The organism is Chryseobacterium luteum, assembly GCF_000737785.1.
GTDB lineage: Bacteria > Bacteroidota > Bacteroidia > Flavobacteriales > Weeksellaceae > Chryseobacterium > Chryseobacterium luteum.
In genome coordinates, this window is record NZ_JPRO01000006.1 from 1 (window position 1) to 57,671 (window position 57,671).

General features: G+C 37.1%; 54 protein-coding genes (1 of these 54 running past the window's edge). 29 read left to right on the forward strand and 25 right to left on the reverse strand.

Features of this window, described 5'->3' with window-relative positions:
* A partial coding sequence (locus tag IX38_RS08930; protein WP_034703958.1) for a DHHA1 domain-containing protein occupies window positions 1–1,082 on the forward strand: 1,082 nt, incomplete at its 5' end.
* A gap of 519 nt (window positions 1,083–1,601) precedes the next feature.
* On the opposite strand, the gene IX38_RS08935 is transcribed toward IX38_RS08930, so the two are convergent.
* From IX38_RS08935 to IX38_RS08965, 9 genes are all read right to left on the reverse strand, one after another.
* Window positions 1,602–1,895: a GIY-YIG nuclease family protein gene (locus IX38_RS08935; RefSeq protein WP_034703961.1), complete on the reverse strand. Its 294-nt coding sequence runs from the start codon at window positions 1,893–1,895 to the stop codon at window positions 1,602–1,604.
* 472 nt (window positions 1,896–2,367) lie between these two features.
* Window positions 2,368–3,060, reverse strand: coding sequence for a hypothetical protein (locus tag IX38_RS08940; RefSeq protein ID WP_034703963.1), 693 nt, complete (start codon window positions 3,058–3,060; stop codon window positions 2,368–2,370).
* Window positions 3,061–3,701: 641 nt separating this feature from the next.
* A complete protein-coding gene (locus IX38_RS08945) occupies window positions 3,702–4,109 on the reverse strand; it encodes a helix-turn-helix domain-containing protein (protein ID WP_034703966.1) in 408 nt (135 codons plus the stop codon).
* 410 nt (window positions 4,110–4,519) lie between these two features.
* The gene (locus IX38_RS22945) at window positions 4,520–4,687 is read right to left on the reverse strand and encodes a hypothetical protein (RefSeq protein ID WP_165570717.1); all 168 of its coding nucleotides are present in this window, start codon (window positions 4,685–4,687) and stop codon (window positions 4,520–4,522) included.
* A gap of 20 nt (window positions 4,688–4,707) precedes the next feature.
* Entirely contained in the window at window positions 4,708–4,926 is a 219-nt protein-coding gene (locus IX38_RS22755; protein ID WP_131368652.1) for a hypothetical protein, read from the reverse strand.
* A 153-nt stretch (window positions 4,927–5,079) separates the two neighbouring features.
* Window positions 5,080–5,646 carry a hypothetical protein gene (locus IX38_RS08950; RefSeq protein WP_034703967.1) on the reverse strand — a complete coding sequence of 189 codons (567 nt, stop codon included), beginning with the start codon at window positions 5,644–5,646 and terminating at the stop codon, window positions 5,080–5,082.
* A gap of 157 nt (window positions 5,647–5,803) precedes the next feature.
* Window positions 5,804–6,259, reverse strand: coding sequence for a MarR family winged helix-turn-helix transcriptional regulator (locus tag IX38_RS08955; RefSeq protein ID WP_034703969.1), 456 nt, complete (start codon window positions 6,257–6,259; stop codon window positions 5,804–5,806).
* Window positions 6,234–6,680, reverse strand: coding sequence for an EVE domain-containing protein (locus IX38_RS08960; protein WP_034703970.1), 447 nt, complete (start codon window positions 6,678–6,680; stop codon window positions 6,234–6,236). The genes IX38_RS08955 and IX38_RS08960 overlap by 26 nt, the downstream gene beginning before the upstream one ends.
* Window positions 6,677–7,096 (reverse strand): SRPBCC family protein, encoded by a 420-nt coding sequence (locus tag IX38_RS08965; RefSeq protein ID WP_034703972.1) that lies wholly within the window; start codon window positions 7,094–7,096, stop codon window positions 6,677–6,679. Before IX38_RS08965 ends, IX38_RS08960 begins: the two co-directional genes overlap by 4 nt.
* A gap of 496 nt (window positions 7,097–7,592) precedes the next feature.
* Between IX38_RS08965 and IX38_RS08970 the strand changes: the two genes are divergently transcribed.
* From IX38_RS08970 to IX38_RS08980, 3 genes are all read left to right on the forward strand, one after another.
* Window positions 7,593–10,073, forward strand: a complete 2,481-nt coding sequence (locus IX38_RS08970; RefSeq protein WP_034703974.1) for a DUF5686 family protein — start codon at window positions 7,593–7,595, stop codon at window positions 10,071–10,073.
* Between the two features lie 187 nt (window positions 10,074–10,260).
* Window positions 10,261–12,645, forward strand: a complete 2,385-nt coding sequence (locus tag IX38_RS08975) for a peptidase associated and DUF5686 domain-containing protein (RefSeq protein WP_228377929.1) — start codon at window positions 10,261–10,263, stop codon at window positions 12,643–12,645.
* A gap of 69 nt (window positions 12,646–12,714) precedes the next feature.
* Window positions 12,715–12,951: a hypothetical protein gene (locus IX38_RS08980; RefSeq protein WP_034703977.1), complete on the forward strand. Its 237-nt coding sequence runs from the start codon at window positions 12,715–12,717 to the stop codon at window positions 12,949–12,951.
* A gap of 57 nt (window positions 12,952–13,008) precedes the next feature.
* Here IX38_RS08980 and folP read toward each other — a convergent pair whose 3' ends face one another.
* Window positions 13,009–13,887, reverse strand: a complete 879-nt coding sequence (folP, locus tag IX38_RS08985; protein ID WP_051884581.1) for a dihydropteroate synthase — start codon at window positions 13,885–13,887, stop codon at window positions 13,009–13,011.
* Window positions 13,888–14,319: 432 nt separating this feature from the next.
* On the opposite strand from folP, the gene IX38_RS08990 reads away from it, so the two are divergent.
* The 6 genes from IX38_RS08990 (at window position 14,320) to tpiA (ending at window position 19,898) form a co-directional block, all read left to right on the forward strand.
* On the forward strand, window positions 14,320–14,883 hold the full coding sequence (locus tag IX38_RS08990) for a DUF1599 domain-containing protein (protein ID WP_034703979.1): 564 nt from the start codon (window positions 14,320–14,322) through the stop codon (window positions 14,881–14,883).
* Between the two features lie 6 nt (window positions 14,884–14,889).
* Window positions 14,890–16,002, forward strand: a complete 1,113-nt coding sequence (locus tag IX38_RS08995; protein ID WP_034703981.1) for a BT_3928 family protein — start codon at window positions 14,890–14,892, stop codon at window positions 16,000–16,002.
* Between the two features lie 149 nt (window positions 16,003–16,151).
* A complete protein-coding gene (locus IX38_RS09000; protein WP_034703984.1) occupies window positions 16,152–16,502 on the forward strand; it encodes a tellurite resistance TerB family protein in 351 nt (116 codons plus the stop codon).
* A gap of 26 nt (window positions 16,503–16,528) precedes the next feature.
* Complete coding sequence (locus IX38_RS09005) at window positions 16,529–18,655, forward strand: S9 family peptidase (RefSeq protein ID WP_034703985.1); 2,127 nt, start codon at window positions 16,529–16,531, stop codon at window positions 18,653–18,655.
* A gap of 39 nt (window positions 18,656–18,694) precedes the next feature.
* Window positions 18,695–19,072 carry a GxxExxY protein gene (locus IX38_RS09010; RefSeq protein ID WP_034703987.1) on the forward strand — a complete coding sequence of 126 codons (378 nt, stop codon included), beginning with the start codon at window positions 18,695–18,697 and terminating at the stop codon, window positions 19,070–19,072.
* A gap of 64 nt (window positions 19,073–19,136) precedes the next feature.
* Window positions 19,137–19,898, forward strand: a complete 762-nt coding sequence (gene tpiA, locus IX38_RS09015; protein WP_034703989.1) for a triose-phosphate isomerase — start codon at window positions 19,137–19,139, stop codon at window positions 19,896–19,898.
* A gap of 134 nt (window positions 19,899–20,032) precedes the next feature.
* On the opposite strand, the gene IX38_RS09020 is transcribed toward tpiA, so the two are convergent.
* The 3 genes from IX38_RS09020 to dnaG form a co-directional block, all read right to left on the reverse strand.
* Entirely contained in the window at window positions 20,033–21,295 is a 1,263-nt protein-coding gene (locus IX38_RS09020) for an esterase-like activity of phytase family protein (RefSeq protein ID WP_034703990.1), read from the reverse strand.
* Between the two features lie 250 nt (window positions 21,296–21,545).
* Window positions 21,546–22,232 carry an ATP-dependent Clp endopeptidase proteolytic subunit ClpP gene (clpP, locus tag IX38_RS09025; RefSeq protein WP_034703991.1) on the reverse strand — a complete coding sequence of 229 codons (687 nt, stop codon included), beginning with the start codon at window positions 22,230–22,232 and terminating at the stop codon, window positions 21,546–21,548.
* 121 nt (window positions 22,233–22,353) lie between these two features.
* On the reverse strand, window positions 22,354–24,336 hold the full coding sequence (dnaG, locus tag IX38_RS09030) for a DNA primase (RefSeq protein WP_034703992.1): 1,983 nt from the start codon (window positions 24,334–24,336) through the stop codon (window positions 22,354–22,356).
* A 93-nt stretch (window positions 24,337–24,429) separates the two neighbouring features.
* Here dnaG and tsaE point away from each other — a divergent pair, with 93 nt between their 5' ends.
* The 6 genes from tsaE to IX38_RS09060 all read left to right on the forward strand — a co-directional run bounded on the left by tsaE (window position 24,430) and on the right by IX38_RS09060 (window position 30,569).
* Window positions 24,430–24,837: a tRNA (adenosine(37)-N6)-threonylcarbamoyltransferase complex ATPase subunit type 1 TsaE gene (tsaE, locus tag IX38_RS09035; RefSeq protein WP_034703994.1), complete on the forward strand. Its 408-nt coding sequence runs from the start codon at window positions 24,430–24,432 to the stop codon at window positions 24,835–24,837.
* Between the two features lie 68 nt (window positions 24,838–24,905).
* A complete protein-coding gene (locus IX38_RS09040) occupies window positions 24,906–26,099 on the forward strand; it encodes an alanine dehydrogenase (RefSeq protein ID WP_034703996.1) in 1,194 nt (397 codons plus the stop codon).
* Entirely contained in the window at window positions 26,099–26,470 is a 372-nt protein-coding gene (locus IX38_RS09045; RefSeq protein ID WP_034703998.1) for a hypothetical protein, read from the forward strand. The genes IX38_RS09040 and IX38_RS09045 overlap by 1 nt, the downstream gene beginning before the upstream one ends.
* 51 nt (window positions 26,471–26,521) lie before the next feature.
* Window positions 26,522–27,295 (forward strand): histidine kinase, encoded by a 774-nt coding sequence (locus IX38_RS09050; RefSeq protein ID WP_084680240.1) that lies wholly within the window; start codon window positions 26,522–26,524, stop codon window positions 27,293–27,295.
* On the forward strand, window positions 27,270–27,980 hold the full coding sequence (locus IX38_RS09055) for a LytR/AlgR family response regulator transcription factor (protein ID WP_034704001.1): 711 nt from the start codon (window positions 27,270–27,272) through the stop codon (window positions 27,978–27,980). The genes IX38_RS09050 and IX38_RS09055 overlap by 26 nt, the downstream gene beginning before the upstream one ends.
* 306 nt (window positions 27,981–28,286) lie before the next feature.
* Window positions 28,287–30,569, forward strand: a complete 2,283-nt coding sequence (locus IX38_RS09060) for a cation:proton antiporter (RefSeq protein WP_034704004.1) — start codon at window positions 28,287–28,289, stop codon at window positions 30,567–30,569.
* Between the two features lie 82 nt (window positions 30,570–30,651).
* Here the strand turns inward: IX38_RS09060 and IX38_RS09065 are convergent, their stop codons facing one another.
* Both IX38_RS09065 and IX38_RS09070 read right to left on the reverse strand, forming a co-directional pair.
* Window positions 30,652–31,317: a hypothetical protein gene (locus IX38_RS09065; RefSeq protein ID WP_034704136.1), complete on the reverse strand. Its 666-nt coding sequence runs from the start codon at window positions 31,315–31,317 to the stop codon at window positions 30,652–30,654.
* Window positions 31,318–31,584: 267 nt separating this feature from the next.
* Entirely contained in the window at window positions 31,585–32,322 is a 738-nt protein-coding gene (locus IX38_RS09070; protein ID WP_131368653.1) for a hypothetical protein, read from the reverse strand.
* Window positions 32,323–32,616: 294 nt separating this feature from the next.
* On the opposite strand from IX38_RS09070, the gene IX38_RS21905 reads away from it, so the two are divergent.
* From IX38_RS21905 to IX38_RS09095, 5 genes are all read left to right on the forward strand, one after another.
* Entirely contained in the window at window positions 32,617–33,096 is a 480-nt protein-coding gene (locus IX38_RS21905) for a hypothetical protein (protein WP_051884582.1), read from the forward strand.
* Between the two features lie 198 nt (window positions 33,097–33,294).
* Complete coding sequence (locus IX38_RS09080; protein ID WP_034704009.1) at window positions 33,295–34,137, forward strand: prephenate dehydrogenase; 843 nt, start codon at window positions 33,295–33,297, stop codon at window positions 34,135–34,137.
* Window positions 34,138–34,423: 286 nt separating this feature from the next.
* Window positions 34,424–34,696 carry a DUF2089 family protein gene (locus IX38_RS09085; RefSeq protein WP_034704011.1) on the forward strand — a complete coding sequence of 91 codons (273 nt, stop codon included), beginning with the start codon at window positions 34,424–34,426 and terminating at the stop codon, window positions 34,694–34,696.
* Between the two features lie 10 nt (window positions 34,697–34,706).
* Window positions 34,707–35,288, forward strand: coding sequence for a YIP1 family protein (locus tag IX38_RS09090; RefSeq protein WP_034704012.1), 582 nt, complete (start codon window positions 34,707–34,709; stop codon window positions 35,286–35,288).
* A 5-nt stretch (window positions 35,289–35,293) separates the two neighbouring features.
* Window positions 35,294–36,928 carry a serine hydrolase domain-containing protein gene (locus IX38_RS09095; protein WP_051884585.1) on the forward strand — a complete coding sequence of 545 codons (1,635 nt, stop codon included), beginning with the start codon at window positions 35,294–35,296 and terminating at the stop codon, window positions 36,926–36,928.
* A gap of 217 nt (window positions 36,929–37,145) precedes the next feature.
* On the opposite strand, the gene IX38_RS09100 is transcribed toward IX38_RS09095, so the two are convergent.
* From IX38_RS09100 to IX38_RS09130, 7 genes are all read right to left on the reverse strand, one after another.
* The gene (locus IX38_RS09100; RefSeq protein ID WP_034704014.1) at window positions 37,146–38,564 is read right to left on the reverse strand and encodes an L-serine ammonia-lyase; all 1,419 of its coding nucleotides are present in this window, start codon (window positions 38,562–38,564) and stop codon (window positions 37,146–37,148) included.
* Window positions 38,565–38,663: 99 nt separating this feature from the next.
* A complete protein-coding gene (locus tag IX38_RS09105) occupies window positions 38,664–40,010 on the reverse strand; it encodes an ammonium transporter (protein WP_034704142.1) in 1,347 nt (448 codons plus the stop codon).
* A gap of 106 nt (window positions 40,011–40,116) precedes the next feature.
* Window positions 40,117–40,758, reverse strand: coding sequence for an alpha/beta hydrolase (locus IX38_RS09110; RefSeq protein ID WP_034704016.1), 642 nt, complete (start codon window positions 40,756–40,758; stop codon window positions 40,117–40,119).
* Between the two features lie 186 nt (window positions 40,759–40,944).
* Window positions 40,945–41,574: a YceI family protein gene (locus IX38_RS09115; RefSeq protein ID WP_034704018.1), complete on the reverse strand. Its 630-nt coding sequence runs from the start codon at window positions 41,572–41,574 to the stop codon at window positions 40,945–40,947.
* Window positions 41,575–41,652: 78 nt separating this feature from the next.
* Window positions 41,653–42,219, reverse strand: coding sequence for a YceI family protein (locus tag IX38_RS09120; RefSeq protein ID WP_034704021.1), 567 nt, complete (start codon window positions 42,217–42,219; stop codon window positions 41,653–41,655).
* Between the two features lie 146 nt (window positions 42,220–42,365).
* Window positions 42,366–43,415, reverse strand: coding sequence for a glucokinase (locus tag IX38_RS09125; RefSeq protein WP_034704023.1), 1,050 nt, complete (start codon window positions 43,413–43,415; stop codon window positions 42,366–42,368).
* A gap of 114 nt (window positions 43,416–43,529) precedes the next feature.
* Window positions 43,530–44,093: a membrane protein gene (locus IX38_RS09130; protein WP_034704025.1), complete on the reverse strand. Its 564-nt coding sequence runs from the start codon at window positions 44,091–44,093 to the stop codon at window positions 43,530–43,532.
* Window positions 44,094–44,343: 250 nt separating this feature from the next.
* Between IX38_RS09130 and IX38_RS09135 the strand changes: the two genes are divergently transcribed.
* Together IX38_RS09135 and IX38_RS09140 are read left to right on the forward strand one after the other, a co-directional pair.
* Entirely contained in the window at window positions 44,344–45,711 is a 1,368-nt protein-coding gene (locus IX38_RS09135; RefSeq protein ID WP_228377930.1) for a DUF1800 domain-containing protein, read from the forward strand.
* Between the two features lie 374 nt (window positions 45,712–46,085).
* A complete protein-coding gene (locus IX38_RS09140) occupies window positions 46,086–47,270 on the forward strand; it encodes a DUF1501 domain-containing protein (protein ID WP_051884588.1) in 1,185 nt (394 codons plus the stop codon).
* A gap of 97 nt (window positions 47,271–47,367) precedes the next feature.
* Here the strand turns inward: IX38_RS09140 and IX38_RS09145 are convergent, their stop codons facing one another.
* Entirely contained in the window at window positions 47,368–49,119 is a 1,752-nt protein-coding gene (locus IX38_RS09145; protein WP_034704029.1) for a hypothetical protein, read from the reverse strand.
* Window positions 49,120–49,363: 244 nt separating this feature from the next.
* Window positions 49,364–50,164, reverse strand: coding sequence for an RtcB family protein (locus IX38_RS23430; protein WP_394331182.1), 801 nt, complete (start codon window positions 50,162–50,164; stop codon window positions 49,364–49,366).
* Window positions 50,165–50,895: 731 nt separating this feature from the next.
* On the opposite strand from IX38_RS23430, the gene IX38_RS09155 reads away from it, so the two are divergent.
* The 4 genes from IX38_RS09155 (at window position 50,896) to IX38_RS09165 (ending at window position 53,853) form a co-directional block, all read left to right on the forward strand.
* The gene (locus tag IX38_RS09155) at window positions 50,896–51,228 is read left to right on the forward strand and encodes a HopJ type III effector protein (protein WP_034704032.1); all 333 of its coding nucleotides are present in this window, start codon (window positions 50,896–50,898) and stop codon (window positions 51,226–51,228) included.
* Between the two features lie 324 nt (window positions 51,229–51,552).
* The gene (locus IX38_RS09160; RefSeq protein ID WP_034704145.1) at window positions 51,553–52,572 is read left to right on the forward strand and encodes a helix-turn-helix transcriptional regulator; all 1,020 of its coding nucleotides are present in this window, start codon (window positions 51,553–51,555) and stop codon (window positions 52,570–52,572) included.
* 190 nt (window positions 52,573–52,762) lie between these two features.
* Window positions 52,763–52,900 (forward strand): hypothetical protein, encoded by a 138-nt coding sequence (locus tag IX38_RS22950; RefSeq protein WP_165570718.1) that lies wholly within the window; start codon window positions 52,763–52,765, stop codon window positions 52,898–52,900.
* A gap of 203 nt (window positions 52,901–53,103) precedes the next feature.
* Window positions 53,104–53,853, forward strand: a complete 750-nt coding sequence (locus IX38_RS09165; RefSeq protein ID WP_034704033.1) for a nucleotidyltransferase domain-containing protein — start codon at window positions 53,104–53,106, stop codon at window positions 53,851–53,853.
* Here the strand turns inward: IX38_RS09165 and IX38_RS09170 are convergent.
* Window positions 53,842–54,981, reverse strand: a complete 1,140-nt coding sequence (locus tag IX38_RS09170; RefSeq protein ID WP_034704036.1) for a WYL domain-containing protein — start codon at window positions 54,979–54,981, stop codon at window positions 53,842–53,844. The two genes, IX38_RS09165 and IX38_RS09170, sit on opposite strands and share 12 nt — an antisense overlap.
* A gap of 381 nt (window positions 54,982–55,362) precedes the next feature.
* Between IX38_RS09170 and IX38_RS09175 the strand changes: the two genes are divergently transcribed.
* Window positions 55,363–57,063 (forward strand): reverse transcriptase domain-containing protein, encoded by a 1,701-nt coding sequence (locus IX38_RS09175; RefSeq protein ID WP_034704146.1) that lies wholly within the window; start codon window positions 55,363–55,365, stop codon window positions 57,061–57,063.
* Window positions 57,060–57,671: the 5' portion of a nucleotidyltransferase domain-containing protein gene (locus IX38_RS09180; protein ID WP_034704039.1), read on the forward strand. It continues 450 nt past the right edge of the window; only the first 612 of its 1,062 coding nucleotides appear in the window; the start codon lies at window positions 57,060–57,062; the stop codon falls past the right edge of the window. The genes IX38_RS09175 and IX38_RS09180 overlap by 4 nt, the downstream gene beginning before the upstream one ends.

Sequence of the window (57,671 nt, forward strand, 5' to 3'; positions counted from 1 at the left end):
TGGGAGACAAAGGAGTGCTGGAAAACGCTGTTGAAAGCTTTCAAGTTTTGGAAACTAAAAAAGAAAACGGACTGATCATCTCACTGATCAACGGTGTTCCGAAAGATGCCGGAGCTGTTTTCTATGCTAAAGTTGATGCTGCGGACAGAAAAAATTCTCAGGCTAACCACTCAGTAACCCACCTTTTACACGAGGCATTGAGAGAGGTTTTGGGAACACATGTGGAACAGAAAAGTTCTTATGTAGGTCCTGACTATCTTCGTTTTGGCTTCTCTCACTTCAATAAAATGACGGAGGAAGAGCTGGCTTTGGTAGAAGAAAAAGTCAACCACAAGATCAAGGAGAGCATTGCTTTGCAGGAGTTCAGAAATATTCCTATTCAGGAGGCTCTGGATAAAGGAGCAATGGCTTTGTTTGGAGAGAAATATGGCAACAGTGTGAGAATGATCCAGTTTGGAAGCTCTAAGGAGCTTTGCGGAGGAACTCACGTAAAAAATACGATCGAGATCGGTCATTTCAAGATTCTTTCTGAAGGTTCAGAAGCAGCGGGAATCAGAAGAATTGAAGCCATTTCCGGTGATAAATCTGAGGAATATTTCAGGAATTTAGAAAATCAGATTCACAAGCTTTCCCAGTTGCTGAAATCTAAGGACGTTGTAAGATCCATTGAGAAACTGATCGAAGAAAATGCCTCTTTAAAATCTGAAGTGGAAGCCTTTAAAAAGGAAAAAGCAAAAGGCGAGATCGGTGAATGGAAAAACGCTTACGAGCAGAAAGGAAACAAACAGTTACTGGTGAAGAAAACTTCTCTGGATGCAGGTTCCGTTAAAGACATCGTATTCCAGCTGAAGAGAGAAATCCCGGCTTCGGTAACGATCATTCTTTCTGATGCAGACGGAAAACCGATGATCACGGTTGGTGTTTCTGAAGATCTGGCAGGAGATTATCAGGCCGGAGCTATCGTAAAAGATCTGGCAAAAGAAATCCAGGGCGGCGGCGGCGGAAACCCGGGCTTTGCCACTGCAGGAGGTAAAAACCTTGATGGGTTGGAAAATGCATATCAGAAGGCTTTGAATATTTAATTAATTTCCAATAATATTACCGCTTTTGCGGTTTCTATAAGGATTTTATTATCCTATTTACGTTAAGCAACAATCCCTTTCAGTTTTGAAAGGGATTGTCTGTATTTGAAAGAATCCATACTCCCGTCACTTCGAGTAGATTTTTGAAAAAAATCGTATCGAGAAGTTTGTGATTCAAGAGTCATCTGTAGTTCACGGGTTCTCGATACATTTTTCTCCGCACAGCGGAGAAAAACACTCGAACTGACGGAGCGACCTTTGGTATAAGGTTAATAAGACGTCACTTCGAGTAGATTTTGAAAAAATCGTATCGAGAAGTTTGAACCTTTGGTATAAGGTGAATAAGTCGTCACTTCGAGTAGATTTTGAAAAAATCGTATCGAGAAGTTTGTGATTCATGAGTAATCTGTAGTTCACTGGTTCTCGATACATTTTTCTCCGCACAGCGGAGAAAAACACTCGAACTGACGAGATAAACTGACGGAGCGAATTACAGAGATAAATGATACGAGAGATAAATTATCTATCAAAATTCTTTTTCGCAAGATTAGGCAGGTCTTCATACCTTCCTTCAATTAATGCTAATTTTTTTGCCTGAGACCATTTCTTAATCTTTTTCTCAAAAGCAATCGCCTGTTCGATATCCATAAACTGACAAAAATAGACTAATTGTAACGGACGTCTTGAGAAGGTATAGGAACCAAAATATTTGCCGTCCTGATGTTCGTCAAAACGTTTGTAAACATTTTCGGTTACACCGGTATAATAGGTGTTATCCGAACAAAGTATTATGTAGACAAATGAAGTTTGCATAGTTAAAGTTTAATAAAATTCATAAAATAGTTATTATCCACTTACATCTACTTGAAAAGTTTTTGAACGTCACTTCGAGTAGATTTTGAAGAAATCGTATCGAGAAGTTTGTGATTCAAGAGGCGTCTGTGGTTCATTGGTTCTCGATACATTTTTCTCCACTTCGTGGAGAAAAACACTCGAACTGACGGATCGACCTTTGGGATAGGGTGAATAAGTCGTCACTTCGAGTAGATTTTGAAAAAATCGTATCGAGAAGTTTGTGATTCATGAAGCGTCTGTGGTTCATTGGTTCTCGATACATTTTTCTCCACTTCGCGAGTCCTCTGTAGTTCACGGGTTCTCGATACATTTTTCTCCACTGCGCGGAGAAAAACACTCGAACTGACGGAGGGAGCTGACGATGTAAACATAATCTTACAAAAACAGATCTTTTTTTAAAAATGAAAGAAATTTTTTTAGGTCGGCTTACTTACACCGGAGTTATGGGTGGAATTTCCGGCAGTCCGCTTGGTGTATCATAGATGATGTAGTCGTTGTATTTGGCTTCGTTGGTTTCATAGAAAATATCCTGACCGATGCCCGCGTATTTTGTGAGCAACCGGTAGAGTTTATTGAGTGCTTCTACACGGCCTTCGGCGGCTACATCCCGATCAGAAATGCCCTGAGCCTGAGCATCTATAGCAACATCCAGTATATCCCGTTGTGTGATAAGGGTGTTAATTTTGTCTGCGGTAAGACCTTCGTCAGAAAGTTGAGTGAGATATTTCTCTGCCGTAAGGCTCATGATTTTGGCGATGCGCACAACCTCTGCATCGCTTTGCTGACTGATCAATGCATTGCCGAATTCCTTGTATTTGGCACTTTGCTGTCCGAAAACATTTTCTGCCATATTAAAAATACTGCGCATGGTTTTTTCCAGTGCTTTTCTGGCGGCATCTTTTTGTTCGGTGAGATTAATTTTGACGGCTTCCAGCTGTTCATCGTTCGGAAAGTTGTCTACCGTGTTACGTGCTTCCGCCAGTTCGGTCTTTTTTGCGGTGTTATAGCCACGGTCTGTAAATTCGGTAATATCTCTGTCGATCAAAGCGATGAATTCATCTGCCTTTTGTTTCAATACGGAATCTGCCAGTTTGAAATCGCGTGTTACCTGATTTTTTTTCATGATATTATTGTTTTTTGTGTTTAAAAAATTTGATTGAAGTCTATTTCATCTCGTTTGTTTAAATTATTAACCGTTCCGAAAAGCCTGTAAAACTCTGAAATATAATAAATTGTACTTGATTGCTTCTGCGGAGTGGTTGATCGGTTCTTCGGAGTAGTTGATGGTCTCTTCTGAGCGGTTGATCGCCTAAACGAAGCGGTTGAACGTCCTAACGGAGTGCCTGTGTGTCTTAACTGAACACCTGAATGCTGTCTCTAATCGGTTGAAGCGGTTATCAAACTACTTGAACGATCTTACGGAATGTTTTACCGGTTTTTAAGATCATTAATTTGTTTTAGAAGTTGAATCCAGTGGTGCCAGAAGCCTTCGCATGAACTGCGTGGTCATTTTTAAATATCATCATTTTGTTTTTTGTGGTTGTTAAAACAAATATAAAATATTTTTGAATAGAATGGGATTGGAATTTTAATTTTTTAATGGGAAAACCTCGCGAAGGGCAAGGTTTTGTATATTGACAACCACACAATGCAAGCTGCGGCAGAACTGTTTTTCACCTGCTTAAAAGGAGCATTAAAGTGGGTTTTGAGTGGAAATAAGAAATATTTTTCTGTTAATTTTTTAGAGAAAAATATCCCCTGAATTTATTTATTTTTGATCAGATCTTCAAGCCTGGACATCATGTCGTCTTTTTCTTTCAGCATTCTTTCGTAGAGTGCAATTTTTTCTTCGTGTAGTTTTAATAAATGATCAATCGGTTGAAATATTGGGTTATGATTGTATACAGCTCCATTATCATTATTTGTGATTGTATTTGCAATAATATTTATTGCAGCTTGTTCATCGAAATTTTTGAAAGCTTCAACAGGAACTTTAATTACCTCAGATATTTTCTGAAGCAAAGCATCTTCGATGATTTCTTTTTGTTCGAGTAAAGAGATTTTCTTCTGGTTCCAGTCGTCACCCAATTCAAAAGCCAAAGCTTCCTGCTTGATGCCCAACATTTCTCTGAATCTTTTTACGTTTCTTCCCTGATGTATTTTCTGTTCCATTTGTAGTTTTTTTGAAGTCTGAATTTAAAATTTGAGTAGTAAAGATAAAAAATTATGGTGGATTGGGAAATTTTGCCAGCAGATAACTGATCGTATTGATTGATGGTGCAGGAATATTGCTCGTTCCTATTTACACAAACATAAGGGCGGCAACGTTGCAAGAACAAAGTTCATTTTTGTGTCTTTTATATTATTTGGCTGTGTTGTTGTGTGCTTGCTGAAGCGGTTTACAACTTGGCGATGGTGGGGCAATCGAAGCATAAATCTTCAATTTGCACAAATGTTCAATTGAAGAACCGTTGAATTTTGCAGTTCAGCACACCTGATGCAAAGCCCTTATTATGTGCTGTACTTTTATTCATTCTGTTTTGTCAATATTATTTTGTTGCCAATTTTAGAAATTAAGTAAACTAAATCTTTTTTTTTCTAATCTCAGTTGGTTTTTTCCATTCTTCAGAATAGGTAACAGAGTCAACAGAAATGCTTACTTTATCTTTGTCAAAGAATTCGTACTTTCCAGCTACTGTCGTAAAGTTGTCATTTCCACAAAATGCAGTATATCTGCTATTAAAATTCATTTTTTTGTCTGAAAAACTGGTCAGATTTCCTGCAAATTTCCTTTTAATAAATTTTGTGGAGTAAATTTTTCCGCATTTTGGTCAAATCCTAAAATATCATTGGTTTCCCATATTTCATTTTCTATTTCATTTTTATAAATATTTTTCACGCTCATGTTCCGTTGTGCTTTTCCGTTGCACGAAATAATAAATAAAACCAAAATCGATAAAGTAAGAGTTATTAATTTATTTATTTTCATAGTGATTGTCTTTGAGTTTTTGGTTTTTGTAGTATAGCACATAACGTTTCGGGGATTGCCGAAAGCGGGGATTTTTAGCACTAAAGTTCAATCGAAAACTACCGTTGAACTTTGCAGTTTCTCCCCACTATTGCAAAACCCTTGTTATGCCTGTTATTTTTTCGTCCATTGTAATTCAATATATTTCGTACAGTCGTTTTTCATATCTTCAAAACAGTCAAGTAAAATTGCTGAACCGCCATCTTCTACAACCTTCTTAACTACTTCATAAGTTTCTTCTGCACCTTTTGGGTCTTGTCCAACTACGTCAAAAACAATGTTATTTGTTTTAGAAAGCGTTGCATATAAAGTTAACAATCGTCTTGGATTTCCAGCAAGTGTATTAACTTTCGTCTTTTCGTTAATCCATTCTATTTCATAAATTTTTGTCGCAAAAGGGCTCTCAAAATTTGCATTACATCTTAAATATTCCCCAACAGTTACAGGATAAAAAAGTCGTCTCAGTTTTGGTTCAATAAAATGGTCAACAAATGTCAAGTTCTTATGTACCACAACATTTTCGTTCTTTGTTTTACCAGAAAAAATATCCTTTAGAAACATTTCTGTATCATAAAAATGCTGTCCGTTGAATAAGTACAAAACAACAATTTCTCCTTCGTTCAAGTCAAACTGTGGAATGTAAAAAGTATCTGTCTTAATTCCTTTATTTTCAATTAGCATTCTTTCGGTTTATAATTGGGCATAACGTTTCGGGGCTTGGCGATGGTGGGTAATCGAAGCACAAATCTTCAATTTAGCAAAAAAATATATTTGAAAGACTGACCCTGGTTTTAGCACTGGATCCGCCATTTTGTCAAAATACTGTTAGTGGCTGGCTTTATTTTCCACCTAGTAAAGTTAATAAATTCTTATTCAATTCTGTTGTCTTGTTACCAAGTAAAGAGAAAAACTCTGTGTCAAACTTCTCAACGGTTACAACCGCTTTTTTAATTATTTTTTTTCCTTCCTCTGTTAAACCAACAGTTTTGGCTCTTGTGTCCGTCAAATGTTCTTGTCGTTGAATAAAACCCTTTTGTTGAAGTGTTCTCAAAACTGTTGAAGTTGTCATTGGGTCAATTTTAGTGTGGTTTGATAAAACTACCTGTGTTATTTCTTGTCTGTGTATTGCCAACCAATGAATACTTGCCAATAAAACATATTGAGAATGTGTAAGTCCGTAATTTTCTAATGCTTTCTTAATTTCCCGTTGCCAAAGATTGGTTACTTGCCATAATAAAAAACCCGAACTTTCTTCTGGTTTTTCTACACTAAATGTATTGTCCTTTGATTTCATGTTGTAGCATTTTAGAAATTATTAGATTGAAGTCATTTTCTTTGATTTCAAAGAAACCATAGCGGAATGGATAACCCCAGGATTTTTTGTCTGGGATAAATTCAAGGTCATTAATCAATGGAATAATAGAACTTTCTACACTTTCCATAAATTTAATGTTTCTTCTGTATGGTTTAAAATTATCGGTCATTTCATATTGATAAACATGGTCATCTATTACTTGTCCAATTGCAGTAAATGCCTGACATTTTTCATTTCCTTCCATTGTAATTTTTGAAGAATATACTATTAAATAATCGCCTTTCTTCATTCTTTTTAATGGTGCTTGTTTTCCTTGGCAAACCTGCATAAAACCACCTGCAACTCCACGGAGTGTATGTTCTTTGGAAACAGTGGCTATCCAATATTTTGTAGATTTCATAGTTTTGAAGCAGCTTTAATTTGCATTTGCATATCATGTGGTAAAGTATCAACAATTTTCTGAGCGACGATTTTACGCCATAAAAACCCTAAAATTCCTGTTACAGATATTGTATTTGTGATTTTTAAACCTTGTGGCGTTTCTTCAAAAGTATGGTTGTCAAACATTTTAGCCAACGGGAATTTTGTAACATCAAGAAATGATTTATTCTCAACAGTTTCCAATAATTCTACTTTTACATTTGGTCCACCTTTGGGTCTTAATGTAAAGAAATTACCTTTTTCAAATTTACCTTCCATTTTTGCAAATTCTATTCCTTCGTCCCAGGTGTGCCAATTATTAACATCAATAAAAAGTTTCCACATTTGTTCTTTTGTAACTTCTTTCGTTACGATTGAATGAGATTTAGTCCACATATTTTTTTATTTTATTACAAAGTGTAAATATAATAAGTTTACATATAATATGCGAATTTATTTTTTTCCATTCAAGTTAATTTCCGTGAGTTTTGTCTGTCGTTATAAAATGCCTGCTAACTTTTGGATTGGCGCATTGCATCAATCCAAACTATTATTTCGTTAAAAATAAATAATTATCCATAGACAAATCAGTTTTATTTCAAACCTAAATGAAAAATGCTAAAAATCTACCGTTCTCGATACAAAATTATTCTTCTAATAATTTTTACTCGAACTGACGGAGGTTGGATAGTGGAAATCGTATTACTTTTTAGAAAGCCTTAAAATTTCTTAAATAAGTCTCAATTTATCATCATGATGAGAATTGAAAAACCATAAAATATGCTGTATTTAAAGCAAATACCGCTGGTTTTTATTTTAACAAAATATTATATTTTCTGTTATGGTTTTGTAACCTTCTTATCTATAGTTTTGTCTTATCTATAAAAAACTAATGACAAAACTTTTATCTCCATTATTTTTATTTTTTTCGGTATTGTATTTCGGTCAGTTACAACTGAAAGTTTTCAGTAAGGCTGATAAAAAACCTATCCAAAATGCAGCAGTTTACTGTGATGATAACCTCCTAGGAAAAACCAATTACGATGGCGTTTTGTCTTTCAAAACGAAATGTAAAAAGGTCGAAATTCTTGCCAGTAATTTTGAAGATGTAACGGTTGATATAAAAAAATTGATGGATGTTGCGATGCAGCCGTTATCTGAAAAACAGAACAATATTGACCGAGTGGTTATCACCGATAAAAGTGATCCGCGGGCTTTGAAAATTCTGGATGAAGTTAATAAAAGAGAAAAAGAAAACTCGCCAAAGTCTTTAGATATTTACCAATTTAAATCTTATTCCAAATTTTCGTTTGATGTAGATAAAGATTCAATTGATACATTCAAGAATTTCTTAGCCACAAGAAAAGATTCTCTGGCAAAAATTGATCATTCAGAATTTAAACAGAAAGAAAGCGAAAAGAAGGATTCATTAATTAACGAAGATTTCCTTAATGCTTCCCAGGAAAGCCAGATGTTCCTTTGGGAAAAGGCGGCAGAATACAAATACTCCCGGAAGTACGGTGAAAAAACCAATATTATTGATAACAGAATGTCCGGTTTTAAAAATCCGATTTATGAGGCACTGGCCATTAACGTTTCGCATTTAAATAAAACACCGAAACAGTTAAGACCTGAAAACAGAAAGCTTTTCAATTTTTATATGTCGGATACGTTGCAATTGGATGGCAGAAAAACCTACGTTATTAAATTCAAGGAAATTACCGATAAAAAGAAGCAAAACCCGAGAAAATTTAACGGAAAGATCTATATTGATTCTGAAACGTATGCTCTGAAAAAGTTTGAAAGCGCCAATAAAAAAAGAAACGAAGGTGACATTGTTTCCGTCTGGAAACCGATTGAAGGAAAATGGTTCCTGGATTATGAAGACATCAAACTGAAAATGGGCGACCAGACTTTTAATACTTCAAAAAAGGACAGCATAAAAACCGACAGTTTAAAAAAAGAAGCAAAACTGAGCGACCGACAAAAATACAACCGAAAAACCTTCGGAAATTACCTGTATGTAAAAAACCGCTTCTTTGATTTTGAACTGAATAAACCGCAGAAAGCATCAGACTTCAAAGGCTATTCCCTTGAAATGAAAAGCTCCGACGGCAGTCTGCTTCAGCAATACAGAACCGACAGTCTTACCACCAGGGAAAGCGCCACTTACACCAAAATCGACAGCTTTGTACAAAAGCATGATTTTGAAAAGAAGCTGAGCTTTTTAACCCAGTTAATGCGAGGAAATTTAAGATATAAAATGATTGATTTCGATCTCACCAAATTTTTCAGCTACGATAAATACCAGGGCTTACGTTTGGGAGCAGGAGTGAAACTGAATGAGAAATTCAGTAAAACATTTTCACCTGACGGTTATTTCGGATATGGCTTCAAAGATCATACCTGGAAATATGGTTTAGGCTTAGATATAAAATTATCTGATAAAAGAACATCTGTTTTCCGTATTGATTATGCAGATGATGTTTTTGCAGCGGGCAGATTCAGCAATACGATGTGGGATATGATGATGAAGGTAAACGACATCAACCTTGACATTCACAATGCAGCTTTCTATAAAAACCAAAAATGGGGAGCCTCTTTCTTATATGATATTTCCAATTCATTAAGTATGAAAATCGCGGTGAATAAAGAAAAACAACAGGCTCTTTTTGATTATCAGTATAAAAACTTAGGCAACAGTTTCGACAATACAAGCGCAGCATTATCATTAAAATTTGCTCCGAACGACAAAAACATTATGACGCCAAGCGGAAAATATACCTACGAAAAAGGTTATCCTCAGATTTTTATGAATTATGAAAAAGGATTTGAAACGTTAGGAGGAGATTTAGATTATCATAGATTGGATGCGCTTATTATTCATCAGTTCAGATCGAAATTAGGATATACTAATATTAAACTTTTTGGAGGAATTTCTTCGGGAACCGCTCCGATCTGGAAAAATTTTGAAATTACCGGTCAGAGAGATCAAAATTCAGTCAACTGGTCTTCCGCTATCAATACTCCGACCAATTTAGGATTTACGACGATGCCTTCGGGAAGGTTTTTTGCGGATCGATTTGTTGGATTTAAGATTTCACAGGATTTACCATTCAGATTTAAAACATTCGGAACAAGATATTCCAACATCGAACTTGAATATCAGTCTGCAATAGGAGGTTTTAAAAACAGAGCAGACCACCAGTTTGAATTCCAGGTACTCGATCATTATTATCAGGAAGTCGGATTGATATGGAACAGATTTTTGGGCAGAAGCTTTGGTGTAGGTTTCTCTTATAGATTTGGATATTACCAGACCTCACAATTTAAAGATAATTTTGGCATAAAAATCCGGTTAAATGTACTTTAAAAAGTATAATCCGTTTAAAAGCATCCATAAAACTTCCGGAAATTCCGGGAGTTTTTATTTTATCCTAAAAGATAATTCCAATTAAAAATGATATTAATATCAATTAACAAAACTTTCCTAAGACAATAAATATGATTAATTTTACCCAGTTTTTCACATGAAAAGGTTTTTCGTTTTATTATTTTTAATGGTCTGTTTCTTTGGTTATTCTCAATCAAGGATTAAGGTCATTGACGAAACTGACCAAAAACCTATATCCAATGCAAAAATATCCTGTGACGGGAAAATTCTGGGCTTTACAGATATCCGGGGGACCCTGGAGTTTAAGGCTTCATGCAGCACGCTAGAAATCCAGTCGGAAGGTTACCAGAAAGAAACGGCTTCCGTAGAAACGGATATGGAGGTTTCCCTGCTGAAAAAACAATCAAAAACAACCGATATTGAGGAAGTAGTGATTGAAGACCACAGCGACCCGAGGGCTTTGGAGATCCTTAAAAAAGTGAACAGGCTTTTTAGAGAAAATTCACCAAAAAGTTTGGCATCCTATTCTTTTAAATCATACGAAAAAATATCTCTGGATATAGACCAGGACAGCATTTCAGAATTTACCAGGTTTTTTAATGATTCTAATTTCCTGAAGAAAAAAAGGGAAAAAGATTCGCTAAATAATGTCTCGGCAAAACAGATTTTTTCAAAAAGCAAGCTCTTCTTATGGGAAAGGGCGCAGGAGTTTTTATATTCCAGGCAGTATGGAGAAAAGATCAATATTCTGGACAACAGGATTTCCGGTCTTAAGCAGCCGATCTACGAAATGATTGCAGTCCAGCAAAGTAACAGAGATAAGATTCCGAACCAGATAAAGCAGGAAAACAGGGGGCTTTACCGCTTTTTTCTTTCGGATACCATTGAAGTGAACGGAAGAAAAACTTTCGTGATCCGCTTCCGTGAAGTGAATTACAAAAAACCGGATAAGAAAAGAAAATACAACGGTACGGTTTACATAGACACAGAGACTTACGGAATTGAAAAGATAGAAAATTTCAGCAAGAACAAAAACGACGGTATCATTACGAGCACCTGGGTTTTCTATAACAACAAATGGTTCCTGTTCCAGGAAAAGGTAAAACTCAGGATGAGCAGAGTAGCAATGGAAGAGGAAAACAAAGTGAAAACGGAAGAGCATCATGAAAAAAGAGACAAAACCAGTTTCGGAACCTATGCTTTCCTCACTTCCACTTATTTTGATTTCAAATCACCGATTGAGGAAGATGAAAAGGATTTTAAAGGCTACACATTCTCAGTAAAAAATGCGGACGGACATCTTCTGGATCAGTACAGGACCGATCCTCTTACGGAAAGGGAACGCAATACGTATACTACTATAGACAGCCTGGGCAAAAAATACAATATAGACAGTAAGGCCAGGATTCTTACAGGACTTATTAACGGGCAGATCCGTACCGGAATTGTAGATTTTGCAGTGGATGAAATTGTAAACTACAACCTGTATGAAGGTTTCAGATTAGGCTTAAAGGCAAAGCTTAATGAAACATTCAATCCATATTTTTCACCGGATTATTATTTTGCCTATGGTTTTAAGGATGATAAATGGAAATATGGGATCGGTCTTGATATGAAGACGACCCTTGACAAAAATTCATTTTTCAGAATTGAGTATTATAATGATGTAACGGCATCCGGAGAATTTTACAGAAGGCTCTGGAACTTCAAAATGAGAACAATGAATTACGGAAATAACATCAACAATGATAAATATTATCATTTCCGGGGGGCTTCACTGTCTTATCTGAATGATGTTACGAACGGTCTTACATTGGTTTTTGCCGCGAAAAGAAATGTTGAAGAGGCGAAGTTTGATTATGAATTCAGGGGAAGAGGCGGTGAATTTGAAAATTTCAACACACTGTTTACTTTAAAATATTCTCCGAATTCTACGAATATCATGACTCCGCAGGGGAAATCGATCATTGATCAGAAATATCCTGAGCTGTACCTCAACTATGAGCAGAGCTACAAAATTCTGGGCGGAGATTTCAATTATACCCGTTTTGATGCGCTGTTTGTTCACAACTTTAAGACGATGCTGGGAACTACCGGATTCAGATTGTATGGCGGAATAGTTTTGGGGGAAGCTCCTATATGGAAACATTTTACAATGAACGGGCTGGCCTCTCCGAGAAAGGATTTTAATTTCAACTTAACTTCATATCTGGGCTTTGCAACGCTGGAAGGCGGGAAATATTACAATGATAAATTTGTTGCCTATTATTTTACCCACAAACTTCCTTTATACTTCAAAAGTTTCGGACAGAACATCTCGAGTTTTGATTTTGTATTGAGGGGAACAATCGGAGATATGAAGCATCCGGAATACCATCAGTTCAGATTCAGGAAACTGGATCATCTTTACCAGGAGGTAGGACTTGAATGGAATAATTTTTTATCAAGTTATTTCAACTTAGGGTTATTTTACAGGGTTGGATACTACACCACTCCCAATTTCAAGCAGAATTTTGCCATTCAGTTTAAACTGAAATTATTAGAATTCTAGCGTCAGAACATCAATTTCATTCATAAAAAACCAAACTTTAAGCAACATTATAAATACATAAATACCAATATGCAGCGAATAGAAGTAAAAGCGGAACAGTTTTTTGAATTGTTAAAGCTAAAAGACACTCCAATGTGGGAAATTTTCTCCCAGATGATTGATGGCAATGAAAAGGAAATTATATTTCTGGATAATGAAAATAAAGTTCTTTTTAATTACATCCTGCCTTCCGCACAGGAAAAGTTGGAGGAAGACAGAAAAGAATTTTCAAAACAGTTCTCGGATAAACTGGCTGATTTCAATTAAAACTGGTGAAGAAAAGTTATGCATCTCCTCTCCTGTTCTCTTTCGGGGAATGTTGAATTATAAACGCTTTTCAGTTTTTTCACAAAACTGTCTGATAGTCAATGCCGCTTCCGTTACATCATGTACCCTGAGAATTTTGGCTCCCTGCTCCAGCACTTTCATATGAAGTTTCTGCGTTTCTTCATTGATGCCCAGAGGGGATTTCCCAAGCGGTTTATAGATGAATGATTTTCTGGAAATACCTATCAGCAAAGGAAATTTTCCAAAACCTAAATATTGGGTTTCACTGATCATTTTCATCTGATCTTCCACTGTTTTTCCGAAGCCGAAACCCGGATCAAGAATGATATCTTTTACTCCTTTTTCAAGAAGTTCATTGGTCTTTTTAGAAAAATACCGGTTAATTTCCAGGGTAATGTCTTCAAATTTCGCTTTGTGATGCATTGTTTCATAAGATGGATTCACGTGCATCAGAATGTAGGGAAGCTTTGTTTCGCCTGCAATTTTAAACATAGTATCATCAAACTGTCCCCCTGAAATATCATTGATCATGTCAATTCCTTCATTGAATCCGAATTTCACGGTTTCACTATAGAACGTATCCAGTGATATCAATGCTTCCGGAAATTCTTTTTTGATCCGGGAAATGATCTTTCCTGTTCTCTCAATCTCGTCATTACTGCTCAAAAATCCGGCATCCGGACGTGTAGATTGCGGCCCGATGTCAATGATCTCCGCACCGTCTTTCAAAAGTTTCTCTGCGTGTTTCAACGCGGATTCTTCATTATTAAACTTCCCGCCATCGGAAAAGGAATCCGGGGTAAGGTTGAGGATACCCATGATCTTCGGTTTGGTGAGCTCTACCAGTCTTCCGTTACAATTGATGGAGTGGGTCGGAGGGTTTGAGAGTGGGAGGGTTTGAGCGTTTGAGAGCATTTTTATGATTGATAAATGATGATTGATAAGTGATACTATTCTGCAAAATTAAGACTTATTGTTGAATGTTTTGTTTGTACGGGTTGACAGTTTCTAGTTTGTTATTAGTTCATAAAAGATTGGTAGAGACGAGCTGTCAGACATTCAACTTAAAACTTGATATTGAATTTAGAATCATCCCTTTTAAAATTTCCCAACAAGAAACCAGCAACCCCCACTCCTCAACTCTAAAATCCTCCCACCCTCAAACACTCCCACCCTCAAACACTCCCACACTCAAACCCTCCCACCCTCAAACCCTCAAACGCTCCCACCCTCAAACGCTCCCACCCTCCAACCCAAGCACCCAGACACCCAAACTCTGAGAAAAATCAACCCCTGATTCCCGCTACCTAAAACCTAATTCGTATATTTGGGAGATTAAGAGAATTTATGTCAAAAACATCAGTACAGTTCGGGAAAGTTATCAGTCAGTGCCGTGATCTTTTCAGTAAAAAATTACAGGATTACGGGGCAGCATGGAGGGTTTTGAGACCCAGCTCCATTACAGATCAGATTTACATTAAAGTGAACAGGATCCGTACGCTGCAGATGACGGATAAAAAAATGGTAGATGAAAGCGAAGAGGATGAATTCATTGCCATTGTCAACTACTCTATTATCGGACTTATCCAGCTGGAGAAAGGGCTTTCTAATGATTTTAATGAAGACAGGGAGGAAATTTTAAGCCTTTACGACACATATTCTGATGAAGCCCGGGCTTTAATGGAAAGAAAAAATCATGATTATGGTGAAGCATGGAGGGACATGAGAATTTCTTCTATTACCGATCTTATTTATCAGAAAGTATTAAGAACAAAACAGATTGAGGACAACCAGGGCAAAACCATCGTTTCTGAAGGACTGGACGCGAACTATTTCGACATGCTGAATTATGCTGTTTTCTGCCTGATCAAGTTCTCTGAAAAAGAAAATATTTCCGAACCTCAAAAATAATTTAATATGGTCAAAGGTTTATTACGTTTTATTATTGCTGTCATCTTCATTCTTTCCGGATTCGTAAAGGCTGTGGATCTGGTAGGATTTTCTTTCAAGATGGAAGAATATTTTGCGCCATCGGTTTTCAATATGCCGTTCCTGGAGAAGTTTGCGCTTCTGTTCTCGGTTATTGTAGTTGTACTGGAGCTTTTCTTAGGCTTTATGCTGCTGCTGAAACTGAAGCTTAAGTTTACCCTTTCAGCATTAATTGCTCTCTGTATCTTCTTTGGGTTCCTTACTTTTTATTCGGCTTATTTCAATGTCGTGACGGATTGCGGATGTTTTGGAGATGCGGTAAAGTTTACGCCGTGGCAGAGCTTCATTAAAGATATTGTTCTTCTCATCGGGCTTATTATTGTATTCATGCTTTACAGAAAGGAGTTCCGTAAAAAAGACGAATACAGCAGTACGGGTACGAAAAAATCTTCCGGTAAGTTCAGATACGCTCTGTTAGGCCTTTTTTCTGTGATTATGATTTACATTATGGCTCAGGGAATTATGCATGAACCGCTTATAGATTTCCGGGATTATAAGATCGGGACCAATATGAAAAACGAAAAGGAAAAGATCAATAAAAGCCCTTCTGAATACAAGACTTTTTACTCGCTTAAAAACCAGAAGACAGGAGAAGTTTTAAAGGTCAACCAGGATGATTATATTAAAGAAACAAAATACTGGGCAGAAGGTTCTCCCTGGAAAATTGAGGAAGGAAAGAACGAATCTGTTCTGACGAAAGAAGGTTATCAGTCTGAGATCGTAAAATTCAAAATTGAAGATCCTACAGGGATGGATCTTACAGACGAAATCATTAATGCCCCTAAAGCAATACTTGTTTTTTCTTATCATCCAAAAGAAGTTCCGAGTGATCTTATCCAGAAAATTGAGGCCAAAGTAAATGCCCAAAAAGGAGCTTTAATCTACGGTGTTTCTACAGACCCGAACACTTTTAAAACGATTAAAAATGCGATGATGGACGGAACAGCGATAAAAACCATTGCAAGAAGCAATCCTTTTGTACTGGTATTAGAAAAAGGGGAAATTGTGGACAAACAGCCTACAAAAGACTATGTCAAATAGGAATAAATGGTGAATAAGTTAATTGTCAATGATTGAATGGTTAATTTAAAAAATTCACCAGTAAAAACGACAATCCTAAACTATCATTTATCATTTATCATTTATCATTTATCATTTATCAAAACTAAACTTAAAACATACATTTAGAAATGCAAAAATCAAATAAATCCATCGCCGGCTATCACCTGTTAATGATTCTTTCTTCTGTAGACGGAGAATTTGCTCCTGAAGAAGGAATGATGGTTCAGCAGTATATGGCAGACGAATTTCCGTTCAGAATGAATCTTGACAATGAACTGGAAACCCTGGCTCTTTTACAGCCTGAAGAGTGGAAAGATCATTTTGAATTCCATGCAAGATGTTTCTATGATGACTCTACCGAAGATGAGCGTGTAAAATTTGTGCAATTTGCCAAAACACTGATCAAGGCAGACAATAAAGTGACTGATGAAGAGCATACTTTCTACAAGCTGTTGAAAAATCTGTGGAATTTGGCATAGATTCCAGCCAAAAAACAAAATATACTATGAAAAAATATTATCTGGGAATATTAATTATGAGCGCATCTACGATACAATCTCAAAAATTTCCTGATCTTAGAGCACCTATTGCAGAAAAGCAGGAACATATCCGGGAAATCCACGGTGATAAAGTGAATGATCCCTATTACTGGATGATCGATTATTTCAAAAAAGGAAAAGATTCTACAAAAGTCGTTGATTATCTGAAGGCTGAAAATACCTACTGGGAAGGGATGATGAAGGATACGGAACCTTTCAGGGAAAATCTGTTCCAGGAAATGAAAGCCCGTATTAAGGAAAAAGATGAATCTGTTCCTGTCTTTGAAAACGGATATTATTATTATACCCGCACAGAGGCCGGAAAACAATATTTTAAATACTGCAGAAAAAAAGGCAGCCTTACTGCTCCTGAAGAGATTCTTCTGGATATAGATAAGCTTGCTGAAGGACATGCTTATTATGCCGCGTCAGGTTTCAGCATCAGTCCGGATAATACAAAACTGGTTTATGGTGTGGATGATGTTTCCAGAAGACAGTATACTTTATTTTTAAAGGATCTGAATACTGGAAAAACGACTGATCTGGGCATCAAAAACACAGAAGGTTCCGCAGAATGGGGCAACGACAATAAAACAATTTTCTATACAGAGAAAAACCCGGTTACTCTTCTGTCTGAAAAAATCAAAAGACATACGCTGGGAACAGATCCGGCTAAAGATGTGACGGTTTATGAGGAAAAAGACCACTCCAATTATATCTCGGTATACAAGTCCAAAAATCATAAATTCCTTCTGATCTATTCAGGTGCTACCACTTCTTCTGAAACACGATATCTGGATGCTGACCAACCCAACGGAATATTCAAGGTTTTCCAGCCGAGAATGAAGAATGTTTTATATACGATCACTCCGCTGGAAGACAAATTCCTGATCAGAACGAACAAGGACGCGCTCAATTTTAAAATAGCTGAAACGCCGCTGGATAAGACGGGCGTTGAAAACTGGAAAGATTTCATTCCACACAGAAGCGATGTTTTAATGCAGTCTGTAAGTGCGTTTAAGAATTATCTAGTTTTCAGTGAAAGGCAGAATGGACTTACCCAACTGGTTATTTACGACAGAAAAACAGGTAAAAAGGAGGCACTGATATTTGATGAACCTGCTTACACCATTTCTCCGCTGGAAAATCCTGAATACAATACGGATCAATTCCGTTTCGGATATACTTCAATGATCACGCCTGTTTCACAATTTGAGCAGGATTTAAAGACAGGGAAAAGAATATTGCTAAAACAGCAGGAGGTTCTTGGTGGCTATGCTAAAGACAGTTATACTACTGAAAGGCTTTTCGCCACCGCAAAAGACGGTACAAAAATTCCCATCTCCATTGTTTATAAGAAAGGATTCAGGAAAGATGGAAACAGCCCTCTGCTTCTTTATGCATATGGTTCATACGGAAGTTCGATGGATGCAGCTTTCAGCAGTACGAGACTGAGCCTTCTGAACAGAGGTTTTGCTTTTGCGATTGCTCACATCCGCGGAGGACAGGAAATGGGAAGGCAATGGTATGAAGACGGAAAAATGATGAAAAAGAAGAATACCTTCACCGATTTCATTGATGCGGGAGAATATCTGGTTAAAGAAAAATATACGTCACCAAAACATCTATATGCGCAGGGCGGAAGTGCCGGAGGCCTTTTGATGGGTGCGGTAGTGAATATGAATCCGAATTTATGGAATGGTGTGATTTCGCAGGTCCCGTTCGTAGATGTTGTCAATACGATGCTTGATGAAAGTATCCCGTTGACGACCAACGAATATGACGAATGGGGAAATCCAAACAATAAGGAGGCTTATTTCTACATGAAATCTTATTCACCGTACGAAAACATTGAAAAGAAAAACTACCCTAACATCCTGGTAACCACAGGTCTACATGATTCTCAGGTACAGTACTTTGAGCCTGCAAAATGGGTGTCCAAACTTAGGGATATGAAAACTGACAAAAATGTATTATTATTAAAAACGGATATGGATTACGGCCACGGAGGTGCTTCGGGAAGGTTTGATTACCTGAAGGATATTTCGCTGGTGTATGCTTTTATGTTTAAACTGGAAGGGATTAATAAATAATTAAGTATCACGCAGATTTTGCGAATTTTGCAGATTTAAATGACTGAAAATGAAATTTCATATATTGTTAGAAAATGTATTTTCAACGTTTATAACCAGCTAGGACCTGGTTTACTGGAATCTTTATATCAAAAAATTCTGATCTACGAATTAGAAGAAAGTGGTCTGGAAGTAAAATCGGAGGTAATACTTCCCGTATATTACAACAATAAAAAGTTTGATATTAATTTTAAAATTGACATTTTAGTAGAAGATAAAGTAGTATTGGAATTAAAATCAATTAAAGAATTGGAAGCTATTCACTACAAACAACTCTACACCTATTTAAAACTATCTGATAAAAAATTAGGAATGCTAATTAATTTTAATACAACAAATATTATGGATAGTATAAAAAGAGTGGTTAACCATCTTTAAATCTGCTAAATCATTACAATCTGCGCGAAATAAAATAATAAACAATAATTTACATAATTAGGCTATGAGAAGAAAAATAGTTGCAGGAAACTGGAAAATGAATAAAAATGTCATTGACGCACAACAGTTAATGATTCAATTACTGAGCTATAAAAATAGTAATACCACCAACTGCGAAGTATGGATTGCGCCGCCTTCTTTATATTTAATGATGGCTAAAGATATCTTCGAGAAAGATGAGATCGGTGTATTCTCTCAGGATATGAGCGAACATGAAAGTGGGGCTTATACAGGTGAGATTTCCGCAGATATGCTGGAATCCATTGATGCAACCGGTTCATTGATCGGGCACTCTGAAAGAAGACTGTATCATGGTGAAACAGATTCTCACTGCAACAGGAAGATTAAACTAGCCCTTGATAAAGGACTTATCCCTGTATACTGTAACGGTGAAACGCTTGAACAGAGAAAAGCAGGACAGCATTTTGAAGTGGTAAAAAACCAGACTGAAGTGGCTCTTTTTACACTTTCTGCTGAAGAAATCAAAAAAGTGGTGATTGCTTATGAACCGGTTTGGGCCATAGGCACAGGGGAAACAGCAACTCCGGAGCAGGCTCAGGAGATCCACGCCCATATCAGAAGCATCATTGCAGCGAAATACGGACAGGAAGTTGCTGACGAGGTTTCTATCCTTTACGGAGGTTCTGTGAAGCCTGATAATGCCAAAGAGATTTTCTCACAGCCTGATATCGATGGTGGACTGATCGGAGGTGCGGCCTTAAAACTGGAGGATTTCTCTAAAATTATTGAGGGGTTTAATTCATAGTTTCGGTTAAAACCAAAGGAAATTTATTTTTATAAACAAATGGGCTGAAGCCCATTTCTATTGATTTATTGAAATCATATACAATCAAAAACGGCGGCATCTTCGATGCCGCCGCTTTCTTAAAAAAAATCTAATTATTGAATATCAACTACATACATTGTTCCCTTGTCTACTTTTCCGGTTTTAGGAAGGATCTTGGCTTTTGGATTTCCGTTTCCGTCATCTAAAATTCCAAAATCATCATCATTGAAGACAGCCAGTTTATTGTTTCCTAAATAAACGATTCCTTCAAATTTATCATGCTCATATCCTAATTTTGCCACCAGATCTATTGCTAAAACTTTGGACACCGGTTTTATCCCGGCATTCGTAATTTCATCCCATGTAGACTGCTCTAAGGTTTTATTATTGATCTTCATCCCGTCAACAGCCGCAATATCAGTTCCGTTTACATCTGAGGCTCCGGTTATATTGATCCTGTAGACCTTTTTGGTGCCGCCCTGAGATCCAAAATTTCCGTCTCTTTCGATTACCAGGAATTCTGTGCTGCTGATGGCTGTAATATCGCATACCGAGTCTGAAGCACCTCCATTCTGCTTATACAGATACTGTTTCGTCTGCCCTGTTGCAATATCGAAAGTGACAATTCTTGTTAAAGTCGTATTCGTTGCCAAAGCTTTTGTTGGTACATACATGGTAGACTGCATCGTTCCTACCAACATTTTCCCATCCGGAGTGATACATAACCCTTCCATTCCTCTGTTAGCTCTTCTTTTCGCCAAAACGGCAGGAAGTTTTCTTGGTCCGGTATTGACACCAATCGGGCTTATTCTTTCCAATTCTACCCCTTCTGCACTGTAATGAACGATGTGCGGTCCGTATTCATCAGAAACCCAAAATGTTCCATCTGATGCTGCAACAATACTTTCGCTGTCCAGTCCGTAATTATCAGTACCTAAAACATTCCCTGATGAATCGTAAGCCGTCTCTCCGGTGCTGCCCATTCCTGCCGGATTTGGAAGACCTGTGATCGGCTGTCCGGAAGGATTTTTCAGCTTAATATACTTAATGACCTCAATATTTCCTTCTGCATTGATTTTAAAATGCATAATGGTAGGTGTAAAATTCGGAACAGAAAATTTTTTCCCGTTCAGGTAGTCTGTATTCGGGCCACGGTCTGTGATCACATAAAACTCTCCTTTTCTGGTAGGATGTGCAGCCGCACCGGAACCGAATCCGCCATTAATGACATCTACTCCATTAACCGTAGCTAATTTAGAGAAAGGAAATTCCTGAGGAAGTTTAGCATAATTGACATCCTGGTTATTCATCTTGTCATCATCTTTACACGATGAAATTGCGGACAATATGATAACGGATAACAGTAGTTTTTTCATATTAACTTTTATGCCGCGAAAATATACATTGATTGTAAACTGATCCTGAACTTAATAATAATTGTGTTTTAACAATGAGATTTTGGATGTGGATTGTTGTAATCCTATTAGACCACCCCGTCAAAAATTCAAAGAATTTTTGCCACCCCTCCACCGGAAGGGAATTTTGATCCGACGAATTTTTTTCACTTTTGTAGCTAACAAAAAAACGCACCGGATTGGTGCGTTTCAATATTCCTCAAAAAGGAAATTATTTTTTCTCTGCAGATCTCTGTAAAACTTCGTCTACCATTCCGTAGCCTTTTGCTTCTTCAGAAGTCATCCAGTAGTCTCTGTCAGAAGATTTTTCTACCCATTCATAAGTCTGTCCGGAGTGGTGACCGATGATTTCGTAAAGCTCCTGCTTCAGTTTCAGCATTTCTCTCAAGTTGATCTCCATATCTGAAGCTACTCCCTGAGCACCTCCTGATGGCTGGTGGATCATTACTCTTGAATGCTTAAGCGCAGAACGCTTTCCTTTTTCTCCTGCCACCAGTAAAACCGCTCCCATTGAAGCTGCCATTCCTGTACAGATCGTTGCTACATCCGGCTTGATGATCTGCATCGTGTCATAGATTCCTAAACCTGCATAAACGCTTCCGCCCGGAGAATTGATGTAGATCTGGATATCTTTCGATGGATCTGCACTTTCCAGGAATAAAAGCTGCGCGGTTACGATGTTGGCCACCTGATCGTCTATTCCGGTTCCTAAGAAGATAATTCTGTCCATCATCAGACGTGAAAATACGTCCATTTGTGCAACGTTTAATCTTCTTTCTTCCATGATATACGGCGTAAGGTTTGTTGGGCCGTACATTCCCATATACTGATCGGTAACCAGACCGCTGTTTCCTAAATGTTTTACAGAGAAATCTCTGAAGTCTTTTTTAATGTCCATATTTCTATTATGTATTATTAAATATTTTTTTCGAAGTTTAAATTACAACTTTTATTCCTAAAATTTTATAGGACTTTTTGTCACAGAATATCCGTCTGATGATCAGCAGTATGTCTGCAAATTATCTTTTCCTGTCTGCGTAGATGCCTTTGATCGGCGAATATTCAATAATATTGCTTAATCTGATGGAAGCCTGTTTCAGCAGGGTGATCTTTTTGATCAGTTCATAATATTTTGTCTCATCCGTCTCGCTGTATTGGTCCAGCTGCCTGGCCGTTTCCTTTATTAAATAATCAATATACCGGTATTTGTGCAGCAGAACGTCACCCTGTACCTGTTCTGCTATCTTGTCACCATAATTGGGAGGATAAATATTTCTGGAACCCCAGTTCTCCAGCTCATCCGGAGGCATCAAGGCATCCACTACCTTGGCCGTAATTTCTTCATCCATGAATGTCACAAAAAAGTTTCCGCTTCTCAGCTCATCTTTTTGGATGCCGTCTTTCACCTGGTTAATGATAATCTCATTGCTTTTTACCAGAAAATCGTACTGTTCTTCTTCAAAATGCAGCAGGATTTCTTCAATAACTGTGATCTGGTATTCTTCATTTTTTTCATTTTGCCTTTTCAGAACAATATCCCCGAACATCAGCATATGATCCACAAGCCTGCTCTCCATAAACAGAACATCGTAAAGATAAGGATCTTCTTTCTCCTGATCCAAAGGCACAATTTCCAGTTTTGGCGGAACTTTTTCTTTCTGATGCTGCACATGCTGATGCTGATTCTGGGTAATCTGCTTCTGAACATCCAGTTCATTAAAAAGACTCTGCTCCGAAAGTCCGAATTTATTGGAAACCTCTTTAAGGTAAACTTCTCTTTTTAAAGCATTCTGAACAAAACCTACGGATTTTACGATATCTCTGATCGCTTCAGCCTTTTTAATCGGGTCATTTCCGACTTCCCTTAAAAGAATTTCAGCTTTAAAATCAATGAAATCCTTCGCTTCATTTTCGATGAATTTTTCTACATATTCCTGCGGGTGTTTTCTGGAAAAAGAATCCGGGTCATCACCATCCGGAAATAGCAGGACGCGGATGTTCATCCCTTCCGTCAGAAGCATATCTATACTTCTGAAACTGGCTTTGATCCCTGCATTATCACCGTCAAAAAGAATCGTTACATTTTCCGTAAGCCTTTTGATCAGCTTGATCTGCTCTGTTGTCAAAGAAGTTCCGGAGCTCGCCACCACATTCTCTATTCCCGCCATATGAAGGGCTATCACATCCATATAACCTTCCACAAGAAGACAGATATTCTTTCGTGAAATAGCCTGCTTGCTCTGGTTTAAACCGTAAAGTACATTGGATTTATGGTAAATTTCCGTTTCCGGGGAGTTCAGATACTTGGCCGTTTTTACATTATTCTTAAGGATCCTGGCTCCGAAACCTAAAACCCTTCCCGAAAAACTGTGAATCGGGAAAATAACCCTTTCCCGGAAACGGTCGATCCCTGAAGGTGTATTTTCAGGGAATATGGAAAGTCCGGATTTTTCAAGGATTTCCTTCGAATATCCTTTTTCTTCAGCATAAACTGTAAAAGCATTTTTCTTTTCCGGTGAATATCCCAGCTGGAATTTCTTTATAATATCATCCTTAAGCTCACGTTCTCTGAAGTAAGCCAGGCCAATGCTTTTTCCCTCTTCCGAATCCCAGAGAATATCCTGATAATAAGAGTTGGCAACCTCATGAATTTTATACAGCTGATCTTTTTCCGTCTGTGCGTGTTTTGCTTCTTCAGAAAACTCACGCTGGTCTTCTTCAACCTCGATCCCATATTTTTTGGCGGCGTGGCGAAGAGCTTCGGGATAAGTGAAATTCTCAATTTCCATCAGGAAAGAAATGGCAGTTCCTCCTTTTCCTGTTGAGAAATCTTTCCAGATCTGCTTACTTGGCGAAACGACAAAACTCGGAGATTTTTCCTCATGAAAAGGACTGAGCCCTTTGAAATTAGACCCTGCTCTTTTCAGCTGAACGTACTCTCCCACTATTTCTTCAACGCGGATTGTGGAAAATATTTTATCTATCGTCTGCTTGGAAATCATGTTGCAAAAATACTGAAATGATTTTGAGCTTCAACCAAATTAGATTCAAATGCTCAAAATTTAGTCTTAATTTTACAGTCTCAAATAAATTGCATGCATTTCGAGATTAAAACAATAAACGACTGGCAAAGCGTTGTAGAAAAAATTTTTCCACAACTTCAACACAATATTCTTTTACTAAAAGGAAATTTAGGCGCAGGAAAAACAACTTTCACTCAATTTTTACTTAAAAATCTGGGTAGTGAGGACGAAGTTAACTCTCCCACTTATTCAATTGTCAATGAATACAATACACCGAAAGGGAAAATTTATCATTTCGACCTTTACCGCTTAAAAAACATTGAAGAAGTCTACGATATCGGCATCGAGGAATACCTGGATAATGCTTTTTTGTGCATCATAGAATGGCCTGAAGTGTATGAAGAAGAGCTCTACGGGCTTAACTATCACACAATGAGCATCGTGAATACCGGGGATGAAAGAGAAGTCTCATTCGAGTAAATATTATGTATCTTTGCTTCCTAATTCAATGGTAAATAACAAACTGTAAGACATAATTTAATTAAAGAATGAGTACTACAAATATTTTTACTCCTTTTACTGAAGAAGAATTGATGCCGAAGGAAGAAAAGCTGGAGGTGATAAAGAAAGGAAAACAGTTCAGTATTGGAATTCCTAAAGAAACCTGTCTTAACGAAAGGAGAACATGCATTACTCCGGATGCGGTACAGGTACTGGTAGAACACGGTCACGAGCTCATTATAGAAGCAGGTGCCGGAGAAGGTTCTTTTTTTACAGATCTGCAGTATTCCGAATCCGGTGCAAAGATCACCAATGATCCCAGAGAAGCTTTCGGACAGGATCTTATCTTAAAGATCAATCCTCCTACGGAAGAAGAAATTGAATACATGAAGCCTAATACCTATCTGGTTTCAGCCCTTCAGATCAACCTTAGAGACAAAGATTATTTCTTAAAGCTGGCAGAGAGAAAGATCAACGCCATCGCTTTTGAATTTATCGTGGACGAATACAAACAGCTTGCATTGGTAAGGCTGGTCGGCGAAATTGCAGGAACAGTCTCTGTTTTATATGCATCAGAACTTCTTGCCTTGTCAAACGGCTTAATGCTGGGCGGTATCACAGGAGTAAGACCTTCAGAAGTTGTTATTTTAGGAGCGGGAATCGTAGGGGAATTTGCAACAAAAGCAGCCATCGGACTGGGAGCCAGTGTCAGAGTATTTGATAATTCACTTTCAAAGCTGAGAAGACTTCATACCCTTGTAGACAGCCGTGTTCCGACTTCCATTATCGATCCTAAAGAATTAAGCAAAGCTTTAAGACGTGCAGATGTAGTTATCGGCGCCCTTCCAAGATTGAATATGACCCCGATCGTTACTGAAGAAATGGTCGCAAAAATGAAAAAAGGAAGCGTTATTATTGATATTACGATTGACAACGGCAAGGTGATAGAAACCTCTGAGCTTACGACTATGGATAATCCTTATATCATCAAACACGGCGTGATCCACTGCGGACTTCCGAACCTTACGTCCAGAATGCCCAGAACGACAACAAAAGCGATCTCCAATTTCTTCCTTTCCTATATCCTGAATTACGATGAAGAAGGTGGTTTTGAAAATATGCTGATCCGCAAAAATGAAATGAAGCAGAGTTTATACATGTATAAAGGAAGACATACCAAAAAAGTGATCTGCGACCGTTTCGGACTTACTTACCATGATATCAATCTTTTAATTTTCTAATGAAAAAAGTTAAATTCTTTTTAATAGGCCTTATTCCGGGACTGATTCTTGTATTTTTTATTCTGAACAAAAAAGGGGCGAGCTGCAGCGGATATCTTCCCAACAGCCGCGTGATCGCAGAAACCCTTTCTAAAGAATTCAGGTATTCTGATGACGTTAAAAACGGAATGAACACTTATAAGATTGATGAAAAATTTATAAAAGACAGTATCATTACCAAAGGAAAAATAGATTTCGACAGGAGCCACGCGCAGAAAAAGCCCTGCCCCGATTACGTTTTGACATACCCGGAAAACCATCCGGTTTACGAAATCACCTATGAAAAATGTGAGGAAACGGTGACTTTAAACAGTCTGAAAAAACTGAAATAATCCTCAAGATCTTTGCTGAATTGATATAAAGATCATTAAAAAGCTATTTTTATGGAAGGCAATTACTACATGATCCACGATTATCTGATATTCATTGGAGTTTTTGCCATTTTCGTGCTTCTTACGGTCAGTATTTACCTGTTCAGCCAAAACAACAGGATCAAACAGAGAAATACCAGGCTTTCTGAAACCAACAGGATTATTGAACAGAAGCTGAATGAAGTTCAGCTGGAACATATCGGCACCAAGCTGAATCCGCATTTATTTAAAAATATTCTGAATTCCGTACAGTCTCATGCCTACCAGACTTATATGTCCCTGGATAAGCTCGCGAATGTCCTGGATTATATCCTGTACGAAAGCAACAACAAATTTGTCAGCCCGAAAGAGGAACTGAATTTTGCGTTAAGCCTTATTGAGATCAATAAAATAAAGATCAACCCTCTTTTTGATTTCAGGATCAAATCCAGAATCAACAAGTCCGATACAGTTTATGAAGAAAAAGTTTTTGCCCCGCTCATTTCTGTTGATCTTATTGAAAATGCCTTTAAACATACTGATTTCCTGGCGCAGGATTCTTTTATCGCAATCCATCTGGAACTTGAAAACAGAATTTTCACTATGAAAGTCAGCAACAAATCTTCATTAAAGAATGTTCTTGAAAAGGAGAACAGCGGTTTCGGCAGCCAGTCTCTGGATCAGAGGCTTAAAATGATTTACAGCAATCATTACCAGCTTGAGAAAAGTTCAAAAAGCGGTATATTCACCGCAGAATTAAAAATCAATTTAGGAGAATTCTATGATAAAATGCGTTATTCTCGATGATGAACTGCTGGCGATCAGCTACTTAAAACTTTTATGCGAACAGATCGAAAATGTAGAAGTGGTAAAGGCATTCAATGATCCTAAAATTTTCCTGAAGGAAATAAACGACATCGACTGTAATCTCTGCATCCTGGATATTGAAATGCCGGGGATGACAGGACTTCAGGTGGCAGAACTTATTTCCGGTTCCAAAAAGATTATTTTCACGACCGCTTACAAAGAATATGCAGCAGAAGCTTTCGATCTGAATGTGGTGGATTATGTAAGAAAACCCATCAAAAAGGAAAGACTGATCCAGGCCTTTGAAAAAGCAAAACAACTCGTAGACATTCCTCATAAAAAAGATCTGATTGAATGGAATACCAATATCGGCAGAACCGTCATTTTTACGGAACAGATCGCCTACATTAAGACTTCGGAAATCGACAGCCGCGATAAAGACATCACCCTGAATGACGGAACTATGATCGTTCTGAAAAACCTCAATTTTAAAAATCTTCTTGAAATGCTTCCTCCGGGGGATTTTGCACAGGTGAATAAAAAGGAGATTATTGCCCTGTCTTCTATCAAAGTATTTTCCACCAACGAAATTATTACCACCATTCAACAGGAAGGAGATCATTTTCTTAAACTTCAGATAGGAGAAGCTTATAAGCATTCATTAATGGAACTGTTCGGAAAGTAGATCTTTCGGACATTTAGGGTTTCACTGCAAAATGCGGCGGTTCATCACATTCTCCCCTTTTACCATAGCTTTACAGTTTAATTTCGTTATAAACCAAATAATTTTATAATGAAAATCGTGTGTATGCAGCAGGAATTCTCTTATCCATATTGATACATTGCAATCCAATCTGGAAAACCGGATCAGGACCGGATATTCCTTGAAATAGATTTTTATTACATTTTTAAGAACATTTATTACATTTTAAAAAGAAGAGTATTTAACATCAATATATTCTTATCAACTTTGTATAAAATATTAGGAATCATGAACTGGGGAAAATACAGAAATTTAATTTTTTATATAGCCACTATCGCCTTTTTTTCCTGCCTGATGTACTTCTTCATCATAGAAGGACGGACGCTGGAGATCAGGGAAAATATAGTTACAAAAACCAACACGGGTTCTACCTGGGAAAATTTCCAGGAATCCTTTAAGACGAATCTTCATCATCCGCTGGCCCTTCTTCTTGCACAGATTGTCACCATTATTCTTGTTGCAAGACTGTTCGGATGGATCTGTATGAAAATCAAGCAGCCTACTGTAATTGGCGAAATGATCGCGGGAATTGTTTTAGGCCCTTCATTGCTAGGCATGTACTTTCCTGAATTTTCAGCTTTTCTTTTCCCGAAAGAATCCTTGGGCAACTTACAGTTTTTGAGCCAGATAGGCCTTATTCTGTTCATGTATATTGTAGGAATGGAGCTGGACCTTAGTGTTTTAAGGAAAAAAGCTCATGATGCGGTAGTGATCAGCCATGCCAGCATCATCATTCCTTTTGCATTAGGTATCGGTCTCTCTTATTTTGTGTACCGGGAATTTGCACCGGAAGGTATTCAGTTTACCTCATTTGCCCTGTTTATTGCTATTTCAATGAGCATCACCGCATTTCCGGTACTTGCAAGGATTGTTCAGGAGAGAAATCTTCAGAAAACCAAACTGGGAACAATCGTTATTACCTGTGCCGCAGCAGATGATATTACGGCATGGTGCATCCTTGCGGCAGTTATTGCCATTGTAAAGGCAGGATCTTTCACCAGTTCCATCTATGTGATCATTATGGCTGTTGCCTATGTATTTTTTATGATCAAGATTGTAAGGCCGTTCCTGAAAAGGATCGGGGACTTGCAAGCGGGCAAAAACACAATCAGCAAACCGATGGTTGCTATTTTCTTCCTGACATTGATCCTTTCCGCATATGCTACTGAAGTTATTGGTATTCATGCTCTATTCGGAGCTTTTATGGCCGGAGCTATCATGCCGGAAAACGCGAAATTCCGAACACTTTTCATTGATAAAGTTGAAGATGTAGCCCTGGTGCTTCTTCTTCCGCTGTTCTTTGTATTTACAGGCCTCCGTACACAGATCGGGTTATTGAATGACGGTCATTTGTGGATGACGGCAGGATTTATCATCTTAACGGCTGTTACCGGGAAATTTATAGGAAGCGCGCTCACAGCAAGGTTCGTCGGGATCAACTGGAAGGAAAGTTTAACGATCGGTGCTCTGATGAATACCAGAGGATTAATGGAGCTTATTGTCCTGAACATCGGGTATGACCTAGGCGTATTAAGCCCAGAGATCTTTGCTATGCTCGTCATTATGGCTTTGTTTACCACTTTTATGACAGGTCCAGCTTTAGACTTTATTAATTTTATTTTTAAATCTAAAAAAAGTTCTGATGAAGAGGCCCATGACAGTAATGATTCAAAATACCGTGTCCTTCTCTCTTTTGATAAACCTGAATCCGGAAGTACCCTGTTAAAACTTGCCCATGATTTCACCAACAAAATGAATGGCAACAAAAGTATTACGGCCATGAATATTGCTCCGGTAGATGAAATGCATGCTTATGATATCAATGAATATGAAGATGCCCAGTTTAAAAACGTTATTGAAACATCACACGACCTGAAACTGGAAGTCACGACTCTTTTCAAAGCTTCTACTGATATTCAGAATGACCTTGCAGGTATTTCAAATAAAGGAAATTATGACCTTCTTCTGATCATGCTTGGAAAATCCATGTACGAAGGAAGTTTACTGGGAAGGCTGCTAGGATTCACAACGAAGATCATTAATCCTGAAAAGCTTCTGAACACGGTAAAAGGTAAAGGAAATATCTTCAACAATTCTCCTTTTGACGATTTCACCCTGCAGATCCTCGATAAAACCAATATTCCGGTAGGCGTTCTGGTAGAAAAAGATTTCAAATCAGCAGACAGGGTATTTGTCCCAATTTTTAACCTCAGCGATTTTTATCTGCTTGAATATGCCAAAAGGCTGATCAATAATAACAATTCCCAGATCATCATCCTTGATGCAGCCGGACAGATCCGCAACAATATCGAGGTGAAAGAACTGATCAGAAGTATTGAACAGGTAGCTCCCAACCACATCACTTTATATAATGAGAAAAAAATAGAGAAGGAATTCCTGAACTCACAGGATCTGATGCTGGTCAGCAGCAAAAGCTGGAAAAACCTCATCGACAGCAAGAGCCTTTGGCTGTCTGATATCCCTTCTACATTGATTATCTCTAACCCTTAAATTAATGTAATAATGTAGCAGTCTAACAATGTAACAATAGGATTAAATGATTGATAAACTGTTACATTGTTATATTGTTACATTATTTTTCCTTCCTGAGTTCTAGAAGTTTTTGAAATGCTTCGGAAATTCTCTTCTGCTCTCCATCAATATAATCACTGCTGAAAGGAGCGCCACAATCCAAACTATTGACAAGGTGAACCAGTTTTCCTTTTTCAAAATAATTCCGGCTTTCTTCAATCTCTGATTTTTTAAAGTCAAAAGCTTCCGTATCATGGTTTTCTTTCATGGCTTTGACATCATAAAACATCGGGCGGTTGTAGGTATATATCTTCTCAAAAACAAAGGACAGATGTCCGTTAAGCAAATAATATTCGGTAAGTACCTGCCCCGTTTCTCCGTAAAGTCTTGCCGTTATCTTTTCTAAGCGACCTTTCTGCTCATAAAATACAGCCTCCCCGCCTTCTGCGGATTCTCCTTCTATGTTTTTCTTTTTGATGGAGCTCCATTTTGTAATAGAATTGATCCTTTTAAAATTGGTACGAACCGGTTTCAGCCTGTCTGTTAAATATTCGTTGACGGCAATATCTTTTTCCCTGAAAGATTCTTTGATCTTTGCCGTATCAGATGGTGTGACGTGTAAAGAAGCAGAAAGCTGCCGCTTTCCAGTTTCGGATGTGAAGGTTTCCGCATTGATCCAGTGTATGGCAGCAATTACTACCAGTAAAGTATAAAAACAATTCTTCATGATCATTGTGTCGTGATATTGATTTGTTACAAAGCTAGTTAATCTTCATGACACTGCTTAAAAACTGGAGTTACTATCTTTGGAGAGATACGATAAGTAAGCCCTCATGCTTGCTAAGATCATGCCCTTATCCTAATAAAGACTAAACAGCATATGACTTTTGGGGGCAGCCCATTGGTGCATTCTATAATAAAAACCAACTTTTAAAAGTTGGTTTTATTTTTCCAGGAGTGATTCAATAAGTTTGTTTTGCGTTAATTCACGAATCTATTTCACTTTAAGAAAAGTTCCGTCTAAAGTTGCATTCATTCCAAACTCACAATCACGCGACTGCTCAGACGGGACTGATGTAATTGATATAAATCCGTTATAAAATGTAGCGAGGAATGAACATGATTGATTGATTTCAATAGTAAACTGATTATTTTTAATCATCACCTCTCCCGACGCATCTGCAATATTTCTGCCCGGAGCGCTGGTCACAGAACCAATGTCATAGGAATACCTCTGATCTTTTATCTTTTTAATCGTAATACTTCCCTGATAACCATCTTCTCCATATTGATAGGTATACGTTCCTTCAAAACGATCAGATGGAACAGGTGAAAATATCTCCGGCTTCGGATTTACTTTAGTTTGGACATTAAGTGCAATGGGATAAACAGCATCAGACTTTGTGGAAGACCAGGATCCTTCTAATTTTCCATTTTTTAAGACCGCGTCAATAATTCCGCTGATATTCCCATCGTTTTCAAATTCCTCCAGATGATAATGATTTCCGGAATCCAGCGTTCCTATTATTTTAATGGGTTTCTTATCTTTAGTTTTGACATATCTGATGTTCCCTAAAACAACATTCTTTGAAACGCTGACAGTCAGTTCAACAGGAATTTTTTGGTCAATAAGGCCGCTAAAACTATAATTCGCGTCAGTATTCTTTTGCTGAGCGTGACAGATGCCTGCGGCAAAGCATACCATGAATATTATTTTTTTCAGATAGTTCATATTAGAGATTTTAATGATAAATGGATACGATTCATTGAAGTCATTTTTTTTCACAAAAAGGCTTCGTCATGCAAAAGTACAAAAAGACAGCTATTACACAGCTCTTCTAACAGGAAAAGCCAGTTAAAATTGACCAATATTTTAAGTATTAAAAAAATAACCCCCAACACAGAAAGTAACTGTTATTCAATAATTTATAAAGAAAATTATTTTAAAATCGCAGATTGGGTCAATTTCAAAGATGAATATTTATTATTTTTGAATCACTTTAAAAAGTAAATTTAAACCCTATCAATGAAAAAAATAAGTTTCGTCTGCCTCAGTCTTTTGGTTTTTACAGCCTGTAAAAATGATTCCAAAAAAGAAATTACTGAGACAACAGCAGCTAAAAAAGATACCATCGCCGTAAAAGCACCTTCAGCAGATCCCACCACTCCGGAAACCAAGGAAATCCCCGCTTTGAAAGAATGCACGGAAAAACAGGTAGAATACGAAACTGAACAGGAATGTATCTTTAAAAACACCTCTGTTGATGAAGTCTATAGAAGAACGATAAAAGATAAAGAGATAGAAAAAGCAGAGCTTTTATTGACAGATCTGCCCAAAGAAAGCACCACAAAAGAAATTAATCAGGATGGTCTGATTTCCATAAGCTACAAGGTTTCTCCAAAGAAAACAGATATTGAGTTTCAGTTTGAAGGCGGAGTAACCACCTTAAGTCTGGAGCAAATGAATAAAGACGTTAAAAGAACCATTATTCACAGCGCAGATTAAGCCGGCAAAGAAGCACCATAATAATTTGAATCAAAAATATCCTGAGTTTAAAAAATATTTTATACCTTCGCCTGGTGAATTTCAATAACACGACATATTATTATAGAATTTTTAACTCAGATCTGGGATAGGGATTCTTATGAACATAACTTAAAACCTCGTCCTGGACGGGGTTTTTTATTTTAAATTAAAAGAAAGATGAAGATAAGTATTCTTGGTACAGGTTTAATTGGTGGTTCAATGGCTTTAAAATTAAGGGAAAAAGGCATTGCAGATTTCATCTACGGGATTGATAACAATCAGCAGCATATCAGTAAGGCACTGGAGCTTAAAATTATTGACGCCGGTACAGATCTCGAATATGGAGTGAAAAATGCGGACTTTATTATCATTGCCGTTCCTGTAGACGCGGCCAGAAAACTGCTGCCGGAGGTTCTTGATCTTATTTCTGACAAACAGACTGTAATGGATGCCGGATCTACAAAAGCAGGAATCGTAAATGCAGTTAAAAATCATCCGAAACGTTCAAGATTTGTGGCTTTTCACCCGATGTGGGGTACCGAAAACAACGGCCCGGCATCTGCTGTTTCGGACAGCTTTTCAGGAAAGGCCGGAGTGATCTGCAATAAAGAAGAATCCGCACCTGATGCACTTCAATTAGCTGAAAAAGTCGCAGAAAGCCTTGATATGCACCTGATCTACATGAATGCAGAAAACCACGATGTTCATACTGCTTATATTTCGCATATATCACACATTACGTCTTATGCTCTGGCCAATACCGTTTTGGAAAAAGAACGTGAGGAAGAAACTATTTTCCAGCTTGCAAGCTCCGGTTTTTCCAGTACGGTACGTCTTGCAAAATCCCATCCGGAAATGTGGGTTCCCATCTTTAAACAGAATAAAGAAAATGTTCTGGATGTTCTGAACGAGCATATTGCCCAGCTCAGAAAATTCAAGGCTGCATTGGAGAAAGAAAATTATGAATACCTTGAAGAACTGATCAGCAATGCCAACAGGATCAGAGGGATATTGAGATAAAATAAATTAAAAGGGATTGGATTGCAGATTGCAGGGAATAGGACTTCGTTACTGTGATATCCTGTATTCCTTACTCTATTTTTTGAAACCAACCCATTCGTTCTTATGAATCATGGACCAGGTTGCAGGACTTGACTATAATTTACTTATATTTTTTGCTTCTTACGCTTATCTGCGACCTGATATCCACCCTTACGTTTTCAATTTTAATATTTATATTTTAACTTTATTAAAAAATGTTTTAACTTTATTAAAAAAAAGCTTACTTTCGTAAAAAATATAATCAATGAAACTTCCGACGGTTTGTCCAAGTTGCGAAAATACTTTAAACGTAAGTCAGATGAAATGCCCGAGTTGCAAAACAGAAGTAAGCGGCGATTACGAACTTCCCGTTCTGCTCAAGCTGAACCGTGAGGAGCAGGAATTTGTTGTGAATTTCTTACTTTCCAGCGGGAGCATCAAAGAAATGGCCAAACAGGCCGGACTGTCCTATCCCACCATGAGAAACAAAATGGACGACCTGATCACCAAAGTCGGACAGCTAAAAACCAACCTGTAAACCACCCCTGATGAACTGGAAAACAATTTTTAATCCATTTGAAAGATTTGATGATAAACTGCTGCTGGTTGTTGGCCTTTTGGGAACAGCTCTGGCAATTTTGACGGGATACTGGACCGGCAACCGTTTCAGCAGCATTTACAGGATCAGCCGCCTGGACAAGGTGAGCCTTGAAGCTGTCGCTATTCCCACTTTAATAAGTTTTGCTTCAGCCATTATCATTCTTTTCATATTGGGCAGGATCTTAAACAATAAGACGAGACTCATCGATATTGTCAATACCGTACTCATTTCACAACTGGTAGTGATTATTTTTCAGGTGATGGATAAAATACCCTTCATAAAAGCTACCCAGACCAGAATGGCCAGCCAAAGAGCCCATCCTTCGGAAGCCTTACCTATCTGGGATCTTACCATCATGATTGGCACTACATCCATTATCCTTATCATTTTAATCTACAGTATCACTATCTATTACAACGGCTTCAAAACAGCAACCAACATCAAAAAATGGCAGCATATTGCTCTTTTTGCAGCCGTATCATTGTTGACCACTATGATCTGCCAAATTTTAATATCTAAATACTTTTAAATAACATGAAAATCAAATTTCTATTGGTGCTGGTCTTTCTGGCACAGCTTTTTCACGCCCAAATCGAAGGAATATGGAATGGTGAACTCGATACCCAAATGATGAAACTTCCTTTGGTTTTAAAGATCAAAAAAGGACCTTCCGGATACACTTCCCTGATGAACAGTCCCAAACAAAGCAAAGACGACATCAGTGTAGACCAGACAGATTTTACTGATAATGAGCTTAGTTTTGAGGTCAAAAAAATCAATGCCAGTTATAAAGGAGTTTTTAAAGACAATCACTTTGAAGGCACCCTCACCCAGGGCGGAAAAGCACTTCCTTTAAACCTGTTCAGAGACGTTCCGGTTTCTAAAAACGCTGATGTTTCCTATCTCAATGGGAAAGCAATCAACAAAGAAAAATTGGATGATTTTCTGGATTATATTAGTAAGAAAAATCAGGGAATCGGCAGTGTTTCTATTTTCAGAAACGGAGTTCAGGAGTATCACAAAGATTTTGGCCAGCAGCTGTTGAAAAATGTGGCTTATGATAAAGAAACCCAATATCAGATTGGGTCTGTCAGTAAAATGATCACCGCAGTCATGCTGATGCAGCTCGTTGAAAGCGGTAAGCTTAAGCTGGATGAAAAACTGTCAAAATTCTATCCTGAAATTCCTGATGCAAAAAAAATTACCTTACACCAAATGCTGAATCATACCAGCGGATTGGGCGATTACGTAGGTAAGCCAAAGGATAACTGGCTTTTCAAAAATCCGGTAGGTGATCAGGCCATCATCGCAGAAATCAAAAAGCAGGGGGTAAGCTTTGAACCCGGAAAGAAATTAAGATATTCCAACTCAGCTTATTTTCTTTTGAGCAGGATTCTTGAAAAGCTTTCAGGTAAGCCATACAATGTCATATTAAAAGAAAACATCCTTGATAAAGCAGGCATGAAGCATACCTTCTCGGTAATGGATCATCCTAAGAATGTATTTAAATCTTACACATTTGCAGATGGCAGCTGGAATGAGGTCTCTGATTTTAATTTCCACAACTGTATTGGTTTGGGTGATATAGTTTCTACAACAGAGGATATGAACCTCTTCATTGATGCTTTATTCAACGGAAAATTCATCAAAAAAGAAACGGTTGATATGATGATCTACAACAAAAATGAAAAGGTTTTCGGAATGGGAATGATGAAAATGCCTTTCTATACGATTACGGCTTACGGACACGGCGGCGATACAGCCGGTTCTCATTCTATCGTTTCTTACGAGCCTACCGACAAGCTTTCTTTTGCTGTCACTTTAAACGGTGAAAACATGCACCATAATGACCTGTACCTTGGTATTTTAAACCTGCTGTACGGCAGGGACTATAAGTATCCATCGTTTGATAATGGTAAACCTAACACTGAGCCGGACCTATATTCAGGAGAATATGAATCAAAAGAAATTCCGATTCCTTTGACAGTCTTTTCCAAAAACGGAACTTTATTTGCACAAGGGAAAGGACAGCCTGAATTTCCTCTAAAAAAGACGGAGAAGAATAAATATCAGTTTGAACAAGCAGGCATCACGATTATCTTCATTCCTGAAAGTAAGCAAATGCAACTGATCCAAAATGGAAAAACATCTCTTTTTAATAAAAAGTAGTCCGATCTTTTTTAAGCCAGTAAAAATTTTTAAGTTTTCAAGAATAATATAATTGAGTTCTGCTGTAAGAATTACACTGAAAAATCATTTGATTTTCTTAACTCTTCCTAATCGCTTCATTGACCTTAATGGTTTAAAATAATTAAGATTTAAAATTCATCATAAAAAAATCCTTAGATTACTTTTTCTAAGGATTTTATATTTAAAAATATGTTTTCTAACATTCAGGAACGTTCACCGCAATAGCCAGCCCGCCTTCCGAAGTTTCCTTAAAACGGTCACTCATAGATAAAGCTGTTTCCCACATGGTCTGTATGACTTCATCCAGTGTTACTTTCGCTTTGGCAGGATCACTTTCCAGCGCTATATTAGCTGCCGTGATCGCTTTCATGGCGCCCATTGTATTTCTTTCAATACATGGAATCTGTACCAGTCCTTTAATGGGGTCGCAGGTAAGTCCGAGATGGTGCTCCATGGCAATTTCAGCCGCCATTAATACCTGGCCTATACTTCCGCCTAAAATTTCCGTCAACCCTGCCGCTGCCATCGCTGATGAAACACCGATCTCGGCCTGGCATCCGCCCATTGCAGCAGAAATAGTTGCATTTTTCTTGAATAAGGTGCCTATTTCTCCGGCTACAAGTAAAAACCTTACGATATCATCTTCGCTGATACATTCTGTAAATGCCTGCGAATACATTAAAACTGCCGGAATTACACCGCTGGCACCATTTGTAGGGGCCGTGATGATCCTTCCGAAACTGGCGTTCTCTTCATTTACAGCCAATGCAAAACACGCGATCCACTTATTGATATTGGTGAAATTTTCTTCCGCATCTACAACCATCTGAAACCATTCATCAATATTTTTATAGATCTTATCTCCCAAAAGCTTCCTGTTGATCCCGGCAGCCCTTCTGGTTACATTTAAACCTCCGGGAAGAATGCCTTCTTTATTAACGCCTTTGTAGATGCATTCTTTAATATTCTTCCAGATATTCATGGCTTCCTGTCTGGTTTCTTCCTGAGATCTCCAGCTTTCTTCATTGATGAGGATCAGGTCTGAAAACCTTTTCAATCCTAGTTTTTCACAGTATTTTACAATATCCGAACCGTGGTGACAGGGATATAGTGTCCGGACACAGTGTTTTTCTATGGATTTTTTTTCCTGGCTTGCAATAAAACCTCCTCCTACAGAATAAAAATCCTGAACAAGCTCGGTTCCATCTTCAAAAACAGCCTTAAAAATCATTCCGTTGGGGTGAAAATCAAGGGATTTCTGCATATTTAAAACCAAATGATACCCGTAGATAAAAGGAATTTCTTTTTCTCCACCCAGGTTAATGGTTTGCTCTTTTTTTATTTTCTCTATTTTTTCATCAATTTCTGAAGTATTGATGATTTTAAAATCTTCACCGTTCAACCCAAGCATTCCGGCAATATCCGTTCCGTGCCCGATTCCTGTTTTCGCCAGGGAGCCGAAAAATTCAATAAAAACTTCCTTTACTTCTGCGATTGATCTTTCCCTTTTTATAATTCTGATAAATGCAGATGCCGCATTCCAGGGTCCCATCGTGTGTGAACTGGACGGGCCTATTCCTACTTTAATAATCTCAAAAACCGATATTGATTCCATAAATCACTGATCATTTTCCTCTTAAAACAAAGATACATGATAAAATATTAATAAAACCAGTCTGAAATTAGGTTTAATGTCTTATTTAAAGATTTCAGGTTACCATTTTAAGCTTTCTTCGTGTTGGGAAATATCAAGTCCTTTATTTTCAGCTTCTTCGGAAACCCTAAGGGTAATCATAGAATCTGTAATTTTATACAGAAGCAGGGAACCAAAGAAGGTAAAAGCTGAAACAAGAACCAAAGCCGCCATATGATGGGCAAAAACTTCGATTCCTCCATGAAGAAGGCTCGCATTTTCACCATGGGCCAATATAGCGGTAAGAATCATTCCCATGATGCCTCCTACTCCATGGCAGGCGAAAACATCGAGGGTATCGTCTATTTTCTTCAAAGCTTTCCAGTTCATCATCACATTAGAAACGATTGCCGCTGCAAATCCTATAAAAAGACTTTCCGGGATACTTACAAAGCCACAGCCGGGAGTAATGGCTACAAGTCCTACAACAGCACCGATACAGGCTCCCAATGCAGAAACACTTCTTCCGTTGATCCGGTCAAAAAAGATCCAGGTCATCATGGCAGAAGCAGAAGCAATAGTGGTTGTTCCGAAAGCCGTAGCAGCAGATGCATTCGCACTCAGAGCAGATCCGGCATTAAACCCAAACCATCCGAACCAAAGCATTCCGGTTCCTAAAAGTACGTAAGGAATATTGGAAGGCTCATGATGCGGGTTTTTCCTGTTTCCCAGAACCAAAGCACCCGCTAAAGCGGCAAAGCCGGCACTCATATGAACTACAGTTCCGCCTGCAAAGTCTTTTACCCCAAAGTATTTATTCAGAAGTCCGTCAGGATGCCATACCATATGGCAAAGCGGCGTATAGATAAAAATGCTGAAAAGCACCATGAACAGCAGATAAGAGATAAAGCGAACCCGCTCGGCAAAAGAACCTGTAATAAGAGCGGGTGTAATAACTGCAAACTTCATCTGAAAAAGGGCAAAAAGCACGAAGGGAATGGTGGAAGCCATCATTTTGTGAGGCAGTGCCCCCACATGGCTGAAAAACGGATAACTTAAAGGGTTTCCAATGATTCCGTAATGCACACCATTGATCTCAAAGCCTAAAGAATCCCCGAACGATAAAGAAAACCCAACCACAACCCATAAAATGGAAATAACACCGAGCGCAATAAAACTCTGCAGCATCGTGGAAATTACATTTTTCTTGCCTACCATTCCTCCGTAAAAGAATGACAGTCCGGGTGTCATCAGCAATACAAGGCCGGCTGCCGCAAGGATCCATGCGACGTCTGCCCCTACAATTTTGTCTTCACTGAGAAATTCTCCTGTGTTGGGAACATCAACAGCCGGGCTCCAAAATAATCCTCCGAAGGCTACAAGGGTGATGACTGAGAATGAAACAATCCATTTTAAACCAATTTTCATATAATTTACATTTAACCCCATCAAAATTAAATATAAATTTTATAAAAACATAAAATTTTACAAAATACCCCTTAAAAAACATATCTTATTTAAAAACTTAAACGGTTTAAACAAAAACTTCCTTCAATATTTTGGACACTTCTTTATATTTTGTGGCCGGAAAGAGATGAGTACCTCCTTTGATGACATAATCCGGTTTTGAATATTTAATAGGAAAGACGATATCTTTATCACCCAATATCTGTATAACTTCAGGAGTTTCTTCAAATTTCCATTCGGAAACCTTTTCCACAGACCATTTGAGATAATAAGGATCTCTGACCTTGAAGTATTGGAGAATCTTAGGATTTTTAGGATCGAACAGTTTTCTGACTACAGAATATGCGTTTGCAGCTTTGTCATTAAACATGCCCACAGGAAGTATTCTCGGAATTTTTGTGATTTCTCCGGTTTTTATAAATTTAGATTTCTCTTTATCTGATTTGATGCTTCCCATAATGACCACTTTTTGCGCGGGCTTCAGCCTGTTGATCTCCTGCACCATAATGCCGCCAAAAGAATAACCCAGCAGGCAGAACGGCTCGGAATCATCCACTTTTTCCGCCATTCTTTCAACATAGGAATGAAAGGGCTCGTTTTTCTCAGGGATGAGCCAGTCTATAAAAATTAACTCACAGTTCCCGGGAAACTCCAGCCTTTCCAACACTTTAAAGTCTGCTCCGAGACCGCTTACCACATAAATTTTCATTATACTAATTTATGAAAAACATGGGAAAAGACATAGATTAAATTTTAGGTTGCCTGTTTTTTTAACCGTTAAGAAGATTGAAGGCTCTTAAAGTGGGCTTTGTGCAATACTTTTGAAAAGTACATGCATAAAAAAATGGACCGTTTATAAAAACCGCCCATTTTAGTATCTGATTGTATATTTTACTTATTTCTTTTTCTTTACAGGAACCCTGTTCTCATTATCCAGCTTTTCTGTAGAAACTCTGAACTGGATATCCATTTCGTTCTTGATGAAATAATCTTTCAGTGAAGACTGGTAGAATACTTTGAAATCTCTTCTGTTCAGTGAGAATTTAGCAGACTCCACGACTACCGTAAACTGGGTTACGTATACATTTGCAGGGAAAGTGATTGTTTTTCTTACTCCTTTGATGGTAACATCACCGTATACTGTTGAATTGTATTCACTATTTGCTAAAGGAATGATTTTAGTCAAGTGAAATTTTGCGATCGGGAATTTTTTAACCTCAAAGAAATTGGTGCTTTTCAGGTCATTGGTAAGCTTGATCTGATCTTCCTCGGAAACATCTCCCGCCATCAGGCTCCTCATATCTATAACAAACTCTCCGTCTACAAGGACTGTTTTATCAAAATTGAATTTTCCGCTTTTCAGCTTTACTGTCCCTGAATGCGAAGAAGCCTCAGTTTTTACAACTTTATATCCCCACCACCTGATCTCTGATGAAGTCACTTTTGAAACTTTATCAAATTTCTTCTGTGCAGAAACAAATGATATGCTCGCACACATCATAGCAAACAATAGTAATCTTTTCATTCTTTTTTATTTACAATTCAACAAAAATAAAAAAAAGTGTAGAACTTCTACACTTTTAATAATCTTTTTTTGATTAAATTATTTAGCAGTTACCTTTACAATCATTTCAATGTCATCTTTCACAAAAACATCCTGCATGGTAGATTTGTAAGCAACGTCAAATTTCTGTCTGTCGAAAGAGAATTTATCAGATACCAGACTTACTACTCCTTTGCTGTAAGCAATCTTTGCAGGGAAAGTAATTGGGCTTGTTTTTCCTTTAACGGTAAGGTTTCCTGTTACTAAAGAATTATAGATCTTATCACTGTTTTTCTTTACAGAAGTAATTTTGAAAGAAGCCGTTGGGAATTTTTCAACTTCAAAAAAGTCACCGTTCTTAAGGTGTCCGTTCAGTTTCTGCTGATATTCTCCCGAAAGGTCAGTTGAGCTGATGGAAGTCATATCCAATACAAAGCTCCCTCCCACAAGATTATTTCCTTTCATGATCATGTCTCCTGATTTTACTTTTACAGTACCGTCATGAGAGCTTGCCTCAGATTTTGCCACTTTGTATCCCCACCAGTGAACGTCAGATGCTACTACTTTTTTTGACTGTCCGAATGCAAGGCCACCAGCTAAAACTGCTAATAAGAATATTTTTTTCATTTGAATAAAGTTATTTTACTTGTTTAATGCTGCAAATGTAGCCAACTTATCTGATAGATTTCATTGATGTATATCAATAAAATCAATTATTTTTATGAATAATATCATTCTATAAAAAAACTCCGGAAGTTCCGGAGTTGTGTATTTTAATTTTGATAGTAAGCAGTGTACAGTGCCGTCCCTTTTAATGCGGTGTGATTCTGCTTGATCAGATAAATCGGTATGCCTTTCAGCAATGCTTCCATCTTATCGCTTATCTTGAACTTTTCATAGAATTTACCTTTGTCGATATACTCTCTGATTACTTGCGGAATATCTCCCGAAATCAGCAGTCCTCCGGTAGCCTTAAACTTCAGCACAAGGTTGTTTGCTTCTCTTGCAAGAAATTCCAGGAAGGTATCTAAAGCAATTTTACAGATCAGAACATCATCTTCAACTGCGGCTTTGTAAATTTCCTGAACAAAATCTCCTCCTGAAAGACGTTCTGCAAGCCATTCCGGTTCCGGATGCCTTTTTACGTCTCTCAAGAATCTGTAAATATTGAAAAGACCGGTTTTGGACAGTACATTTTCCCAGCTTACAATACCGTAGATATTGTTTAGGAACTGGTAAAATTCCACTTCCACATTGGTTCTTGGTGAAAATTCCGAGTGTCCTCCTTCCGTAGCGAAAGGTCTCAGGTATTTCCCGTCAAAGAAATAACCGGCTTCACCCAGCCCGTGGCCGGGAGCAAGGATGGCTACATTCCCTTTTTCAAGATGCCCGCTGGTGTAGATCGGGTCTAGGTCATCATCTTCAAGAAGCGCCATACCATAAGCGGAAGCTTCAAGGTCATTGAGCATATCTGCTTTTTCAAAGCCGAAATCCCTGGTATATTCTTCAATATCCAAGTCCCAGCCTAACCTTGCAGGGCTGCTTTTCCCGTCAATTACAGGTCCGGGTACAGCCAGCGACAGACGTTTTACATTCTCCAGCTGATTATCCTGAATGAATTTTTTCAATATATCAGAAAACAAAGCATAGTCTTTCGTACTATATTCATTCTGAGTTTTTATCTCAAGACCTCCGTTAGCGGATACAAAATGGCCTAAGATGGTTATATCTTCACGGAGACTTGCACCAATGATAGAAACATTATCATTATTGGTATTTTCTACTCCTGGTAAATAAAGCGGAAATTTTGGATTCAATATCATAACCTCAAATTTTATCAAATATAATAATAGTTTTTGTAAATATTGCAGGGAAGCAAAAAACCTTTTCATTTTCACAAAAAGGCTTGGCTAATAATTGTTTATATATAAATCTAACTACTTTCCTAATGGAATATTGTACCCGAATCCTACTCCTATATTTCCCACATTGTAGTCCTGTCCGGCGATATCGCCTTTATCTCCTACAAAAACTTTCTGATACTGTACGAAGAAATTCCAGTCTCTGTTGTGGTACCCGATTTCCGGCTTGATATAGAAACCTCCGTCCGGTCTGTCGATTGAGCTGTTGGAAGCCACTTTTTCATTTCCCACAAGGAATCCGTATCCTAAGTCCGTGCCAAAGTAGAAACCGGTCTGTTTCGGGTAGATTCTTATCAGCGCTCCTACAGGAATTACCCCTACATCATTGTTATCATAGCCATTGTTGCTTTTTCCAAAATAATGAGTATATCCTGTTGCAATACCTAATCCAAATCCCGGAGTGATCAAATTCTGATAGGACACATCCACACCTGCAGCTGCAGAAAGATTATCTGACGGAACTGCCAAACCAACATTAGCTCCTACTTTGATCATGTTATTCATCTGCGCGCTCTGTGCACTTGCCATACCTGCCATTAAGATTCCAGCCAGCACTATTGATTGTTTTAACATTTTCATAACTCTAATTTTAAATTTTACTAATGCAATAAGCTGTAAAAATCGTGCCAAGGAACCGCTTTATATGAGTTTTAACACTCAGATCTATTACAAAATAATGATTATCAATAGGTTAATTTGCATCAAAATCAAATGATTGTTTAAATTAAATATTGAACATCATACTATTACGAATTCTTAACCGTTATTATTTTAACCTTTCTGCTTCTACATCATCAAAACACTAAATTCTCTCAACATGGCCGATTCAATGTTACATAATAAGCATCTTCTCTGGCGGGCCGGTTTCGGACCCGGAATCAACCAGATTGCAGATCTGAAAAATATAAATATAAAAACGCTGATCCAGGAATTATTCAAGGAAGGAAACTTCACAGAAATAAACTATGATACCCCTGATCCCCAAACCTCAGATGATATGACGGACAGCAGAACCCCGGCAGAAAAGAAAAAGGAAATGCAGCGCATTATCAGGGAGCAAAACAATGAGCTTAACCTGAATTTCCTGAATGAAATGGTCAACAGCAAAGAGCAAATGAGAGAAAAAATGGCATTTTTCTGGCACGGACATTTTGCATCCAGAATCAACAATTCAAAATTCAGCAAGCAGCTTCTTAACACGATCAGGAAAAAGGCGCTGGGAAATTTTAAAGATCTTCTCTTCGAGGTAAGCCAATCCCCTGCAATGCTGAATTTCCTGAATAATCAGCAAAACAAAAAAGACCATCCGAATGAAAACTTTGCCCGCGAGGTAATGGAATTATTTACCATGGGAAGGGGAAATTACACTGAAAAGGACATCCGTGAAGGAGCCAGGGCATTTACAGGCTGGGGCTATGACAAGGAAGGCAATTTCAAGGAACGAAAAAACCTGCATGATGAAGGAACGAAAACATTCCTGGAGAAAACGGGAAATTTTACAGGAACTGACATTTTAAATATCATCCTCGAAGAGAAGGCCACTGCGAAATTCATCACCACAAAAATATATAAGTTCTTCGTCAATGAAAATGTGGATAATAGTATTGTAGAACAGCTGAGCACAGGTTTCTACAACTCCGGATACGATATCAGAAAGCTCATGACCGAAATCTTTTCGGGTTCATGGTTCTATGATAAAAAAAATATCGGCAACAGGATAAAATCCCCGATAGAACTGATGGCCGGAATGATGCGGATGCTGCCAATGAATATCCAGAATCCTGAAAACCTTATTGTTTATCAGAAACTGCTGGGACAAATGCTCCTCTACCCGCCGAATGTCTCAGGATGGCCGAGCGGAAAATCATGGATAGACAGTTCTACCCTGATGCTAAGGCTACAGATTCCACAGATATGGTCCGGCCTGCGTCCCTTGGAATACAGTCCGCGCCAGGATGATGATATCGACATGGGAATGAAATCCCGTGAAACCGCCATGAACAAATCTTTTAAGAATCCTAATATTACGATTGACTGGAGCAGGCTGGAAAAGGTTTTTGCTGATAAAAACTGTGAAGATTATTTGATTCAGAGCTCTAAAACGCTTGATATGGATTCTGTAAAGAATTTCTCAGACAAAAGTATAAAAATGAATATCATCAACCTGATGTCTACCCCGGAATATCAGTTGTGTTAGGTTGCAGATAATAGGTTGCAGGTTGCAGGCAGCAGGCAGCAGGTAATAGTAGCCGCCGTTTAGCCTTGCAGACTTTGATTTATTATTTGTTACTTCAAGTACCTGTTTAAATTTTATTCAATACAATTATGATGCAGAAATAATTATTAAAGAAACATATTCCTGTCACAGATTAAAGAGATTTAGCAGATTTATTTCAGTTATAAAAATCTGTGTAATCAGCCAAATCAGCGAGATTTTAAAGATTTAAAGCCTCTAAAAATATTGATAAGAACTTCAAATATAAATAAAACCGAGATCCACCCCTGCAACCTATTACCTGCTGCCTGCTATCTATTATCTATTATTTGCAACCTTTAACTTAAAACAAAATTATGTTAATCAAAAGAAGAGAATTCCTCAAAATAAGCTCATTAGCCACCGCATCGCTGATGATGCCCAATTTCCTGAAAGCAATGACATTGGATGAAGCATTAGAGCCCAATCAGAAAATTCTTGTAGTATTGCAGTTTACAGGTGGAAATGATGGCTTGAACACGATTATTCCTACAAAAAATGATATTTATTTTAAAGAAAGAAACAGTATTTCCATTAAGGATTCTTTAGTTTTAAATGATGAAACGGGAATCAATCCGGCACTCTCCTATTTTAAAGAGCTTTTCGATAACGGTGAACTTTCAGTAATGAATAATGTGGGCTATCCGGACCCGGACAAATCCCATTTCAGAAGCATGGATATCTGGCATTCTGCAAGCCGCAGCGACGAGTTCCTTGAAACCGGCTGGCTGGGACGTTTTCTGGATGAAGAATGCTACCGGTGCGAGCATCCCACACAGGCATTGGAAGTGGATGATATGCTGAGCCTCGCACTGAAAGGAGAAAATAACAAGGCATTTGCTTTCAAAGATCCCAAAAGACTTTATCAGACCAGCCAGGAGAAGTATTTCAAATCCCTGTATGACCACCATCACGATGATGAAACGGTTTCTTATTTATACCAGACTCTTGGTTCTACCATTAATAATGCAGATTATATTTTTGAGAAAAGTAAGTCAAAAAAAACAGACCAGACTTATCCAAATTCACAGCTAGGAAAGGATTTTAAAACCGTAGCTTCGTTGATCAAATCTGATATCAACACCCAGGTTTATTATCTTTCTGTGGGAAGTTTTGACACCCATGTCAACCAGAACGAAAGGCAGTCAAAGCTTTTCAGCGACATCAATGAAGCAGTAAAATCATTTGTAGCCGATCTGAAAAGCAACGGAATTTTCAATGATGTTCTACTGATGACGTTTTCGGAATTCGGGCGCCGGGTAGCTCAAAATGCAAGCAACGGGACTGATCACGGGACTGCCAACCAAATGTTTTTCATCAGTGGAGGATTAAAAAAGAAAGGACTGCTGAACGCACTTCCGGATCTGCAGAAACTGAATGAAGGCGATCTCATCTATACAGAAGATTTCAGAAAAGTATATGCTACGATTCTTAAAAACTGGCTTAAAGCGGATTCCTCCAAAGTGCTGGGCTGGAAAAACGGGATCTATGATTTTATTTGATTTAAAATAGAACTGTTACTGTGATCATGTTAATTAAAATGGAAATTTTCCCAGCCTCATAGGTTTTAAAACCTATGAGGCTGGGAAAATTTCCATATTATTTAAAAACCTTTGTAAAGCTATCTTTTTCCAGTTTTTCCAGGGAGAAATCAAAATCGGATTCTTCTTTTTCAAAAGTAATTTCTGCCCCCAGTTCTGTTACGAGCACATTAAAGGACAGCGGCTCATACCATTGCTGGTAAAGTGCTTCCGTAGCCATCACCGAGATCGCAGAATTTCCTGAAACATGGGCATGTCCGGCTCCAAAATTAAGAAGCACAAAACACTGTTTTTCTCCCTTTGGCAGCAGCATTCCAAGGACGGTCTGCCTCTGGACGGAATTACATTTTGCTTCTGCAAAAAGATGATCGGGGTTCATCATATATTCTCTTGAGATATGATCTCCTTTTCCGATCACAATCTTGTATCCGCAATCCGGGTTTCCGGAATACACATTATTCATGATCAGGGTCGGAACATTCAGGCCTTTGGCAGCATACAGATATTCCACGGCACCATTGGGCGCAGAGGTCATATCTCCGGAATACATCAGATTCCCGTTATCCTGGTTATAAGCTGCATTCCATCCTGTTTTTCCTCCGATGTTCAGTGCTGAAAGATCAAGATCATACGCTCCCCAGTTATCTTCCCAATAAATTCCGACAGCCAGCTTTTCTCCTGAGAACCTTGTCCCGGCAGGAATATTTCCTACGAACATTTTCTCGGAGGTTGGCAGCCCGAATTCTACATTGTCAGGGAAACAGAACTTCTTTCCGGAAAGATCAAATCTTGATTTTAAGTAATTCAATATAAAATCAAAATTCTTTTCACCCACCGTTCCTGCTTTTCCAGGTTTCACCCAGGATTTTCCGTTTCTGATTCTATACACAAACGTATCCTGTCCGTACATCCTCTGATAACAGGCAGACAAAGCTTTGAACAATGCAAACGGAGTGGCATTATCCAGCCAGTGCAGATCGCTTTTTTCCAGCAATGTATGGGTAGCTTCATTCAACGGATTAGAAACGAGTGGCTGATGATGAATTTTCGACAGCTTTGAGATCTTATTGATGGTTTTAGAGGATCTTTTTTTATACGCTAAAAACAACGGTTTGAATCTGTTAAAAACCTGGGCAATCCTTTCCAGTCCATATTTTTCAAACAAATCGGACGGATTAAATTTACTTTCTTTGATGGCTTTGATCAATTCTTCATTTTTGATCAGAAGAGTGGTATCCGTAGTTTTATAAATTACATATCTGAAAAATTCTACAGGATTGGCCGGATAGATCTGATACAGATCCGCTATTTTTATAATGGCTTCTTTGTTCCTGATATTTTCCGATCCTGTAAAGGTATAATTCAAGTCTTTTGTTAAAACAGAAAGAAGATCGTTAATGGTTTCATCTTTCAGAGCTATTCCCGACTTCAGCAATGACAGGCATTTTTCTGTCATTTCTTCTTCAGAACAGGCTTTTATTACTTTGAAAACCAATTTTGCGTTGGGCACATTCAATACTTCATCAGGAATATAAATTTCATCCCGGAAATTGCTTCCGTAAGTAGAAATATAGTGTTTAAGCTGTTCAATAAACAACTCAATTCTCGTACTTTCTTTTATTTTCTGCCAGGATTTATGGAAAGTCTTGTTCAGATCATTTCCGTTTAATTTTTCTTTTGCATAAAATTTTATGATCTGATCTTTGGCCCAAACGGCATCTGCTTCGATCACAAAGCCTGCATCGGAAATAAAAGGTGTACTTTCAGTTTTTTTGGCCAGTACGGCATTAAATAATTGAAGTGTTTTCATTGGATAAAAATTAAAAATAAGTGAGGAGTATGGTTTTTAAAGAAACAATATAGGAACTCCTTTTACCTATTATTTTGAAAAAGGCGGAGAGTAATTACCCTTTATAGGAACTCTGTTTGCCTTATTTTTTTGCGGATGAAAACACTTCAATGGTACTCAAATATAAGTAATTTTCATCAGTATTATTTATAACCTTATAGGCTTTTTAAACCTATAAGGTTTGAATGACAAAGCATCCTCAGCATTATGCTTTTCTATACTTCTTCTTTTTCTTCCAGGGTGCATTTTTCCCCACATCCCCTGCCATGATACATCCGTAAGGCATCACCTCATCCAGCACTTCGCAAAGTCCGTATTCTTCAATCTGTGCTCTTACGTTTTTAGCGCTTTTATAAGCACTTGGCAGCTCGGAAATGTCGATTTCATTGGAGAAGAAACGGATATCCAGTCCTTTGGTTTCCTCTTCGAAGATTTCCTCAACTGTTTTATGGGCCAGTGACCTTTTATGCTGTGTTCTGCTGAAATTTCTTCCGGCTCCGTGGGGCGCAAAACCCAGATTTCTCCCATTGGTTTTTCCCTGAACGATCAAAACGGGTTCTGACATATTCAGTGGAATCAATCTTGGTCCTGTGATATCCGGCATAAATTTATCATCTAACGGGGTGGCTCCTTTGGCATGATAAAAAAGATCACCATCCCTGAAAACGAAATTATGCTCATTCCAATATCTATTCTTCTTCTCTGTTCCCAGTTTGTTTAACACTGCATCATGAATATTCGTGTGATTTTCTTTCGTCCATGCTCTGATCAGCTGAAGAGCTTCCCAATAGGCCTGTCCTTCTTCTGTATCGAAGGGAATCCATGCATTTTCTTTCAGTGTTTCAGGAGAAATATCCTGTCTGAAACGGTTGGCCACCTTCATTCCTTTATCGTAAAGAGCCGCACCCGGAGCCCTTGAACCGTGATGGGTAACCAACATGGTATTTCCCGTATTTTTGGACTTACCAACAAACAGGAAGTGATTTCCGTCTCCCTGGGTTCCCATATGAGAACGGGCAATGCTGATCAGCTTTTCATCGTTTAAGAAGTAATTTTCTCTGAACGCATCCATAAGCTCCTGAGACATCGGCATCTGTTCTCCTCTCGGTCTTCCTCCGTATCCGAAATGCGTCACTGAATGGGCTGCATCCAATACTTCTTTAGGATCGGCATCTCCAAAATCCGTCAGCATGACAGAACAGCAGATATCTGCGCTATGAAATCCCGGGTGGATTGCGTTTTTAGCGACAACCACTCCACCTACCGGAATCAGTCCTTCCGGACCTGTAGGACAGGCATCGGGCATCAGGGCTCCGGTGGTCAGCGTAGGTGTTTTCATTAAGACTTTCATCGTATTGATCACTTTTTCTACGTTGTCAGTTTCACTTTCATGTTCTGCTCTGATGTTGATGATAAAATCTCTGGCTGTATCGTGAAGCGGAATAATATCAGGCTGTCTGAACTGATCCAGGTATTCTCTGATCTGAATTTCATCCAGGTTATTTTCGTTGATATGGGTAATGGCATCTTTAAACCATTTAGCTGGTCTATATCCTAATTCAATTAAGTGATTTCCGTTAAATTCCATTGGTTGTTTCATTTTGATAATGCAAAGTAATACCATAAGTGCGCAATAATTCTGCGCAGATAAAATTATTTTAATTATTTTTGTAAAAAAGATCAAAAGGCTTATTTGCTTTTTACCATCTTTAATCATTGCTCATTAAAATAAAAAATATGCTATCGGAACAATTAAAAAACAATCCTGACACTATTCAGTTCAAAGATGTCATTACACACATCGACGAGCAGTACGATTTTACACCGACTTTTTTTAAAAACGGAGATGCTGTGAATGAAGCAGGACAGAATAACGGTTCATGCAAGATTTTCAGTTTTGCAAAACTCCAGGGATTGTCAAAAGAGCAGACACTTGCTCTTTTCGGAGAATTTTACAGGGAAGATGTCTTAAAAAATCCGGAAGGAACGGACCACCAGAATATCAGAAACTTTATGGAATACGGATGGGAAGGGATTTCGTTTGAGGGAGAAGCATTGAAAGAGAGATGATTTTATAAGTCAATGGTGAATTTGCTTCGCAGGTGAATGGTGAATTCCGGAAACGTTTGATCCATTAGGGAACAGAAGCAAAGAAGCAATTGTATAAGTCAATCGTGAATTTGCTTCGCAGGTGAATGGTGAATTCTGGAAACGTTTAATCCATTAAGGAACAGAAGCAAAGAAGCAATTGTATAAGTCAATCGTGAATTTTGCTTCGCAGGTGAATGGTGAATTCCGGAAATAATTATGTATAAAAAATTGACTTGCGAAGCAAAATTCACCTTTCACTATTCACTCCCCCCCTTTCATTCTATCACAAAAAACCACACAACCATGTCATCCAATAAAAATGCCCTCATCCGTTACAAAACATTAGACAAATGCCTTAAGAACAAATACAGGAAATATACGCTGGAAGATCTTATTGATGCCTGTTCTGATGCCCTGTTTGAATTTGAAGGAAAAGAGTCTTATGTAAGCAGGCGGACCGTTCAGCTCGACCTGCAGAATATGCGGAGTGAAAAATTCGGGTACGAAGCTCCCATTGAAGTATACGACAGAAAGTACTACCGCTACAGTGATCCGGAATACAGCATCCACAATATCTCTGTGAATGAAAGTGACCTTAAAGCGATGAATAATGCGGTTCAGATCCTGAAACAGTTCAAAGATTTCTCTATGTTCAAAGAAATGAACGGGGTTATCCAGAAACTGGAAGATTCGATTCATTCCACGGGGCAGAAATCCATCATTCATCTGGATAAAAATGAACAGCTGAAAGGGCTTGAGCACATCGACATCCTTTATGAAAGCATCTCAAATAAAAGGGTGCTGAATATTCTTTACCGCAGTTTTACCGCCAGGGAATCCAGTAATTATGTGGTACACCCACAGCTTCTTAAGGAGTTTAATAACAGATGGTTCCTGATCTGCCAGCATAAGGGCAAAATGTATAATTTAGCCCTCGACAGAATGGAAAAAATTAATGTGGAGGAAAATATTGAATATATAGATAAAGATCTGGACGGTGACGAATATTTTAAAGATATTGTAGGGGTTACGGTTTCTGAAACTATGGCTCCGAGAAATGTTGTTTTCTTTGTAGATTCATCGAATGCGCCTTATGTAAAAACAAAACCTATTCATAAAAGCCAGGAAATTGTAAGCGAAACTGAAGAAGGCACGCTATTTAAGATCTGTGTACAAATTAATTTTGAACTCGAAAGACTTCTGCTGGGCTTTGGAGAATGTCTGATTGTTTATAAGCCTAAAAAACTGAGACTGAAACTTCAGGATAAATTTAAAGCAGGATACAGAAACTATGAGAATTTAATTGTTCCGGATGAGAGCTGATTTTTTCAGCCACAAAAGAAACATTTAAAGTAGTCAGATCCAAATTCCTCTCTCCTGGAGGAGTAGCCAATCTTTGATTTGACGGGGTGGTAAATAATTACTATAAAGATATCTTCTACAGCACTGATCAGTACCCATATTTTTAAAATGGCTTAAAAATTGTAGTAATCAGTTCATAAAAAATCTTATTATGAAATCAAGAATATTTAAAGCATTAATTGCCATTATAGCACCTATTGCGATAGAATATATCGTAAAAAAGATATCTGAAAAACTGGATAAAAAAGAAGAAGATAAGGGAAAAGGACCTAAGCAGATTACTGCTTAAAAACGTAGAAGTAGTTAAAATTTAATTTTATTGAAAAGAGGCCGTCACTCATGTGTACAGCCTCTTTTTTTTTTTAAAAAATTTTTTTTTTTGCAGTAATCGTTTTACTAAATATAACTTCTTCCACTCGGAAATCCGAATTCTTTAATCAACGCAAAAACACTGCGCACTACCGCCTTTACTTTGCCTTAAAATTGAACGCAATGACACCAAAAATACTGAAAAAAATAAAAGAAATAGAGGAAACACGTAATGTAGAAGTCCTTCTTGCCGTAGAATCGGGAAGCAGAGCCTGGGGTTTTGCATCTCCGGACAGCGATTATGATATCCGTTTTATCTACCGGCATGAAAAAGACTGGTATCTTTCTCCGTGGGACAAAGATGAAACCATAGAATTCATGACTGAAGATGACCTGGACGGTTCCGGATGGGATCTTCGGAAAACATTTCATCTTTTACTGAAGTCCAATGCTGCTTTACTGAGCTGGTTTTACTCTCCTATCGTTTATGTAAAAAATGAAAATTTTTATAAACTTTTTAAACCTTTGGCGGATGCCTGTTTTTCTCCGATAGCGGTTTCTTATCACTATCTGAGCATGAGCAAAAAATATCTTGAAGCCTGCAGAAGTGATGAAGTGAAACTGAAAAGCTATTTTTACTGCTTAAGAACTGCACTGACCGGAAAATGGATCATAGAAAAAGGAATGGTTCCGCCTGTTTTGTTCAGTGAATTGTTGGTTTTGGTTGATGATTATACGAAAACTAAAATAGAAGAGCTTGTTGCCTTAAAAGCTACAAAAGGAGAATCCTATTACCATTCGAATGATTGGGAACTTTTTGGGTTTCTGGAAAGTATGGTTAAGGATAATGAAGAAAAGGCAAAGAATTTAGTTGGAGGTAAGGCGAATAAAAATGAGATGGAGAGGGTTTTTAAGGAGATATTAAAAGTCTAAAAGTTCTATTTTTTGAATTCCTTCAATTCTAAATACTCTCTTTGCATTTCTTAGTTTACAATTAGCTATAAGATATTCATTTGAGAAGACTTCGCAATTTTCAATAGTACGAATTGTGAAGTTTTCTTGCTTATCTCTGTAATGTATTCTATATTTACTTTTCCCAAAACTAATTTTATCAAAACTTTGTTCTTCTATAAATTCGCTTACATTAATAAAAACCGCGTTATGGTAACTAAATATTGGTGCATAAATAAGTTCATCATTAGCATCAACTTTTATGAATCCATCTATTACTTTAAATTTCGATAGGTCGTTAATATTCTTAACAATATTTTTTGATTCTAAAAAATCATAATACTCTAATTCATGTTTATAATGATTAAAATATATTTGTTTGGGATAAATTATTCTATCACTAAGTTTAAAATATTTTTTACCAAATATTAAAACTGAAATTTGTTTAATAATTGTCTCATCATAAGGTAGAATATCCTTAAAGACATATGGAGAAACAAAATCCTCGGAAAACGAATTTGTTTCTGGGTTATACCATTTACATTTAAATATTTTTTTTGAAAAAGTTCTTAAATAAATGTTTCCCGTTTTTGTAATTTGTTTTTCTATACCAACATTATCTTTTTTAATTCTCCTATCACTCTCAACCCCTACTATCATCATTAAAGGAGGAAGAAAATTTAATGATGCTGTAATAGATTGTTTTGGTTCAGAAGTTGAAACATGGTTTAATGATGCTTTTCTTTTTCCTAATTCAAAATCGACAGTTTTAAATATTATATTCTTGTTTAGATAAGTATTATAGTTTTGATCATCTTTAAAAACATTAGAGAAAAAATTATTTTCTGTTAAATAATCAATATTATTCTTTTCAATTAATTTTAGTTCCTGAACAGTAAACCAATTTGAAATGATTTTATTTTTTTTGTGAGAATAATATAAACATTTAACTTGTACAATTTCAGAAAGATTATTATTTATTTTTTCCAACTTTTCAAATATAATCATTAATGGAGGAATAAAATTAGCTTCAGCTTTTAATATTATATTAGAAAAGTCTTCAATAAAAACATGCGTCTTTACTGCCACAATATCACCTAATTGAAACATGATTAAAAAGTTTTTTTGATAAAAGTACAAAAAATATTATTAAATTTGAAAAGCCTTGAAACCTATTTCGCTGTACAGTTAATATAGAACAAACAGTTTGCAAATTGCGAATTACTACGTTGAAAACGTACGGTAAGATGTTTATCAACTGAGGTAGGCTCTGATGGGTTTAATCCTATTAGCAGTAGCACCAGTATATAAGCTGACCTGACTACAAAGGTAATGAATTTAAGTGATTCCATAAATTGAATTATATTAGATATTATTATTAATGTGTTAAGTTTAAAAATTTTTTAATGACTCAGTAATGGGTATTTGTTCGCCTTTAGGGTAATGTTTACAGCATTTTTTATATTATACAGTTTCAAGGCTTTTATCATAATGAAAAATGAAAAGAAAAAATTAGAAAAACCTGAGTGGTTTAAAGTTAAGGGATATCTTCATTTAACTCCAAACATCAATTCAAAATTTCCTAATTGGATTACGATTGCAAATCAAATAAAAAACCCAAACTATATTTCAAAATATTGTTTTTTTCCTCTAATTCATAATATCATTTTAGAACGTAGGTATAAACATGTAAAACAATATAACAAGTTTGGTGTAGAAATAAAAGATGCAGATGGAAATACTTATAAAAAAAGAAGTCACAAAGAATATAATCCTAAGTTAGGAACTTATCAATCAACAGCAAAAGCAAGACCTATACATTATGCCAGTCATAAAGATTCTTTAATTTTTTCATATTACTCACATTTATTAAATGAAGGTTATAAAAAAATTCTTACATCAAATACAGAACTTGATAAATCTGTAACTGCATATAGAAAAATTGTAAAAATTGATGAAGTAACACAAAAAGAAATAGGAAAAAGTACAATTGACTTTGCATTTGAAATATTTGAAGAAATTAAAAATAGAGCAAAAGATAAAGACATTGCAGTTTTGGCTTTTGATATTGAAAAATTCTTTTCTTCATTAAATCATCAAAAACTTAAAGAAAAGTGGAATGAAGTAATGCAATATGATTCTAATTTTTCTTGTGTTGATTTAAATAAGGATCATTTTAGAGTTTATAAAGCAACAACCGATTTTAGTTATGTTCTACTAGATGATTTAAGAGTTTCTAAAAAACACCTAAATGGTAAAAAAGCTGGTTTCAATGAATCGAAATTAGCACACATAAGAAAAAAGGAAGGATTTAAATGTTTTTTTGAATCAAATCAAGACTTTCGTAACCAAATAAGACAAAAAAAGTTAAAAGTATATAAGAATCCATTTTGGGATAAAGATAAAAAAATCAAAAAGGGTATCCCACAAGGTTTACCAATCAGTGCAACATTAGCAAACATTTATTTGTTAGATTTTGATAGGATTATCATCGAAAAATTAGTTAGTAGTAAAATGTGCTATTATCGTAGATATTCGGATGATATCATTATCATTTGCAATCCAGACGAGATTGAACTAGTAAAAGAAATTGTAGAAAAAGAAATGCAAAATAATCTTGTATCTATAAGTAAGGAAAAAACAGAAACATTTATTTTTAAACATATTGAAAAAAAATTAGTGTCTCATAAACTCGCAAAAAAATATATTGATCAAAAAGAAGTAAATATTGAAATTCCTTATAGTCCACTAAAATATCTTGGCTTTGAATTTAGAGGATACAATATAAATATTAAATCTGCAAATATTTCTAAATTCTATAGAAAGCTTATTAATGTTGTTAAAAGAAGAGCAAGAAGAGCAAAATTTGCAAAAGCAAAAGATCCTTTTAACCCTAAGACCATTTTTATCAATCAAATAAAAAAATTATATAATTCTCATAATAAAAAATTTGACAAAGATTCCTATAATAAAAAACAAAGACGAAAAAAGTACAATTTAAAATATAACTCTAAAAAAGGTTTTTTTGAGATTAATCATATTTCTTCTAAAAAAACTAAAAGGCAAAGTAACTATTCAAGATATGTTGAAAGATCTTCTGATATAATGAATGAGCTAGGTATTAAGAAACAAATAAGAAAGCAAAAAAATGTTTTATTTAGAGCCATTAATAAGCACTTAAATAAATCATGACAATTTCAGACTTAAAAAACAAAAACCTCATCCTCCTCGAAACCATCTCCGGAAGCCGCTCTTTCGGACTTGCAACAGAAAACTCAGATACAGATATCCGTGGCGTATATTATCTGCCGAAAGAAGATTTTTTTGGTCTGAATTATATTCCGCAGATTTCTAATGAGACCAATGATATTACGTATTATGAAATCGGGAGATTTGTAGAATTATTGCAGAAAAACAACCCCAATATTCTGGAAGTGCTGGCAAGTCCGGAAGATTGTATTCAACATAAAAATCCGTTGATGGATTTGTTGAAACCTGAAGATTTCCTTTCCAAATTATGTAAAGATACGTTTGCAGGTTACGCGATTTCGCAGATCAAAAAAGCAAAAGGGCTTAATAAAAAGATTCTCAATCCAATCGATAAAGAAAGAAAATCCATTCTTGATTTCTGCTATGTTTTACAAAACCAAGGTTCAATTCAGTTGAAAAAATGGCTTTCAGAAAATGGAAAAGTTCAGGAACAATGTGGATTGGTAAGCATCGATAATACCAAAGGAATGTTTGCGCTTTTCTACGATGAATCCCGAGATTTAAACTACAAAGGAACTATCCAGAATGAA

Bases quoted from the DNA above. Each gene is read 5' to 3' on its own strand.
- IX38_RS08935 (WP_034703961.1), bottom strand. From the start codon at position 1,895: ATGCAAACTTCATTTGTCTACATAATACTTTGTTCGGATAACACCTAT.
- IX38_RS08940 (WP_034703963.1), bottom strand. From the start codon at position 3,060: ATGAAAAAAAATCAGGTAACACGCGATTTCAAACTGGCAGATTCCGTA.
- IX38_RS08945 (WP_034703966.1), bottom strand. From the start codon at position 4,109: ATGGAACAGAAAATACATCAGGGAAGAAACGTAAAAAGATTCAGAGAA.
- IX38_RS22945 (WP_165570717.1), bottom strand. From the start codon at position 4,687: ATGAATTTTAATAGCAGATATACTGCATTTTGTGGAAATGACAACTTT.
- IX38_RS22755 (WP_131368652.1), bottom strand. From the start codon at position 4,926: ATGAAAATAAATAAATTAATAACTCTTACTTTATCGATTTTGGTTTTA.
- IX38_RS08950 (WP_034703967.1), bottom strand. From the start codon at position 5,646: ATGCTAATTGAAAATAAAGGAATTAAGACAGATACTTTTTACATTCCA.
- IX38_RS08955 (WP_034703969.1), bottom strand. From the start codon at position 6,259: ATGAAATCAAAGGACAATACATTTAGTGTAGAAAAACCAGAAGAAAGT.
- IX38_RS08960 (WP_034703970.1), bottom strand. From the start codon at position 6,680: ATGAAATCTACAAAATATTGGATAGCCACTGTTTCCAAAGAACATACA.
- IX38_RS08965 (WP_034703972.1), bottom strand. From the start codon at position 7,096: ATGTGGACTAAATCTCATTCAATCGTAACGAAAGAAGTTACAAAAGAA.
- IX38_RS08970 (WP_034703974.1), top strand. From the start codon at position 7,593: ATGACAAAACTTTTATCTCCATTATTTTTATTTTTTTCGGTATTGTAT.
- IX38_RS08975 (WP_228377929.1), top strand. From the start codon at position 10,261: ATGGTCTGTTTCTTTGGTTATTCTCAATCAAGGATTAAGGTCATTGAC.
- IX38_RS08980 (WP_034703977.1), top strand. From the start codon at position 12,715: ATGCAGCGAATAGAAGTAAAAGCGGAACAGTTTTTTGAATTGTTAAAG.
- folP (WP_051884581.1), bottom strand. From the start codon at position 13,887: ATGCTCTCAAACGCTCAAACCCTCCCACTCTCAAACCCTCCGACCCAC.
- IX38_RS08990 (WP_034703979.1), top strand. From the start codon at position 14,320: ATGTCAAAAACATCAGTACAGTTCGGGAAAGTTATCAGTCAGTGCCGT.
- IX38_RS08995 (WP_034703981.1), top strand. From the start codon at position 14,890: ATGGTCAAAGGTTTATTACGTTTTATTATTGCTGTCATCTTCATTCTT.
- IX38_RS09000 (WP_034703984.1), top strand. From the start codon at position 16,152: ATGCAAAAATCAAATAAATCCATCGCCGGCTATCACCTGTTAATGATT.
- IX38_RS09005 (WP_034703985.1), top strand. From the start codon at position 16,529: ATGAAAAAATATTATCTGGGAATATTAATTATGAGCGCATCTACGATA.
- IX38_RS09010 (WP_034703987.1), top strand. From the start codon at position 18,695: ATGACTGAAAATGAAATTTCATATATTGTTAGAAAATGTATTTTCAAC.
- tpiA (WP_034703989.1), top strand. From the start codon at position 19,137: ATGAGAAGAAAAATAGTTGCAGGAAACTGGAAAATGAATAAAAATGTC.
- IX38_RS09020 (WP_034703990.1), bottom strand. From the start codon at position 21,295: ATGAAAAAACTACTGTTATCCGTTATCATATTGTCCGCAATTTCATCG.
- clpP (WP_034703991.1), bottom strand. From the start codon at position 22,232: ATGGACATTAAAAAAGACTTCAGAGATTTCTCTGTAAAACATTTAGGA.
- dnaG (WP_034703992.1), bottom strand. From the start codon at position 24,336: ATGATTTCCAAGCAGACGATAGATAAAATATTTTCCACAATCCGCGTT.
- tsaE (WP_034703994.1), top strand. From the start codon at position 24,430: ATGCATTTCGAGATTAAAACAATAAACGACTGGCAAAGCGTTGTAGAA.
- IX38_RS09040 (WP_034703996.1), top strand. From the start codon at position 24,906: ATGAGTACTACAAATATTTTTACTCCTTTTACTGAAGAAGAATTGATG.
- IX38_RS09045 (WP_034703998.1), top strand. From the start codon at position 26,099: ATGAAAAAAGTTAAATTCTTTTTAATAGGCCTTATTCCGGGACTGATT.
- IX38_RS09050 (WP_084680240.1), top strand. From the start codon at position 26,522: ATGGAAGGCAATTACTACATGATCCACGATTATCTGATATTCATTGGA.
- IX38_RS09055 (WP_034704001.1), top strand. From the start codon at position 27,270: ATGATAAAATGCGTTATTCTCGATGATGAACTGCTGGCGATCAGCTAC.
- IX38_RS09060 (WP_034704004.1), top strand. From the start codon at position 28,287: ATGAACTGGGGAAAATACAGAAATTTAATTTTTTATATAGCCACTATC.
- IX38_RS09065 (WP_034704136.1), bottom strand. From the start codon at position 31,317: ATGAAGAATTGTTTTTATACTTTACTGGTAGTAATTGCTGCCATACAC.
- IX38_RS09070 (WP_131368653.1), bottom strand. From the start codon at position 32,322: ATGAACTATCTGAAAAAAATAATATTCATGGTATGCTTTGCCGCAGGC.
- IX38_RS21905 (WP_051884582.1), top strand. From the start codon at position 32,617: ATGAAAAAAATAAGTTTCGTCTGCCTCAGTCTTTTGGTTTTTACAGCC.
- IX38_RS09080 (WP_034704009.1), top strand. From the start codon at position 33,295: ATGAAGATAAGTATTCTTGGTACAGGTTTAATTGGTGGTTCAATGGCT.
- IX38_RS09085 (WP_034704011.1), top strand. From the start codon at position 34,424: ATGAAACTTCCGACGGTTTGTCCAAGTTGCGAAAATACTTTAAACGTA.
- IX38_RS09090 (WP_034704012.1), top strand. From the start codon at position 34,707: ATGAACTGGAAAACAATTTTTAATCCATTTGAAAGATTTGATGATAAA.
- IX38_RS09095 (WP_051884585.1), top strand. From the start codon at position 35,294: ATGAAAATCAAATTTCTATTGGTGCTGGTCTTTCTGGCACAGCTTTTT.
- IX38_RS09100 (WP_034704014.1), bottom strand. From the start codon at position 38,564: ATGGAATCAATATCGGTTTTTGAGATTATTAAAGTAGGAATAGGCCCG.
- IX38_RS09105 (WP_034704142.1), bottom strand. From the start codon at position 40,010: ATGAAAATTGGTTTAAAATGGATTGTTTCATTCTCAGTCATCACCCTT.
- IX38_RS09110 (WP_034704016.1), bottom strand. From the start codon at position 40,758: ATGAAAATTTATGTGGTAAGCGGTCTCGGAGCAGACTTTAAAGTGTTG.
- IX38_RS09115 (WP_034704018.1), bottom strand. From the start codon at position 41,574: ATGAAAAGATTACTATTGTTTGCTATGATGTGTGCGAGCATATCATTT.
- IX38_RS09120 (WP_034704021.1), bottom strand. From the start codon at position 42,219: ATGAAAAAAATATTCTTATTAGCAGTTTTAGCTGGTGGCCTTGCATTC.
- IX38_RS09125 (WP_034704023.1), bottom strand. From the start codon at position 43,415: ATGATATTGAATCCAAAATTTCCGCTTTATTTACCAGGAGTAGAAAAT.
- IX38_RS09130 (WP_034704025.1), bottom strand. From the start codon at position 44,093: ATGAAAATGTTAAAACAATCAATAGTGCTGGCTGGAATCTTAATGGCA.
- IX38_RS09135 (WP_228377930.1), top strand. From the start codon at position 44,344: ATGTTACATAATAAGCATCTTCTCTGGCGGGCCGGTTTCGGACCCGGA.
- IX38_RS09140 (WP_051884588.1), top strand. From the start codon at position 46,086: ATGTTAATCAAAAGAAGAGAATTCCTCAAAATAAGCTCATTAGCCACC.
- IX38_RS09145 (WP_034704029.1), bottom strand. From the start codon at position 49,119: ATGAAAACACTTCAATTATTTAATGCCGTACTGGCCAAAAAAACTGAA.
- IX38_RS23430 (WP_394331182.1), bottom strand. From the start codon at position 50,164: ATGGGAACCCAGGGAGACGGAAATCACTTCCTGTTTGTTGGTAAGTCC.
- IX38_RS09155 (WP_034704032.1), top strand. From the start codon at position 50,896: ATGCTATCGGAACAATTAAAAAACAATCCTGACACTATTCAGTTCAAA.
- IX38_RS09160 (WP_034704145.1), top strand. From the start codon at position 51,553: ATGTCATCCAATAAAAATGCCCTCATCCGTTACAAAACATTAGACAAA.
- IX38_RS22950 (WP_165570718.1), top strand. From the start codon at position 52,763: ATGAAATCAAGAATATTTAAAGCATTAATTGCCATTATAGCACCTATT.
- IX38_RS09165 (WP_034704033.1), top strand. From the start codon at position 53,104: ATGACACCAAAAATACTGAAAAAAATAAAAGAAATAGAGGAAACACGT.
- IX38_RS09170 (WP_034704036.1), bottom strand. From the start codon at position 54,981: ATGTTTCAATTAGGTGATATTGTGGCAGTAAAGACGCATGTTTTTATT.
- IX38_RS09175 (WP_034704146.1), top strand. From the start codon at position 55,363: ATGAAAAATGAAAAGAAAAAATTAGAAAAACCTGAGTGGTTTAAAGTT.